Source organism: Clostridium sp. OS1-26 (genome assembly GCF_030915445.1).
GTDB lineage: Bacteria > Bacillota > Clostridia > Clostridiales > Clostridiaceae > Clostridium_AM.
On the sequence record NZ_CP133264.1, the window covers coordinates 2,825,205 to 2,882,875 of the forward strand.

The following is a 57,671-nucleotide window of genomic DNA, read 5'->3' on the forward strand; positions in this document are numbered from 1 at the left end:
GATTTATTTAAAACTGAAGCTGGACAAAAGTATATAGAAAATAACAACCTAAAAGACAAAATGAAAAATGCTTCACATATTGCTTGGGCTACAGGTGGAAGCATGGTTCCAAAGGATGTAATGGAAGCTTACTATAGAAAGGGATTTGAGTTATCAACTCAAATAATGAAATAAAGTAAGCATAGGGTTCCACCACCGAAAGTTAACTTATCCCCGGGCCATGTTTCCAAGCTTCAGCTCTGGAAACATAGCCATTTGTATAAGTTAACTTTCTGATTGATTTCACTATAGGATATATAAGTGTATTGACAAAGGATAGTTTACGTAATAATATATTAGATAAATAAACATATAATTTAATATAGAGTTGTGCACAAAGATGTGCATGTTTATGTGAGTAATGAAGCTCCTTAAGATTTTCTTAAGGGGCTTTTTATATTTTTTTTTAACTATCAAAAATAAGAATTTCAGAATAGGAAGTGATTAAATGAGTACTTTTAATGTAGGACCCAAAGTCTATTTTGGGACAGGAGAACTTAAAAAGTTAAGAGAAATAAACTGTAAAAAAGCATTTGTTGTAACAGATCCATTTATGGTGACCTCAGGATTTATTAATAAGGTAACTGAGCATTTAGAGGCTTCAGATATTAATTATGAAATTTTTTCTGAAATAGTTCCAGATCCACCTATTGAAGTAGTTGCTAAAGGAATTAAAGCTATGGATAAATATAATCCAGATGTACTAATTACGATGGGCGGAGGTTCAGCGATAGATGCTGCTAAAGCTATAATTCATTTTAGAACTTTAATTAAAAAAGGCTTAGATAAGGGAAATGAAGCTAAAAAAACAATATTTATTGCAATACCAACCACCAGTGGAACAGGGTCTGAGGTTACCTCATTTTCTGTTATTACAGACAAAAAGCTTAATATGAAGTATCCATTAGTTGAAGAAGAAATGATACCGGATATAGCAATTTTAGATGCAGAGCTTGTAAAGTCTGTTCCGAAACCGATTACTGCAGATACTGGAATAGATGTATTGACTCATGGTATTGAAGCGTATGTTTCTAAAAATGCTACAGACTATACTGATGCATTAGCTGAAAAGAGCATTAAACTTGTATTTAAATATTTGCAAAGAGCTTATAAAGATGGTAGTGACATGGAAGCAAGGGAAAAAATGCATAATGCTTCATGTATAGCTGGACTTGCTTTTACTAATGCTTCTCTTGGAATAAATCACAGTATGGCACACATACTAGGTGGAAGGTTCCATATTTCTCATGGAAAAGCAAATGCAATAGTATTACCACATGTAATAGAATATAATGCGAATATAAAGTTTAGTTCAAAAAGGGAATATACTAACGCTGCTGTTAAGTATGCAGAAATATCTAAGTTTTTGGGACTAACTACTTCAAATAACGTTAGTGATGGCGTTAAGGCATTGATCAGTGGAGTTAAAAGCTTAATTAAAAGCGTTGGAATTGTAGATAAAATTAAAGATTTAAATATTAATGAAACTGAATTTGAAAAAAACTTAGGCGATATTTGTGATATAGCGCTTAAAGATGGATGTACCTCAACTAATCCTAGAGAGGTATGTAAGGAAGATTTAATTCAGTTATTTAGAAAAACTTATAGTGGTAAGTAGTTTTTTTACAGAATAAATAAAGTATTGACAATTTTCCTTTTTATTTATATAATTAGGACATAAATGTATAAGTTATAAATGTTGTTCAACGGCGAGCAATATAAATTGAGTAATGGAGCTCTTATAAATCACACTATATGTGTTTTTTTAAGAGCTTTTTATTTCGTATTGGAGTGTTAAAATTGGAAGAAAAACAAAGAGTAATTCAAGAATATGTTCCGGGAAAACAAGTAACATTAGCTCATTTAATTGCTCATCCGAATAAGGCTGTATATAAAAAGTTAGGATTATCAGATGAGTATACTGAGGCTATAGGAATTTTAACTATAACGCCTAGTGAGGCTGCTATAATAGCATCTGATGTAGCAACTAAGGTAGCTGACGTAAAAATAGGCTTTGTAGACAGATTTAGTGGATCTCTTGTAATTGTAGGTGACGTTTCTAGCGTTGAAGTTGCATTAACAGAGGTTTTAAATATGCTCAGTACAGTGCTAGACTTTACTACAGCCAAGATAACTAAATCATAGGAGGAATACCGTTGAAGAAGATAATGCTAATTGGACAAGTTGGCAGTGGAAAAACAAGTTTAACTCAAGCACTAAATAATGAAAAAGTAGAATATAAAAAAACTCAAGCAATGGAATATAGTAATCTAGTTATAGATACTCCAGGAGAGTATATTGAAAATAGAATTTACTATAATGCATTGATTACAGAAGCTGTAGATGCAGATATTATTGGTCTTATACAGCCATGTAATAAAGAATTAAGTATTTTTCCGCCTGGCTTTGGAAGCATTTTTTCAAAACCTGTTATTGGAATAATAACTAAGATGGATTTATGTGTTGAAGATAAAGATATTAAAACTTCAGAGGAATATTTAATAGAAGCAGGTGCGGAAGAGATATTTAAAGTAAGTGTTATTGAAAATCTAGGAATAGAAAACATAAAAAGTTATTTACATTGGAATAATAGTTAATAAATATTGTTCTGATTTGATTATTATTTCCAAAGAGGGGTGTAAACATGAGTAAAAAAATTGTAATAGCCGATGATGAACCTATTACAAGGATGGACATTAGAGAAATGTTAGAAGAAGCTGGCTACGTTGTTGTAGGAGAAGCTTCAGATGGTTTTGATGCTATTGAAGTATGTAAGAAACATTTACCTAATATCGTAATCATGGATATAAAAATGCCACTATTAGATGGAATAAATGCTTCAAAAATAATCATTCAAGAAGGACTAGCAGATGGTATTATTCTTCTAAGCGCTTATAGTGATACAAACTTTGTTGAGAAAGCAAAGGATGCAGGAGTAATTGGATATTTAGTAAAACCATTAGATAATAAATCACTTATACCTGCGATAGAAGTAGCTATGGCTAAATCAAATGAACTAAAAGAAATGAAAAATAACATGATAAGTATAGAAAAAAAACTTGAAGCAAGAAAAGTAATTGAAAAAGCTAAAGGTATATTAATGACTCAACATGGAATATCAGAAGAAGAGGCTTTTTCAATGATTAGAAACTTGAGTATGAAGAAAAGAGTAACCATGAAAGATATAGCGGGAATAATAATCATGAGCAAAGATGGAATTTAATTTTACAAATAATAAGACAATGTAGGTAATAATATGAGTGAAATAAGAGAGTTGTGCTTAAAGCACACATGTTTAAATGATAAAGATATCGAAATTATTGAGAATATAGCTAGGACTATTCAATTAATTGCAGATTCTGCTGGTGGTGATGTTTTTATAGACTGCCCAACTACTCATAAGGATGCGGCTATTGTGGTAGCTGAGGCAAAGCCTACAAATAAAGCATCCTTGTACAAGCAAAAAGTAGTTGGAAAACTAGCCATAAGAGAAAATGAACCTGCAGTTATCAGAGCAATTGATATTGGAATACCTGGAAGAGATATAAAGGGAATAACTCAAGAGCATATTAAAGTAAAGCAAAGTGTTGAACCTATAAGAAATAGTGATAATAAAACTATAGGTATACTTATAATAGAAAAAGATGTAACTGAAAATTTAAACAATGATAGAAAGATGGAAATATTAGCAGAAGCAAATGAAGAGCTAACTACTCAAATTGAAAAGAAATATTACAAGGAAAGTGATATAACCTACTATATTAATGAAGCTATATTAATATTTGATGAAAGTGGAATATTAAAATTTAAAAATCCAGGAGCAGACTTACTTTATAGTAAACTTGGATATAAAGAAGATATAATAGGTATGAACTTTTCTAATTTATCCTTAGATAAAATTTATTTTAAGGATATTCTTTTAAATAATTGCATTGATGTATATGAACTTGAGGTGGGAGAAATGTGCCTACAAGTAAAATATATAGTTCAAAGCAATAAAGCTTTAAATTTGGTTGTACTAATTAGAGATATTACTGATATGAAGCAAAAGGAAAAGGAATTGATATTAAAATCTGTAGTTATAAAAGAAATTCATCATAGGGTTAAGAATAATCTTCAAACCATTGCGAGTCTTTTGAGACTTCAATCTAGAAGAATTAAAAATGAAGAATTTCTAAATGCAATGAATGAAAGTATCAATAGAGTACTTAGCATTGCAGCAACTCATGAGATTCTAGCAAAGCAAGGAATTGATGAGGTTAATATAAAAGAAGTAATTAATAAAATAAAATCCAGTATAGTAAGCTTTGAAAAAAACGATGATGTCAATTTGAAAATTAATATTACTGGTGATGATTTCACAGTAAGCTCAGATAAAGCTACATCAACAGCACTGGTAGTAAATGAACTCCTTCAAAACTCTATTAAACATGCTTTTAAAGATAGAAAGGAAGGAGAAATTACCATAAATATAGAACAGGGAAATAGCTATTCTACTATATCAATTATTGATAATGGAGTTGGATTTGATACTGATAAGGTTTCAACAAACAGTTTAGGATTGATGATAGTAAGAAGTTTAGTTAAGGATAAATTAGACGGTAATTTAAATATATATTCAAATAGTCAAGGTACAAAAGTAGTATTTGATTTTAAAATTTAATAATAAGTACAAAGTTGTGCTTAGAAGTGGCAATGGAGCCCAGAGTATGTATTTTTAAGTAGTTATGAATAGCTATTTAAAAATACATATTCTGGGCTTTTATATTTGACATATGAAAAGAGGTGAGAAAATGCGAGAAAAAATATTGAGTGTAGGAATAGATATTGGAACATCAACTACGCAATTAGTATTTAGTAACATAACAATTGAAAATACAGCAAGCAGTTTTACTATACCTAGAATTAAGATTGTAGATAAAGAGCTTATTTATAGGAGTAGTATTCATTTTACCCCTCTTACCACACAAACCAAAATTGATGGAAATAAAGTTAGAGAGATTATAGAAATAGAATACAAAAGGGCTGGTGTTACTCCAAAGGACGTAAAAACAGGAGCAGTTATTATAACTGGAGAAACTGCCAGAAAAGAAAATGCAAACGAGGTATTGCAAAATCTTAGTGGTTTTGCAGGGGATTTTGTTGTAGCAACAGCAGGGCCTGATCTTGAATCTATCATTGCAGGTAGAGGAGCAGGAGCAGATAAAGTTTCTGATGAAAAAAATGCGTATGTTGTAAATATTGATATAGGTGGTGGAACATCTAATCTAGCATTATTCAAAAATGGGGAGCTTGTAGATACGGGATGTTTAGATATAGGTGGAAGGCTTATAAAGATTGATAAAGATACTAAGAAAATTTACTATATATATCCTAAAATAAAAAAATTAGCAGAAAGTATAGGAGTCAAAATTGAAGTTGGTGATACTGCTGATATAGATAAAATAAGGAAAGTTGCTGGAGCAATGACCAAAATTCTAGAAGAATCTGTTTCAGTAAAAGCAAGAACTCCAATATATGAAGAGCTATTAACCAATAAAGGCATTAAAGATGGATATAACATAGAATACATTACTTTTTCTGGTGGAGTAGCTGACTATGTATACAATGAAGATTACTTAGATCCATTCAAATATGGAGATATAGGGGTAATTTTAGGAGAAGAAATAGCTAAATCAGATTTGGTTAAAAAATTAAAGGTTAAATCTGCTATAGAAACTATTAGAGCCACAGTAGTTGGAGCTGGTTCTCATACTACGGATATAAGCGGCAGTACTATAACCTATACAGATGATGTATTCCCAATAAAAAATTTACCTATATTAAAGCTGACAGCTGAAGATGAAGCTGGGGGATTTGATTCAATAGAAAAAAGTATAAGAGAAAAACTTAAGTGGTTTAACTTGGAGAATGAAAGTCAGCAAGTAGCTGTGGCAATAAAAGCCTTTAAAAGTCCAAGCTTTGAGGATATTCAAATGCTCGCAAGAGCTTTAATAAATGGAATGACTGAACTCTTAAAAAAGGGATACCCAATTTTTATTATTGTTGAAAACGATATAGCGAAAGTTTTAGGACAAACCATATATCGTCAGTTAAATAAGAGCAGCATTGTAGTCTGTATCGACAGTATAAAGGTTGAAAATGGTGATTACATTGATATTGGAAAACCATTAGTTAATGGAAAAGTTGTTCCAGTAGTAATAAAAACACTAGTCTTTAATTCTTAATTTTAATAAAGGAGTGAATAGCGTGATACTAAAAACAAAATTATTTGGCAAAGTATATCAATTTAAAGATGTTAAAGAAGTATTAGCAAAGGCTAATGAAGAAAAATCAGGGGATAATTTAGCTGGAATTGGAGCTGAAAATGCTCAAGAAAGGGTTGCTGCTAAAGTTGTATTAAGTAATTTAACTGTTGCAGATTTAAGAAACAATCCAGTAGTTCCATATGAAATGGATGAAGTTACAAGAATAATTCAGGATGCTGTTAATGAAAAAATCTATGGTGAAATAAAAAACTGGACAATCTCCGAACTTAGAGAGTGGATCTTAAATGAAAAAACTACAGGCGCAGATATAAGAAGAATAAGCAGAGGATTAACAAGTGAAGTTATCGCTGGAGTTGCTAAATTAATGTCTAATCTAGACTTAGTTTATGGAGCTAGCAAAATTAAAGTTACAGCTCATGCTAACACAACTATTGGAGAAGTAGGAAGGTTATCTGCAAGATTGCAACCAAATCACCCAACAGATGATGTAGATGGAATTTTAGCGTCATTATTAGAAGGTTTAACTTATGGTATAGGTGATGCTGTTATAGGATTAAATCCAGTTGATGACACTGTAGGAAGTGTATCAAAAGTTTTAAAGAAATTTGAAGAAATAAAACAAAAATATGAAATACCAACTCAAAATTGTGTGCTTGCTCATGTAACTACACAAATGGAAGCAATAAAACAAGGTGCACCTACAGACTTAATATTCCAAAGTATAGCAGGTTCTGAAAAAGGAAATGCAGCTTTCGGAATCACTGGAGATTTAATTGAAGAAGCAAGACAGCTTGCATTAACTCAAGGTACAGCAGCAGGTCCAAATGTTATGTACTTTGAAACAGGACAAGGATCAGAGTTATCTTCAGATGCACATCATGGTGCTGACCAGGTTACTATGGAAGCAAGATGCTATGGTTTTGCTAAGAAGTATCAACCATTTATAGTAAATACTGTTGTTGGATTTATAGGACCAGAGTATTTATATGATAACAAACAGGTTATTAGAGCAGGCCTTGAAGATCACTTCATGGGTAAATTAACAGGACTTCCAATGGGCTGTGATGCTTGTTATACAAATCATATGAAGGCAGATCAAAATGATATAGAAAACTTAGCAATACTACTTGGTACTGCAGGATGTACTTATTTTATGGGAATTCCTCATGGTGATGACATAATGCTTAACTATCAATGCACAGGTTTCCACGAAACTGCTGCATTAAGAGAACTTCTAGGTAAAAGACCAATAGCTGAATTTGAAGCATGGCTTGAGAAGTGGGGCTTCATGGAAAATGGAAGACTAACAGGAAAAGCAGGCGATGGATCTGTATTTCTTAAGAAATAAGAGGGGGTAGAAGAATGTTTTCAGAAAATGATTTAAAGAAACTAGTAGAACAAGTTTTAGTAGAAATGACAACAAAACAAGAAGTAACTACTGCTTCAGAAAATAATATAGAAAAAAATACTACAGTTGATACAAATGGAATGATTCCAGATATAACTGAGATTGATATAAAAACTACTCTTTTAGTTGATGATCCAACTGACAGAGAAGGATATTTAAAAATGAAAAAACATACTCCAGCAAGAATTGGTATTGGTAGAACTGGAGCAAGATACAAAACTGAGACAATGCTTAGATTTAGAGCAGACCATGCATCAGCCCAAGATTCAGTTTTTACAGATGTTAATGAAGATATATTAAAAGAAATGAACTTAGTAACAGTTCAAACTAATTGTACATCTAAAGATGAGTTTATCACAAGACCAGACCTTGGAAGACAAATATCTAAGGAAGAATTAGCTAAATTAAGCTCCTTTAAGAGAAATCCACAAGTTCAAGTATATGTATCAGATGGATTAAGTTCAAAAGCTATAGAAGCTAATGTTAAAGATATTATACCAGCTTTAATGCAAGGTCTAGAAGGATATGGAATAACAGCTGGAACACCATTCTACGTAAAATTTGGAAGAGTTGGAGCTATGGATGTTATTTCTGAGGAACTAGGTTCTGATGTAACCTGTGTATTGATAGGAGAAAGACCAGGTCTTGTTACAGCAGAAAGTATGAGTGCTTATATAACATACAAAGGAACAGTTGGAATGCCTGAATCAAGAAGAACTGTTGTATCAAACATTCATAAGGGTGGTACACCTTCTGTTGAAGCAGGTGCGTATATTGCAGATATCATTAAATTAATGCTTGAGAAAAAAGCAAGTGGATTAGATTTAAAACTATAATTTAGGAGGAATAATCAAATGAAAAACGATCAACTTCGTCCAACGGTATTAAGCGTTAAAATAATTCCTAATGTTAATGCTGATATGGTAAAGCAATTAGAGTTAAAGTCAGAACACAAAAGTATAGGTATCATTACTGCAGACTGTGATGATGTAACATACACGGCTTTAGATGAGGCTACAAAGGCGGCAGATGTTGAAGTAGTGTATGGAAGATCCTTATATGGTGGAGCAGCAAATGCAAACACCAAACTTGCTGGAGAAGTTATTGGAATAATTGCAGGTCCAAGTCCAGCAGAAGTTAGAAGTGGATTAAATGCAGCAGTAGATTTTATAGAAAGTGGAGTTGCTACTTTCTATAGTGCAAATGATGACGATAGTATAGCTTATTATGCGCAGTGTATATCAAGAACAGGATCATACCTTTCTAAAACAGCTGGAATTGAAGAAGGAGAAGCTTTAGCATACTTAATAGCACCACCAATGGAAGCTATATATGGATTAGATGCAGCAATGAAGGCCGCAGCTGTTGAACTTAAAGCTTTCTTTGGACCACCATCAGAAACAAACTTTGGTGGAGGATTATTAACAGGAAGCCAATCAGCATGTAAAGCAGCATGTGATGCCTTTGCAGCAGCAGTTAAGTTTGTAGCAGAAAACCCTACTGATTATTAATACTAGGTAATATATATGAAACAATCCACACTAGGATTAATTGAAACTTATGGTTTTATCGGAGCTGTTGAAGCTCTTGATGTAGCCGCAAAAGCTGCAAATGTTGAACTGGTAAGCTGTGAATTTGTTAAAGGCGGTATTGTCACCATAATAATTACTGGTGAAGTGGCTTCTGTTAAGGCATCAGTCGAAGCTGCTGCTATAGCAGTAGAAAAATTAGGAGTACTTCGTAGTACTCATGTCATAGCTAGAGCTTATGACGAAGTACGGGACATACTTCAAGATGTAAAAAGCTCTGACCTAGTTAAAGAAGATGAGGTAAATGAAACTGAGGTAGGCTTAACTGAAATAGAAGATAGTGTGAATGAAACTGAGGTAAACTTAACTGAAATAGACTTAAGTGAAGAATTTAAAGATAAAACAGAATTACTAAATAGTAATGATGAAGTAATAAAAGAAGAATTTGAAGAAGAAAAAAATAGTGAAGAAGTAACGGATGAAAAGATTAAAGAGAATGCTAAAATCTATACAACACGTGAAGAGCTTGAAGGTATGAAGGTAACAGAACTTAGAACTATAGCAAGAGGACTTCAAAATATACCTTTAACTAAAAAACAAATTAAGTTTTCTAAGAAAGAGCAACTTATTGAAGAAATACTTAAGAACAATAGGAGGCAAGATAAGTGACAAGTTTAGATAAAGATTTAATGTCAATACAAGAAACTAGAAACCTTATTATGAGTGCTAAAAAAGCCCAAGAAATATATAAAACTTTTTCACAAGAGAAAGTTGATGCAATTGTTAAGGCTGTTGCTGCAGCTGCTGAGAAGGAAGCAAGTAGACTTGCTAAGATGGCTTTTGAAGAAACAGGTTTTGGGAAATGGGAAGACAAAATAGTTAAGAACACTTTCGCTAGTAAAGTGGTCTATGAAAAAATAAAGGATATGAAAACTATAGGAATAGTTAGGGAAGAAAAGGTTGGTAAATACTTTGAAGTGGCTGTCCCTGTAGGAGTGGTTGCAGCATTAATTCCTTCAACTAACCCAACATCAACTACTATATATAAAACTTTAATCTCCCTAAAATCAGGAAATGGAATAGTAGTTTCACCTCACCCAAATGCAAAAAACTGTATCATCGAAACTGCTAATATATTAAAAGAAGCAGCGGTTAATGCAGGAGCGCCAGAGGGACTAATAGGATGTATAACTATACCATCTCTAGAGGCTACTAATATATTAATGAAACATAGAGATACAGCATTAATTCTTGCAACTGGTGGAGAAGCTATGGTTAAAGCTGCTTACAGCTCAGGAACTCCAGCTATAGGAGTAGGGCCAGGAAATGGACCTGCATTTATAGACAAGTCTGCTAATGTTTCCCTAGCAGTTAAGAGAATTTTAGATAGTAAAACCTTTGATAATGGAGTGATTTGTGCTTCAGAGCAATCAATAGTAGTTGAAAGCTCAATGAAAGAAATTGTTATAAATGAACTTAAAAAACAAGGAGCATATTTCCTAAATGAAGAAGAATCACAAAAGTTAGGAAACTTTATTTTAAGAGCTAATGGAACAATGAATCCACAAATAGTTGGTAAAAGTGTTGAAGCATTAGCTTCAATGGCTAAATTAAATGTTCCAAAGGGAGCTAGAGTTTTAATATCAGAGCAAACTACAGTTGGCAAAAACAACCCATATTCTAGAGAAAAGCTCACTCCAATATTGGCATTCTATACTGTAGAGAGTGTAGAGGATGGAATTAAGCTTTGCACAGAAATATTGATGAATGAAGGAAAAGGTCATACATTAGTAATTCATAGCGAAGATGAAAATATAGTTAGAGAGTTTGGACTTAGAATTCCAGTTTCAAGATTGTTAGTTAATACACCAGGAGCCTTAGGCGGAATTGGTGCTTCAACTAATCTTGTTCCAGCACTTACATTAGGCTGTGGTGCAGTAGGAGGAAGTTCAACTTCAGATAATATAGGACCTATGAATTTATTAAATATAAAAAGAGTAGCTTATGGTGTTAAAGAGCTTGAAGAACTAAAGGGAAGTGAAGTTGTACAACCTACAGCTCAAATTCCTGAAGAATATCTAGAGCTTATCATTAGCAAAGTAGTTGAAAAATTAGCATTAATTAATAAATAAAACAAATATAAAAAAATAATTATAGTGTAAATTTGAGGAGGATAATAAAATGGCAAACATGAACGCATTAGGAATGATCGAAACTAAAGGATTAGTAGGAGCAATTGAAGCAGCAGACGCAATGGTTAAAGCTGCAAACGTAACATTAATAGGAAAGGAGCAAGTTGGTGGCGGATTAGTTACTGTAATGGTAAGAGGAGATGTTGGTGCTGTTAAAGCTGCTACAGATGCAGGAGCTGCTGCTGCTGAAAGAGTTGGAGAATTAATATCTGTACATGTTATTCCAAGACCACACGGTGAAGTTGAAGTTATACTTCCTAAATCTAATTTATAATCAATAAAAAACTTAGAATTGTTAAAGACTTGTAGTGTAATTTAATGTTCTTATCTTGCACTACAAGTTCAATTATATCAAATACATCTTTAAAGGATGTGAGAGTGTGAGTGTTTTAACGGAAAGCACATTAAGAGATAAACTTAGAAATACAAATGTAACTGAGTATGAAGTAGAAAAAGGGGTAATTGTTACTCCGTCAGCAAGGCAATATTTACAAGATAAAAACATTAAGTTAGTTTACAAAAATGAAAAATCTAAGGAAGTAAATAATCAGAATATTCAAAGCGAGATTAAGGCCTTTATACCTAAATATGTACATGTGAATGGTGGAGTTTTTGAAAAGAAGCCGGAACATATGACACAGCTTAAAGATAATAAGTTAGTAGCTAAAGACCATAAAAGGATTATATTTAGAGGTAAAATAGATAGTCTTCAAAGTAAAATATTAGAAGTTCAAGTTCAGTGTAAAAATATCAATGAAATTAAGGTATTAAAGGAACTTGAAGAAGTGCTAGGTTATGTAAGAAAGATACTAGAAGCAGAAGTCCTAGAAAAAGAATTTAATTTAGATATTTTAATTGGATTAAGCAGTGATGAATTAAGAGCCTACTCACATAACCCTAAAAAGCATCTAAATACAGAGCATATATTTTATCCAAGTATTGATATGGGACCAATAGTTATTTGGCTTAATGCTTTAAGAGCTGTAAGTAGAGAAGTAGAAATTTCTGCATATCAAGCTTTTAAAAATGAAGAAAATGAGTCAACTAGAGAAGATATAGCCTTGGCATTGAATAGATTAAGTAGTTGTTTTTATATAATGATGTGTAAGTATATGGCTGGTAAGTACAAGTAAGAGGTGAAAGTTAGTGAATACAATGGAAGAAAGTCTTAATTATATAGTAAATGAAGTAGTAAAAAGATTACAAAGTGAAGACGAAGGTATATTAGTTGAAGCTTCAGGCCGTCATGTTCATCTTTCAAAAGAGTCTGTTGAGATGTTATTTGGAAAGGAATATAAGTTAACTAAAAAAAGAGAACTATCCCAACCAGGACAATATCTATGTGATGAAAAGGTTATGATTATAGGACCTAAGGGAACTATACAAAACATTTCAGTTTTAGGACCGGAAAGAGAAGAAACTCAAATAGAACTATCTAAAACTGATGCTGTATCAATAGGCATAAAAGCACCAGTTAAGATGTCCGGAGATATTGAAAATAGTGGTTCCGTAATTATAGCTACTCAAAATGCAGCCATAAAGCTTGATAAGGGAGTAATAGTTGCTAAAAGACATATACATATAACTCCCGAAGATGCTAAAAAATATGGAGTTTCAAACAATGAAGAGGTTAGTGTAAAAGTTATTGGAGAAAGAGGAGTAATTTTTACTAATGTAGCGGTAAGGGTCAGCGACAAGTTTGAGACAGTAGTGCATTTAGATTATGATGAAGCAAATGCCTGTGGATTTGTTAAAGGAATGAAGGCTACTATAATTAAATAGAAAGGACAAGACTATGAAAAATTTCAATAAAGTAGATGAGCTTATACTAGCGGTGGAAAAAACTATAAATAATCCTGTAAAAGTTAATAGAGACTCAGATTTATTTGTAGGTGTAGACCTTGGTACTGCTTATATCGTAGTTGTTGTTTTAGATAAAGATAAAAAACCAATAGCCTGCGAAATGGAGTTTGCTCAAGTTGTAAGGGATGGACTGGTAGTTGATTATATAGGAGCTACAAATATTGTTAGAAAACTTAAAGCAAATATTGAAAGAAAAATAGGAGTTGAGCTTACTAAAGCAGCTATAGCTATTCCACCTGGTACAGATGAAAGGGATGTAAAGACTCATAACTATGTAGTAGAGGGAGCCGGCATGGAAGTAGTAGCAGTTTTGGATGAACCTACTGCAGCAAATGCAGTGCTTGAAATTGAAAATGGTGTTGTAGTAGATGTAGGTGGAGGAACCACAGGCCTTTCTATAATTAAAGATGGTGAAGTTGTATATACTGCGGATGAAGCCACAGGAGGAACTCAGCTCTCTCTTGTAGTTGCAGGTGCATATGGAATATCTTTTGAAGAGGGAGAGAAGCGTAAAAAAGATCCTAAATATTATAATGAAGTTTTTCCTATGGTAACTCCTGTAGTGCAAAAGATTGCATCTATTATAAAATCTCATATAAAAGAGTTTGATATAGATAAAATTTACTTAGTTGGAGGAACTTGTTGCCTGAAAAACATTGAACAAATAATAAAAAAAGAAACAGGTATAGAGACAATTAAACCCGCTAATCCATTTTTAGTTACTCCAGTAGGAATAGCAATTAATTGCTGCAAAAGTTAATTGCGTAAGTAAAAGGGGAAGGTAGTATGAATAATGAACAATTAGTTGAACTTATAACAAAAGAAGTTATAAATAAACTAAAAACTATGTTAATGGATAAAAACATGACTGCTAAAAAAAGAGTTTTAATATTAGAACCTAAAGAAACTTTATGCAGTGAGTTAACTTTATCACTAGAAAAAAACAATTATGTAGTAGACTGCATAGATAATATGGGAGATTTAAGTTCCTATGAAGGTATAATTCTCCAAAATGTAAAAAATGGTGAGCTTGCAAATTTAGCTCATGGTATAGAAGGTTCAATTAAAGAAAAAGTAGCCATCCAAGCTATATTTAATGGAAATAAGCTATATTTAATGGAAAAGGATATAGAGTATAAGAAGTTTGAAGGAACCTCTAATAGATTATTCTTTAATATGTTTAAGGAATATGAAGATAAATTAATGTCTTATGGTATAGAGTTCGTTGGACTAAAAGAACTAATAGACTCTCTTAATAATAACCCCATTTGTTTAGAGAAACCTACCTGCAAAACTTCAGTAAAGAATAATATTGAGACAGCAGAGGTTAAAGAGAATAAAGAAACTTATATAGATTTAACCAAGAAAAAACTAGTGTCTGAAGTTGAATTAAGAACTATCTTTAATCAGGGAATTAAAGAAGTGCTAGTTTCTAAAAAATCTATAATTACTCCGTTAGCTATGGACTTTGCCAGAGTTAATAGACTTAAAATAAACAAAGAATAAGAAATATAGGAGAAGGAAGGATAGAATAATGATAGTTGGAGAAGTGATAGGCAACTTATGGGCTACAAGGAAAGATGAAAATCTTAGTGGGTTTAAGTTTTTAGTAGTTAGGGTATTAGACTATAAAGGGGAAAAAACTGATAAAATGATAGTTGCAGTAGATAGTGTTGGAGCAGGAATTAGCGATCAAGTGCTAATTGCATCCGGAAGTTCTGCTAGAGTAACTTTAGGGGATAGAAAAGTACCAGTAGATGCAACTATCGTTGGTATTGTTGATTCACTAGAACTACAAGATTAAACTATAATTCCATCTCCTAAGGCATATGAAAGAAAATAATAAGTTAAAAATGCCTAATATAGATATTGTAAAAAATTTAATATGAAAAGAGGATAGACCATATGAGTATAAATGAAATTATAATATATATCATGGTAATATTCATGGTAATAGGTGTAATAGATAAGATTCTGGGAAATAAATTTGGATACGGTGAAAAGTTTGAAGAAGGAGTTATGGCTATGGGATCCTTAACCCTTGCCATGGTCGGAATTATATCACTTTCACCAGTTTTAGCTAATGTTTTAAAACCGATAGTAGTTCCAGTATATACAGCACTAGGTGCAGATCCATCAATGTTCGCAACTACATTGCTTGCATGTGATATGGGTGGATACCAGTTGGCACAGCAACTTGCAGTAGATAAAAGTATAGCTCCTTTTGCAGGGTTAGTATTAGGTGGAATGATGGGACCTACAATAGTATTTACTATTCCAGTAGCTCTTGGAATAATAGAAAAAAAAGATCAGAAATATCTAGCTAAAGGAGTTTTAGCTGGAATGATTACAATCCCAATAGGATGTTTTGTGGGTGGATTGGTAGCAGGATTATCGCCAATAGTAATATTAAAAAACCTAACTCCAATTATTATATTCGCAATATTAATAGCACTAGGACTGAAATTTGCACAAGAAAAAATGATAAAGGGATTTACCTATTTCGGAAAATTTGTTACCGCTATTATAACAGTTGGGCTTGCAGCAATAATTATTGAAACACTCACTGGAATAGTTGTTATCCCAGGAATGGCTCCAATTAGCACAGGAATTAAAATTGTTGGAGACATAACAATAGTTCTTGCAGGAGCATATCCACTAGTTCACTTTATAACAAAAGTATTTTCAAAACCATTAATGAAGCTTGGTTCATTACTAGGTATGGGAGAAGTAGCAGCAGCGGGTATGATAGCTACTCTTGCTAATAATATTCCGATGTTTGGTATGATGAAAGATATGGACGAAAGAGGAAAAATCATCAACGTTGCTTTTGCAGTAAGTGCTGCCTTTGTATTTGGAGACCATCTAGGTTTTGCAGCAGGGGTTAACAGAGACATGATAACAGCAATGATAGTTGGTAAGCTAGTTGGAGGAGCTACAGCAATAGTAGTAGCTTGCCTCATTGCACCTAAAGCAGAGACAGCTAAATTAGACAATTTAGCTGCTGAGAGTAACGCTTAAACTTATTGTCAAATGATTCCTCCGACGAAGGTAGAGTTTGCTTATGACGAATACCTCTATCAAGAGGATAAAACTAATTATAGAGAAACTAACTTTCGGTAAAGTAACACTATAGCAAAGAAAATTAAAAATTATATAAGAAGGAGAGATAATAATGGAAAATATAAATGCACAAGTAATTGAAGAACTAATAAGAAAAATTATAAATGAAAAGTTAGGACAAACTAATCCAGAGTTCGAAAAACATAGAGACCCTAGTGGAATTATGTCTATTAAAACAAGTACTGTAAAACCAGAAAAGTTTGATACAGGAAAAGAAGGAGACAAAGTTTTATTAAAAGATGTTTTAACCCTTGAAGAAAGTCCAAGACTTGGTTGTGGAATAATGGAGATGGAAGAAACAAGCTTTGCATGGACTCTAAAATATGACGAAGTAGATTATATAATAGACGGAACATTAGAAATAGATATAGATGGAAGAAAAGTTGTCGGAAACAAAGGAGATATAATCTTCATTCCTAAAAATTCCTCAATTCATTTTACTGTTCCAAATTATGCTAGATTTATGTATGTAACTTATCCAGCAAACTGGGCAGAGACAGAGTAAAACTAATAAATAAAAACTCATCATTAAGTTAATATGATGAGTTTTTATTTTCAATAATATTAAATAATTGTAGCTTGTATAGTGAAACTAACTTTCGGTCTAGTACCCCTATGGTGCTTTAAAAATCAAAACGCTCTATAACTACATTCATAATTCCGCCGCATACCATGCCTGCTTCTTCTGCAACATCTCCTGTCATATCTATGTTTTCAGTTTGATATGCAATATTGTTTCTCAGCATATAACGAGCAGTATTTATTACCGCACCTTCGCTGCAGCCGCCTCCGATGCTTCCTAAAATTTCACCTTGAGAACCTATAAGCATTTTTGCTCCTTCTTTTCTTGGTACAGAGCCTTTAGTAGAAACAATTGTGATCACTGCCTTTTGTGTATTTTCTTCTCTGCTGAGTTTTGTCAATACATCTCTGTCAAACTCAGGCCAGTTGGTTTTTGAAGTTTTTATAAGGCCTGTGCTTCTGTCAACAAGTCTTCTATATTGAATAACCTGTGATATAATTGAAAAGGCTATTTCCTCAGGTGTAACTGCACCAATCTCAAGGCCTATAGGGGCATTAACTTTATTTAGTTTTTCTTCAGCATAACCTTCACTTAGCAATTGTTCCATAACACCTCTAACGCGGCGCTTTGAACCGATCATTCCAACATAGGAAGTGCTGTACTTCAATGTTTGTCTAAGACAGTCCATGTCATGTCTATGACCTCTAGTTACAATAACAACAAAGGAAGATTCATTTAAGTTAATGAGATCAAAGCACTTTTCAAAGCTTTCACAAATTACATTTTCAGCATCAGGAAACCTCTGTTTATTTGCAAAGGAGGGTCTATCATCAATAACAGTAACTGAAAATCCTGCTTTAGCACCGAATTCAACTAAAGGCTTAGCAATATGTCCACCACCTAAAACTATTAGATTAGGTTCAGGAAAATAGGGTTCAATTAAATATGTTTTTTCCTCAGAAATTTTAATAAATTGAAGATTACCAGTTTCTAAGGCATATTTAGCTTTTTCATAGATTATTTCATCAGAATTAGATGTTTTGCTATATTCAAGTAAACTTTCTTGTGTAAAAAGAATTTTGTTTTGAGAAGAGCTCATATCATTGTGACTGTTATCTAAGATCGTAACCACAACTGCTCTTTTCCCAGCATTAATTTCCTCCAGCAAGTTTTTATAGATATTTGTTTTCATATTATTTTTCCCCCTGTAAAACTATAATAGTTAGATTATACTATAGATTAATTTGAAATTATATCTACAACTTCGTTATAATTTTTTCTATAAAGCATACGTTGGACATTTAGTTCTAAATTGTTACCTGTTCCGATAAATTCTAGGGTTCTAGTGTTTATATTAGAGTTTTTATTAGTATTCTCTGGAGTTGTTTTATTAAGTTCCACTATTTTCCCATCCATTAGCATAGTTACTTTTGTTAAAATTACGTCTGATTCTGAGGCTAATGTAACATAAGTATTTCCATTAGCTTCATATATTTTTCTTATTTCTATATTTTTACCTTCTATATTAATACTTTCATTTTGCTTATCTTTTTTTAACTTAAAATTTTTATTTATAATATGCTCAGAGGTTAAGGCTGAAAATTGAATTTGGAGCTTTTTAAAATTATTTGGCAAAGGCTCAAAGTTATACTTAAAGGTAACTCCGTCAATGTTTGAAGCAAGTTCAGCCTGTTGGGTTTCGATAACTTTTCCATCAGCAATTAATTTTATATCTAAGCTGCTAGGTGAAAATTTAATACCACGGACTCTGTCTATAGCTAATTCTATTATATTTTCAACCTTTCCCTTAATTAAGGTAGTTGTAGGCGAAGCACAAATATATTCAAAACGAAGATTTAGGTCATCTGTTTTGATATTTTTATGCAGGAATTTTTTTGTACTGTGTCCCATAGCTTTACTTTTATCTAATGTAAAAGAAATTTTGCCAGCTTCACTTTGATTATTTTTTTTAGAAACTATATTTAAAACTAAATCTTTATCAAATCTATAAGGGGGGGCAAAGGTAGAAATATACTTTATTTCTGTTCTCGTATCATTGATATTTCCATAAGAACTATCGGACATATAATCCCTGAACTTTCCCTTTAAGTCTATAAGAGCGGGATCAATTGATGCATTTTCAATATTTCCTTTATGGTTTCTTAGTGTATAAAAGGCTAAAAGTTTATTGTCATCTAGCATTATTCCATCTAAAGTAAAAGTTAAACCATTTTTAAAGGTTAAGCTCTTACCTATAGTTTGACCTTTTCCTAGTTCATTTAGCTTTTTTAAGTTTGCATCCATTAATTTATCATAGCCTGTAAGTTTTTCAGTATAAAAACCTAAAGTATTAAAATTGTATCCTATTAATATTAAACAAATAAAAATAGCGGCTGCTTTTATTTTAAAACTTCTACTAATTCTTATTTTTTTATTCTTACCATCAAGTGCAGTTCTTAATTTATTTTCTAAAGCTTCAGGAACTTCTAGTTCATCAAGTTCCAGTTTATTTTTACTTAATAAGTTTTCAATATTATCCACTATTCTTCACCTCTAAAGCTTTCTTTTAGCTTTTTAATACCATTAAATATACGAGATTTTACTGTTCCGACAGGTATATTAAGTATTTTTGCTATAGTTTCATTATCTAAGTCTAAGAAATAATGAAGTTTAATTACCTCTTGATACTTTTCTTTTAGATTTGATAAATGCTTCTGTAGTATAATCTGTTCATTTTTTTTATCAAAACTTTCCTCATAAGGTACCTCTTTAACAGAAGCTAAGGGAACATTTTTTTTATTTTCTCTTAAAAGTTTTTTGCAGCAGTTTACTAAAATGGTTTTACTCCAGCTGTAAAAAGCATCATGATTTTTTAATTTGTGTATATTTTCATACAAGATTACAATAGTGTCCTGCAGGGCATCTAAAGCATCTTCTTCATTTTTCATATATAAATAAGCAAGTTTATAAAAATCCTTCTTTTGCGCCATTATAAGCTGCACTAAAGCTTCTTTATCACCTTGTTTTGCCTTTTTGATTAAAACTTCTATATCCATTTAGCACCTCGATTCTATATATAAGAGTATTAACCTGTGGTAAAAGTTCATTTTTTAGGATAAAAATAAAATATTTTTAATATATGCAACAAAACCCTTTAACTCTACTACATTTACAATAGCATTTTTACAATATTTATCGCTCACTTTTTTAATTAATTCAGTTATCATAAGCATTTGCGTGACAAAGAAATGTAAATATATCCGGTCCTAATGGAGAAATCATTAGTTATAACTTATCTGAAAGACCAACTTTCCATCAAACAACCGACATGCTTAAAAAGGCATTTGAAAAGATTCCTGATGGTACAGATTTGATACTCCATTCGGATCAAGGATGGCAATATCAGATGCGTGGCTATCAATACTTGTTAAAGCAAAAAGTCATAAAACAGAGTATGTCACGTAAGAGGAATTGTCTCGATAACTCAGTTATGGAAAACTTCTTTGGCCTATTAAAGAGTGGCTATTTTATTTACAAACTTTTGAGTCAATAAACCAGTTTATCAGAGAATTGGAAGATTATATAGATTACTACAATAACAAACGTATTAAAAGCAAACTAAATGGACTGAGTCCTGTGCAGTACAGAATCCAGTCCCTAAAATGGAAATGGTATAATAAAGTAGACACCAAGATAAGAGAAAAATGTGAAAAGGTGGTCTGCTTTATGAGAAGAAGTTATGATAAACAATTTAAAATTGCAGCTGTTAAGTTAGTACAAGAAGATGATATGTCTGTTGCTGATGCAGCAAAAGCATTATCTATTCATTATAATTCCTTATATCGGTGGATAAGTGAATATGAAGAATACGGAGAGAGTGCATTCCCAGGTCATGGAACTGCGCTCTATTCGTGTCAGTATGAAATAAAGAAGCTGAGACAAGAAAATAATGAGCTAAAGAAGGAATTAAAACTATTAAAAAAATACCAAGCCTTCTTGAAGCGAAAGAACAAGTAAGATTTCAGTACTTGAAAGAAAACCATGATAAGTACAATATCAAGAAGGCGTGTAAAGCATTAAATGTATCACGAGCTGGATATTATAAATATTTAAATCATAAACCTTCAAAAAGGGATATACAAAACGAAGTGTTAAGTAAGGAAATAAAACAAATTTTCGAGGAAAACAAAGGTAGATATGGTTCAATAAGAATTGCTAAAGCTCTAGAACAGAAAGGAATTCATGTTAATAGAAAAAGAGTGTCTCGTCTAATGAGAAATATGAAACTTTTCCCTAAAGGATGTCGTTATCGCTATAAACATTATAATCAAAAAGTAAATGCTGTTGAAAGACCAAATTTATTAAACCAAATCTTTCAATCCGATGGCAGAAATAAAATCTGGGTTGGTGATATTACTTATATTCCAACGAAAAAAGGCAACTTATATCTTGCAGTGTTTATAGATATATATTCAAGAAAAGTTGTTGGATGGTCTATGGATAATCGAATGAAAGAAACTCTTGTAATGGGTGCATTTATGCAGGCATATGGGAAGGAGCATCCTAAAAACGACCTAATTGTACATACAGATCAGGGTTCCCAATTCACAGGAGGAAGATTTCAAGCATTATTGAAGAAGTATGGAGCTGTTCATAGTCAAAGTAGAAAAGGAAATCCGTATGACAATGCAGTAATGGAATCTTTCTATAGAACTATAAAGAGAGAGCTTATTCAGGACGCTCATTACGAGTCACCTGAGCAAGCTCAAAAAGAAATCTTTAAGTATATTGAATTATATTATAATACTAAGAGAATGCATTCTTCATTAGGATATCTCTCTCCATCCCAATTCGAAGAATTGAATTCATAAAATTTACTTAACTTTGTGTCTACAAAAGCTGGACAAGTCCAAAAATTGCGTGATAGTTTTGTCTAATTTTTGGGGGTTAGTTCAAAATGCTCTTTTAGTTAAAAACTTTAACATAATCTTGATTGATTTATGCACATAATAGGTGTATAGTAAAAGTGTTAAATGAAAGAAGGTGAAAAAATTGAATAAGAAATCAACATTAATAACATCTGATGTTATTGAGGAATGTCTATGTGAATCACTTGATATTCTTGAAAAAAGAACTATATCTATTGAAAAGAATACTCCATCACATAGAAGAGCCCGAAAGTCATCGAAGTAGCATCTCAAAACAAGGCTTTTTTTATTTTTTTGATAAAATAATGATATATATTTACTTCTATTTTAGCCTTCAAGCCTATAACCAACTTTAAAAACTGTCTTTATATCATTTTTGAGATTTAGCTTATCCCTAAGTCTTTGAACGTGAATATCCACAGTTCTAGTTTCACCAACATAGTCAAATCCCCACACTTTCTCAAGAATTTGATCCCTGGAAAGAGCAATATTTTTATTTTGTAAAAACAGCATTAAAAGGTCAAATTCTTTATAAGTTAATTCAACTAACTCTCCATCTAGCTTTACTATTCTTTGGTCCTCAAATACTTCTATATTTTTAAAGGTAAAATTTTGCGGTAATGCATCATATCTTCTTAGCACAGCTTCTATTCTAGCTATAAGTTCTATTATTTCAAAAGGTTTCACTATATAATCATCAGCACCTAGACGCAATCCCTTAACTCTATCCAGTACTGATTCTTTAGCAGTAACAAATATGATGGGTATGCTTTTATTTCTAATTTGAGATATTAGAGTAAAGCCATCAATCTTTGGAAGCATTACATCAAGGAGAATAAGGTCAAGGCTTTTTTCTTCTACAAGCTTTTTTGCAAGGTAGCCATCACTAGCCTTATATACTTTATATCCTACAATCTCAAGATTTATAGATATTAGATCACATATTGCTTTATCATCCTCTACTACTAAAATTTTTTTCATAATCATTTTTCTCCCGTTCAATTTATTGTAATTGTCTATCTAATTTTTCAAAGCTAACAACTATTTTATTGACTAGGTCAATAGTTACACGGTATTCTTTCATATGGTTTTTACTATTGTATAATATAATATCCCTATAGTTATTTAAATCATTACTTGATTGTGGAGTAATTGGATAGTCATTAACATCAATTTCTAATTGTTTAAGCAAAGGGGTTAGTAAATTTGTAATTTCTAAATTTGATAGTTTAGCTGCTGTATCTTGGTTTAAGTTTGAGTTGTTAAACCATTGGAGTCGCACAATATTGCCAGTAGATGAGTCTAAAATGCATTCATAAAACATTTTTCCAGAATCTTTAACCCAGTTTATTTGCCACTGTAAACTACTAACTTTAACATTTCTAACAAGCCTTATATTTTCTGTGAATTGTGTTCTATCTATTTTAATATTTAAGCCTTTATCGAATACATCTAGTGCCTTTTTTATAGCGTTTTCTCTAGTAAGTACATTAGATGTTTTAGAACTAACAACTTGCTCCCCTAAAACTGTTTTTTCAGAATAAAGTTTGTCCTCATAGTAATTTAAAACCTTAGTATAACCTGTTAAAGGAACAACTGTTAAGAATATTAAAAAAAGAATTATTAATGATTTTTTCATTATATATTTTTCTCCTTTAAAAAACTTATAGATACCTCTGTACCTTTATCCGGCTCACTATAGATAGATAGCCCTAAGTTATGTGCAATACATATTTCCTCACATATAGCTAGTCCTAAACCAACTCCGCTTTTAGCTCTATCCCTAGCCTTATCTACCATATAAAAAGGTTCTTTAATTTTATCTAAGTCTTCTTTAGGTATGCCAACACCATAATCTTTAAAGGTCAATTGATATTTGAATGAGTTTTCCATAAAGTTACCTTTGATTTTAATAACTCCATCATTTTCGGAAGCTTTTATTGCATTATCTAAGATGTTTATAAAAAGAACAACAATAAGCTGCTTATCACCAGATATTTCTGTATCTTTTATGTCAAATTCAATCTTTAAATTTTTATTTTCTATTTTATAGCTTAGGCTAGTATAAGCGTTTACAACGCAATCCTTTAAAGATAGTTTTTCAACACTTAAATTCTCTTGCTTAATTAGTATAAGTTTTAATAGAGTAGAATTAAGCTTTTCTAGTCTTTTAGATTCAGAATTAATATAATTTAAGGCTGTGAACCTAATATCTTCATTTATATTCCCCTTTATTAGCAAGTCTGAATATCCAATTATAGAAGTGAGGGGAGTTTTAAGCTCATGGGTTAAACTATCAATAAACCTTTGTTTAGCACTGTTTAAATCTTTTAGTTCTTCTATTTTGTCCTCTGTAGCTTGAGCCATTATATTAAAATTTTCGGCTAAAAGACTTACCTCATCATTTTTATTTTTGATTTTTACTCGTTTTGAGTAATTTCCATAAGCTATTTCTTTAGAGGCTTCACTTAGTTTAGATATAGGCTTTGTAGTTCCTTTTGCAATTAAGTACATACCAAAGGCTAGTAAAACAAAGACTACCCCGTCCAGCATAAAGAAAAGTTTATAATTTTTTTGCCTTTCCACGTAAATAGGATCAATGTCTTTTGTTAGTATAAGCTTGATTGTATTGCTTTGTAAAACAAATTTAGAACTAACAAATAAATAGTGTTTTTTATTAATTTTCCTAACAATAAAAAGGCGTTCATTTAACTTTGCATTATTTATTTCATCTCTAGTTGTAGGTATAGTTTGATTTAATCTAGAAAAAAGCAAGTTATTATGGTCATCATATAGCTCTAATCCATCTTGAGCTATAGAATCATTGCTAATGTATCCCGTCACAACTAAAGTCAGCCAGTCCTTGAGCTGTTTTTGTGAAACAGGTTCTATACTTTGTTTTGAATCTGTATTAAGATAAATCGTACCCTCTATTACTTTATGCTCATCAATGGCAGCCTTTATAGTTCTATCAAGACTTCTTTTATGAATATTTTCTATGATAAATATTCCAGCACCGTTGAATATTATTAAAAACAATGTCATTGAGTAGATAAATATCCTCTTCCAAAACTTCATTTTTTCACCTTTCTACTAGTTATTTTTAGAATATATTTTATATTTCTGATTTACTTTAATGGGGTTACAATAAGTTTTTCTTCATAGGATGAGAGTATTTCGCTGTCATTTATAGTTATAAAATTACCTTCAAAAGTTACTTTAGTTTTATCTTGAACATTTTCGGCAGTACCTTTTAAATTATCAATTACATACATCTTGCCAGAATTCAATATATGCAAATTCTCTGATGAAATAGGATTTTCAAGGTTTAAACTATCCCAATTATTTTCCACAGAAGTTTCATCAAAATTCTTTTTTAAGATTTTTGTAATCATATTATTTTGTAATTCTCCAATAAAAGCAGTATCACTTTTATCAACATAGAGAAGCTTGAGGTTTTCACAGCCAGGAACTTTTATTTCTCTGTTTTTAGATTTATCCGTGATATATATCTTGTTGTCAGCAAGATTTTCATATATTAGCTCATCCTTTTGTTTTACAACAAAAAAGTTTCCTACTTTGGTTGTGTTAATGTCAAGTTGGTTCATGCCGCTTGATATATCAAGTCTTTCAAGAGAAGCTGAAGTCTTAAAATTTGAAACTTTAAGATACATAATAGTATTCATTGTATTTAACTCAATTTCAGATACAACTGAATTTGATGTTGGTAATTTATAAACTTCACTTTCGTTATTATAGTTTAAAGCTTCTTGTTTAGAGTTATTTTTAGGGTTATAGGTATATATTTTCATACCTGATTTATTATTTTCTATTGTCTTTTCAGAGATAATCAGTTTATCTTCAGTGTTATGCCATTTGAAATAATAATTTTTTAAATCTTTGTCTAAATTTAATGAGTTTTTGCTTCCATCAACTAAATTAATTATACTTAACTTTTTTTCTGAATAATAGGAGCAATATTTCCCGCTGGGTGACAAGGTAATATTTTTAGCATCAGGTTCAATTTTAATTTCTAAGTTAGCTGGTGCAACAGACTTTAAGTTTACTTCTTTAAAGGTAAGTTGTGTATCGTTTGTAAAATAAAAGTTATTTAAATAATATAATATTGTAGTTTGTACTAAAAATGATATTATTACAAATAAAAATAGTATAATAGGTTTCTTCATAATATTTCTCATAATCCTTCTCCTTAAGACTCAACATATACTATGTTAGGTATAGCTCTTTCTCCAGTAATGCTTGAAGGATTATTTATTATTTCATTATTATAGTACATAGTTGTGGAGCCACCTCCATCAAGGCACATTGCATTTATAGCATCAAGCTTAAGCATAATATTTTGTACATCCTTTAGTGTAGCCCCTAGTTTTAGACCTTGTCTTCCATCAATGGTGAGTAATATTATACTGCCATCCTTTCTTTGCCCTATTGCTGTTCTAGGATTCATACCACCTAGAGAGTTTTCTGAAATAAAAGGTTCACCATCAACAATAAGCGTTGGTGAAAAGGATATAGCCTCCTGTATATTTTTATTTATAAGATCCTTTGTGGTAGCTGGTCCTACGTACATATGACCTTTATTATCTATACCAAAAACACAGCTTTCTTTAATATCATAATTCTCTTTTTCTTTCGGATATATTATATTACCTTTAGAAATCATAATGCCGCTAGGTATTCCACCTGTACCGCCTGTTTGGCCATTTGGAGACACATCTAAAAATCCGCCTCCGTTTATTGCGGCAAGAGCATTATAATGTTTAGCCATTTCGGATACAGTCTCACCTGTACGTCCAAGTTTTGAAGAATATCCAACCTTCACCTTTAAAGGATCCTTTATTATTAAAGCAATGCCATCAAATTTGCTTGTATTTATATCTAATCTTTGTATAGAACTATCAGTATTTTTTAATTTAATCTTGTCATTCTTTGAAATATCATGGTCTGGTTGAGTTGAATTTAATTCATCATTATTTTCCTGAATTATTTTTTTTATATCAGAATCATTAAAAAAGGCCTTTGCAATATAGGAATGATTTCCTGTAGCCATAGATAATCCTACTATCGTATTTCTTACTTTTTTAAATGGACCATAGAAAGCATAAAAAGGAAATGTAATAGCTGTAAATATAAGTTCCAATATTAAAAATAAAGCAAGCTTTTTAAAAAGGCTTGCTTTATTTGTTTTATTATCTTTCGTTAGTTTATTTTTCATTTTATAGCCTCCTTCGATTAATAAAATAATACTAACCTTTGAAGGTATCAAAATTGCATATTACTTGTTTCAAAGTTGTAAAATCATTGTATCAAAAATGTTTTATTGCACTTTATTCAGATATTCTTCCAACGTAATATGTTTTTGTGATATTTCGGTGGCTTCGGAAATACCTACATATCTTAAATGCCAAGGTTCATAATTATATCCAGTAATATTTTCCTTGCTCTTTGGATACCTAATTATAAAACCGTATTTATAGCAATTGCTTTCAAGCCATTTATAAGCTTGAGTTTTGTCGAAGCCTGCATCTAAAGAAGTATATTCATTTGATAGTACATCCATAGCTAGGCCTGTCTGGTGTTCGCTTGCCCCAGGTTGTGCAACATATTTATCTGCTTCTTTGCGTCCAGCAGCAGATACTTTGTTATTATAAAGCCTTTGTTGATAGTAATAATCCCTATAACCAGACACAGCAAGAAGAGTTACTCCATCTTTCCTTGCAGCGGTAAATAAACTTTCTAATGCTGCTGCTGCAGTCTCATCCATCTTTTTTACATTAGGGTCAGCATAGGAAATAAATCTTACATTTGGGACCTTTAATGATTGGGGTATGTAGCTTTTCTCTAATCTATTGCTTCGATTTACTAAGAAATTACCTTTCGTTGAGAGATTTTTAGAAGAAGCAACAGCTACAGAATTTTTTGAAGTACTAGAAGTATCACTTTCAGTAGTTAGCTTTTCCTTTTCAGTTCCTTTTGTCTCCTTTATGTTTGATTTATTAGTTTGTATAGTGTTTATAGAAGCAATGGCTTTACCGAAACTTATTGTAGTAACTAAAACTAAGCCTAATAATAAAATCCTTAATCTTCTTTTCATGTTTTTCACACTCCTTTTCCTATACACAAAGTGTAAAGGAGGAGTGTTTCATAGTTCTCTATTAGTTGTTTCAAAGTTGTAAGGTATTAGTAAAGTTAATTTTCATAGGTTTAGAGTAAAAATAACGTTATTCTAAACATATTTAGGTAATTTGTATTTTAAGTACTCATAAAGTTATCTAATATAATTAAATATACGTAGATAACATATTTTCATAAATTTTGGTATAATATTTCTATGCGTTAAGCAGACATCCTAAATTTTAAAAATTAAATATGAGGTATAAAATGAATGATAATATTCCAAATACTGTAATCGAAAATATAAGTAATTTTATTGAAAAAAAATTTGGATTATATTTTTCTAAAGAAAGATTTAAGGATTTAATGAGAGGTATATCTTGTGCTGCAAAGCAAAAGGACATTGACTTAGAGAAGTATATTGATTTGATACTTGAAAATAGAATATCTGAAGAGGATATTAAAATTTTAGCTTCCTGTCTAACTATTGGAGAAACTTATTTTTTTAGGGATAAAAGTTTATTTGAAATAATGAAGCAAAAAATATTACCAGACATAATTAATAGTAGAAAGAACTCTAGCAAGAGCTTAAAGATTTGGAGTGCAGGATGTTCTTCTGGTGAGGAAGCATATTCAATAGCCATATTAGTTAAAGAGCTTATTCCAGATTATGAAAATTGGAATATAGACATAATTGCTACGGACATAAACTATAGATCTCTTGGTAAGGCTAGGGAAGGTATATATGGAGAGTGGTCCTTCAGAGGGGTGGATTCAAATTTAAAAAATAAGTATTTTGACAAGGTTGAAGATATACGGTACAAGCTCAAAGACAGCATAATGGAATTGGTAAAGTTTCACAGTCTGAACTTAGCGGACCCGAACTACATAGTAGATGGCAAAATTATAAACAATGTTGATATTATATTTTGTAGAAATGTTCTTATGTATTTCAGCAGACCTCAAATTAGCCAAATAATAAACCGGTTTTATAACATTATTGCAAACGAAGGGTGGTTAGTTGTAGCTCCTACTGAAAGTATGTTTGTCAATGATACTGATTTTAAATCTGTTAACATTAATAATATGTTTCTATTTAACAAAGATATAGCGCAAGATAATTCAGTTAAAATTCAGGATAATCACAGCTGGCTAAAGAGTTTTTCAAGAGTAAAGGAAATTAAAACAAATTTTGTACATAAGTATATTTATAATAAAAACAAAATAAAAGATTTTTTTATTGAGGAAGAAAGAAATTCAAATAAATTACTTGGGAAAGAAACAGTTATTACAGAAGATTTCGAATTGTTATGCCGCTCTTCTGCAAATGAAGGCAATTTTGAAGAGGCTCTTAAATGGTGCGAAAAAGCTATTTCATCAGATAAAATAAATCCCTATTATTATTACCTTCTTGCAAGTATTCAACAAGAGCAGGGAAATATTGATGAAGCAATTATATCTTTAAAGAAATCAGTTTATTTAGATTCAGATTTTATTATGGCCTACTTTAATTTAGGTAATTTAAAGTTAAAACAGGGTAAACATAAGGAGGCATATAAAAGCTTTGAAAATGCAGGCATGCTTCTTAATAAGTTAAGTGAAGAAGATATAGTGCCCCATTCTGAGGATATGACAGCGGGAATGTTAAAACAAATTATCAGTAATATAGAGTTTCAGGGAGAACTTGTATGAATAGATATGATAGTGAAAAGATGAGCGAAAGCATAGAAATTATTGAGTTTTTACTAAATAATAATAAATCCAGCGAAAAGTATGCAATTGAAGTTTTATATGTAAGTGAAGTACATTCTGTGAGAAAGGTTACTATGCTTCCCTGTACTCCAGCTTTTATAATAGGTATCATAAATTTTAGAGGAAAAATAATATCTGTAGTAGATATTAGAAACTTCTTAGGATTTTCGTCAGAACCTATTGATGCAGAAAATGTAAGGAAGGCTATTGTGGTAAAATTAAATGATATAGAGATTGGTATAGCAGCAGATGCTATTTTAGGCTGTGATAAAATTTGCACATCAGAAATACAGAAAAATGCTTTACCATCAATAAATTTTAAAAATAGCCATATTAAGGGATTGACGAAGGGGAAAAGTATTGTTCTAGATATTAAAAATATAATGATGGACGAAAAAATCATTGTTAATGAAGAAGTGGTTTAAGGAGTGATATATAGACATGGAAAAATTAAGGTGGTTTAAGGGTTTAAGAGGAAAGCTAACTATATATTTTTTAATACTTTCTATTATACCATCTATAGCTATAGGTGGTATAAGTTATGCTAGCTCAAAAAAATCCTTAGAGAAAGATGCTCAGTCTCAATTGGCTTTTGTAAGAGATTCAAAGAAAAGAGAGATAGAAGACTACTTGAAATCTGGTTTAAATAGAGTTTCATACATGGCACAAGAGCCAATGACCATAGAGGCCATGATGGAGTTTAGCCATACAACAGATCTTGGAAGCAGCACATATAATGGTGTATATCAAAAATATAATGCTACATTTGCTAATTTTATTAGTAAATTAGAGAATGGAGATGTACTTCTTGCAGATGCAAAAACTGGTACTGTGCTGTATTCTACACTTAAAGAAAGTGATTATGGCACAAATTTAATATCTGGGCCTTACAAGAATACAAATGCTGCAAAGGCTTTTGAAGCAGCTAAAAATAGTAACGATAAAAATTTTGCCACTATCACAGATTATGAACTTTATGCTCCTTCAAATAATAAGCCAACTGCATTTATAGCAGCGCCAATTTTTAAAGGAGATGAAAAAGTTGGTATTCTTATTTTTAAGCTAGGTACAAGTAAAATAGACGAAATTGTTTCTAATAATAATAAGTGGGAATCATTAAACCTTGGACAAAGTGGAGAAATAATTTTAATTGGACAAGACTATAAGGTAAGGAACAACACTAGATTTTTAAGTGATGAGAAAGATGAAAAGATAAAGGTGGCTAAGAGTACAATTCTATTGAAAGAAATAAGAACGGCAGGAACGAAAGACGTACTGAAAGGCAATACAAATATTAGTACATATATAGATTACCATAATATAAACTCTATTGTTGCATATGCACCATTAAATGTGGACAATTTGAAATGGGGTATACTAGTTGAAATAAATTACGATGAAGCATTTCAATTAGTAGATAAATTACAGAATCTAACGTTAATTATATTAGCAATTACATTAATTGTTGTAATAGTTTTTTCTATTATTCTATCATCACACATTGCAGTACCCATGATAAAAATGTCAAAGGCTGCAGAGCAGATAGCTAATGGTGACTTGACAGTAGAGCTTCCTAAAAGAAAGCGTTCAGATGAAATAGGAATTTTAATGGATTCTACTAATGATATGTTTCATGCCCTTAGAGAGCAGACAAAGGAAATTATCAATGTTGTAAATGTACTTTCATCCTCTGTAAGTGAGATCACAGTTTCACTTACTCAAGTAACTTCAGGAGCTGCAGAAACCTCATCAGCTGTTAGCGAAACTACAGCAACCGTTGAGGAAGTTAAACAAACTGTATATTTATCAAGTGAGAAAACTAAAAATGTTTCAAGCAGCGCAAAACAATCTCTTGAAATATCGCAATCAGGAAGTAAAGCAACGGAAGATACTTTAGAAGGAATGAGAATTATTAACAATCAGATGCAGGAGATTGCAGATAGCATAATAGCCCTAAGTGAACAAACTCAAAACATAAGCGAACTTATAGAAAGTGTTGACAACATATCAGAACAATCAAATATTCTTGCAGTAAATGCTTCAATAGAAGCAGCTAAAGCAGGGGAGATGGGTAAAGGGTTTTCAATAGTAGCTCAGGAAATTAAAAATTTAGCAGAGCAGTCAAAGCAAGGTACAAAGCAAGTAAGAAGCATATTAAAGGATATACAAAAAGCTACGAATACAGCGGTAATGACAACAGAAAAAGGAATAAAATTAGTAGACATGGGAATGGGTCAAGCGAATGAAGCGGGCAATGCTATACACAAGCTTATGGAAAATATAAATTTATCTGCTCAAGCTGCTATTCAAATAGAAGCTTCCAGTCAGCAGCAGTTAGTTGGTATGGATCAAGTAGCAATTGCTATGGAAGGTATAAACCAAGCCAGTATTCAAAATGTTGATAGTATGAAGCAGTTAGAAGAAGCAACTCGCGGTCTTCAAGAAATGGGATATAGACTTAAGCAGTTGACGGAAAAGTATAAAGTTTAGAGAAAGAGAGGATAGGAATGAATACAAATGATGCTGAATTTTTAAAGAAGCTTCGATCTACCTTTAAAATAGAGGCCTATGAGCATGTAAAAACTATCTCTTTGTTGCTGCTTGAGTTAGAAAATAAACCTACGGAAGAAAATAAAACGGCTATTGAAACTATATATAGAGAGTTTCACAGCCTAAAGGGGGCAGCTAGAGCAGTAAATATTAAAGAAATTGAAACTATCTGCCATACACTTGAAGGCATATTTTCAAGTGTAAAAAAAGGAAAGTTAATTTTAAATTTGCAGATGTTTGATATATTTAACTCAGCATTAGACACTGTAGAAGATATTTTGGCTATGCCTGAAGATAAGATTAAAGATATTTCAAAAATTATTGAAGATCTCTCTAAAGTTGAGTCAGGAAACTTTGAAAATAGAGGGTTTAAGGAATTTAAAAACAAAGATATAAGCAATAATATAGATATAAAAAGTATTTCCCAAGAAATAAAAATAAAAGATGTTGAGATTTCTGAACCTAAAAAAGTAATTGATAGAATAGAAGATAAAAAAACACAAAATGATGATGTCATAAGAATTTCAAAAACAAACTAGATACTCTGCTGGTTCAGGGAGAGGAAATGCTTTATGCAAAGCTTTCAGCTGCACAGAGGGCTAGAGAAATTAAAGAAATAAATACATTATTTCAACTATGGAAAAAAGAAAAGAATGATAGCTGTATTGAAGTATTGGAAAATAATATTGGAGCTTTGATGAAGCTAGCGGAAAATGACGCTAAAACCATAGAAGGCATGATAGATACTTTTATAGAAGATGTAAAAGATATAATGCTTCTTCCTTTTTCATCAATAATAGAAATCTTTCCTAAGATGGTAAGGGATTTATGTAGGCAAACTAATAAAGAGATTGAGTTTATAAAAAGCGGGACAGAGATAGAGGTTGACAGGCGCATACTTGAGGAGATCAAGGATCCTCTGATTCATATAATAAGAAATTGTATAGATCATGGAATAGAGAAGTTAGAGGAGAGAAAAAAATTAGGAAAGCCTTCAAAAGGAACAATAAGCCTAAATATTACCCCAATGAGCAGTGACAGGGTAAAAGTTGAAATTTCCGACGATGGAGCAGGAATTGATATTGATAAAGTTAAGGAAAAGACTGCTAAAGAAACGCTTTTGGCAGAAAAAGAACTTAAGAATATTGAGGATGAAAAGGCTGCGATGCTTATTTTTAAATCAGGAATCTCTACTAGTGATATAATTACAGATATTTCTGGAAGAGGCTTAGGACTTGCTATTGTATATGAAAAAGTACAAAAGCTTGAAGGCACTGTGACTGTAAAAACCCAAAAGCAAAAGGGGACTACCTTTACTATAATACTGCCTATAACTATTTCTTCAAATCGAGGAATAATTATAAAAGCGGCTAAAACTTCTTTTGTAATACCAACAGGAAAAGTTGAAAAGGTCATGAGAATTGCGAAAAAAGAAATAGAAGTAATAGAAAATTCAGCTACAATACTAGTTGATAACTGCATTATTCCTATCTTTAAATTAGAAGATGTACTGGGGCTTAAGAGTAGGTCAGTAGAGGAAGCTTCAAATAATTCTATTTCAATTTTAGTTGTAGGCCATATGGAAAGAAAAGTAGCCTTTAGCGTTGATGAAATAGTAATGGAACAGGAAGTATTGGTGAAAAGATTTAATAAACAATTAAAGAGAGTTAAGAATATTTCAGGGGCAACTATCTTAGGTTCTGGGGAGGTCGTTCCAATACTAGATGCTCAGGATTTGATAAAATCTTCTCTTAAATATGGGAATAGATCTTCCAGTTTTACTGATACAAGTTCAAAAGATGAAGCTCTGAAAAAGTCTATTCTTGTAGTGGAGGATTCAATAACCTCAAGGACACTCTTAAAAAATATTTTAGAGAACAATGGATATTTAGTGACAACTGCTGTTGATGGTTCTCAAGGATGGAGTTTATTGAAATCTGAACAATTTGATCTTGTAGTTACGGATGTTGAAATGCCTGTAATGGATGGATTCCAGTTAACTAAAAAGATTAGAGAGGATAGTGAAATTTCTGAAATGCCAGTTATTCTTGTAACATCCTTAGAATCTAGAGAGGATAAGGAGAGAGGCATCGATGTTGGGGCAAGCGCATATATTGTTAAGAATGACTTTCAGCAGGGTAACCTGTTAGAAATTATAAAAAGACTTATATAAATAATGGAGTGTAGAAAATGATTAAAGTACTTGTTGTTGATGATTCTCCTACTATAAGGGAGATAATGAAAGACATACTGGGTTTAGATAAAGATATTGAGGTAATAGGAGTTGCTTCTAATGGAGAAGAGGCATTAAGGTTTATGGAAAAAAATAAACCGGATATTATAACTATGGATATAGACATGCCTAAGATGAATGGCTTTGAAGCAACGAGAAAAATAATGGAAACAACTCCTGTACCTATTGTGATAATAACTGCACTGTTTAACTCTAAAGACATAGATAGAACCTTTCAAGCAATGGAAGCAGGAGCAGTTTCAGTAATCGAAAAACCTGCAGCAGTAACAGGAAGTGAGTTTGATAAGGAAGCACAAAATATTGTTCATATGATAAAGCTGATGTCAGAGATAAAGGTGATAAAACGTAAAAATATATATAAAAACAGAAAAACAGGTTCTTTAGAGAATTGTAAGAGTAAAAATGGCTTATCAAGTATAAAAATAGCGGCTATTGGTGTATCTACAGGAGGACCTCCTGTTCTTCAAAGCATATTTTCTAAACTTCCTTCAAACATTAAGATACCTATACTTGTGGTACAACATATAACACCTGGTTTTATACAAGGACTTGTTGATTGGCTTTCAGGAGTTACAGAATATCCTATACATATAGCAGTTCATGGAGAAAAGATACTGCCAGGACATATTTACTTTGCACCAGATGGATTCCATATGGAGGTTAGAGGAAACGGAAAAATATTTTTAAGCGATTCTGAAAAGGAAAATGGATTGAGACCAGCAGTGTCTTGTTTATTTAGATCTATTGCACGTCACTATGGTAAAAACTCTATAGGAATTCTTCTAACAGGTATGGGAAAAGATGGAGCAGAAGAATTAAAGTTGTTAAAGGATATAGGAGCAATTACTGTGGCACAGGATAAAGAAACTTCCATAGTTTATGGTATGCCTGGAGAAGCGGTGAAGCTTGATGCTGCTACATATATTCTTCCCCCAGAAAAAATAGCAGAGCTGTTTGGAAGGTTGTAACTTTTGTTAGTGTAAATTAAGGAGGCTAATGTCAAATATGAACAAAGAAATAGAGATTTTAGTTGTAGAGGATAGCTTAACACAAGCGGAACAACTTAAATTTATTTTAGAAAAAAAAGACTATAAAGTAAAAATAGTGAATGATGGGCTACAAGCTTTAGAGTGTATTAGCGAGTCTATACCGGCTTTGGTTATAACAGATATACTTATGCCAAAGATGGACGGATATGAGTTATGTCAAAAAATTAAAGAAGATGATCAGTTAAAGCATATCCCAGTTATACTGCTTACATCATTATCAGATCCTATTGATGTTATAAAAGGACTTAAGGTAAAAGCAGACAATTTCATAACAAAGCCATATAATGAACATTTTCTTGTTTCACGTATTCAGCATATGCTCATCAATATTGAATTAAGAAAAAACAGAATCAGTGAAATTGGAATTGAGGTATTTTTTGCAGGAGAAAAGCATTTTATTAATTCAGAAAGAATACAGATAATAGATCTTCTTCTCTCTACTTTTGATAATGCTGTACAAAAAACCAAAGAGTTGGAAGATACAAATAAGGAATTAAAAAAGGCCTTTGGAACTATAGGAAGACTTGAAAGAAATTATAGGGCAATTTTAGAAAGTAACACAGACGCATTGCTCGTAATTAATGATGATAAGGAAATACTATATCTTAATCCAGCGGCTAAGAAATTGCTTGGCAAAAACTATGAGGAATTAATAATTAGCATATTGGATTTTGAGGAGATTAAAAATGGCGTAAAAGAAGTTACAATAAATTATGAAGAGGGTAATCAAGTCATTGGAGAGATGTGTATTTCAGATACGGATTGGGAAGGAAAAGAAGCCTATCTTCTATCAATTAGAGATATTACAGAACAGGTGCATCTTAGAGAAAAATTAAGAATTCAATCAATTACAGATGAACTTACAACCTTATATAATAGAAGAGGTTTCTTAAGTTTGGTTGAACATAAAGTTAATTTTGCAAAGCGTAATAAAAAAGGAATGTTACTATTCTTTATTGATGTAGATGATATGAAATGTATAAATGACACACTGTCTCATAATCATGGAGATTGCGCGTTAGTTGGAGTATCTAATATTTTGAGAGATACTTTTAAGGAAAATGATGTTGTTGCAAGAATCGGCGGAGATGAATTTGCAATTTTATCTATGGATGTAAGTGAGGAGGATGCAGAAAGATTTATAAATAGGCTTTTAAACAATCAGAAAGAGTATAATGATAAAAGTGATTATCCTTTTAATATTTCCATGAGTGTAGGAGCTGCATATTTTGATCCGGAAGATCCAATGAGCATTAGCGAATTAATGGCTAGAGCAGACAGATTAATGTATAAAAATAAAAATTGCAAGGACAGAACACAAGACTATAATTGTTAAATATCTTTAGTCTACCCTTTTTGTTATTAAATCTTGAAGATTGGATATAATCATATTCTTTTTATTTAAAGAATTTTTTATAACTTCAATTTCTCTTTTCAACTTAATATTTTTGCTGTGTACATTACTTAATTCTTTTTCCAGACTTTTGATTTCTATTGTTTTGTTTTCTATTATTGAGGTATACATATTGTCAATAGTTTCTTTTCTCTGGAAAAAGGTACCGCAATATTTTATGAGAGATAATAGTAACCTTTTTAGTGTTTTTAAGCATTTTATTATATTTAAGTAAATTTTATCCATATTTAGCACCTCCTATAGTGTTATTTTATACTTAATTTAACCATTAAGGCAAGGAGAAAAACATGAGTGAAAAAGATGGCTTGTTGTCCAAGCTTATAAGAACATATAATGATTTCAAAAATAGAAAGATAAATAATTTAGACAGCAGAAAAGAAAAACTGAAGTTAAAACTTAAAAGTGAACAAAGTGATTTTAATAATTTAATAAATGAAAAGGAAAAGCTAAAGGAAGAGGACAAAAATGTTGATTTAGTATTTAATTCACTAGTAACAATATTAAAATCAAGAGGAATAATATTTGATGTACCAAATAAAAATTTTCAAGTCAAAGAGTGGGATAATCTGTATATAAAAAAATCAGATAATCTGTATAGCTTCGCAAATAAAAATGGAGTATGTTTGTATGTGCTTGAAAAAAAATACGGTGACGTTATGGAGTATATAGTTAACAACTATTCCTATAGCATTGTAGTTATAAGGAAAAATCCGCACTCTTTGAAGGTGCAATTAAGAATTGTAAAGTAGAATGATTTTAGATGCTACTATTGACGTTGTCAACGTAGTGTAGTAAGATGACTTTGTAGGAAAACTTAATAAATTAAGATCATTTATCCCAGGGGGGCTGGTGTTACCAGCTGAGATTAAGAATGAAATTCTTTGACCCTATAACCTGATCTGGATAATACCAGCGTAGGAAGAGGTTTTATGTATTTGAAAAATACCTTTATAGTTTTAAAGATATAGGTACAAACCTCTAACTGGTTTGTGCTTTTTTTATTTTCAAAAATTAAAGAATTGGGGAGGCGTAAAGATGAAGTTTTCGGAAAGTTTATACGAAAGTGTTAAAGAAATTTGGGAATCCTATTATACTCATCCCTTCGTAAAGGGTATTGGTGACGGAACTTTAGAAGTAGATAAGTTTAAGTTTTATATGATTCAAGATTACATATACCTTTTAGATTATGCAAAGGTTTATGCGTTAGGTGTAGTAAAGGCAGATAGAGAAGATATAATGCAGGGTTTTTCAACTATGGTAAATGGAATATTAAATGGAGAGATGAGTATCCACCGCTCCTACATGAAAAGACTTGGGATTACTCAAGAGGAGATTGAAAATACAAAAGCTTCACTTTCAAATATTTCATACACTCATTATATGCTTGCAGTATCTCAGATGGGTGGCTTAGCAGAGCTCTCAGTTTCTCTACTAGCGTGTATGTGGAGTTATCAAGAAATTGGTAAAGTATTAAGTAAAAATCCTGGGGCAACAGAACATGAATTTTACGGAGAATGGATTAGAGGCTATATTTCAGAAGAGTATAAGGAAGGTACTCAATGGATCATAGATTTAGTAGATGAGCTTTCAGAAAACTTTTCAACAAAGGATAAGGAAAAGCTAAAGGAGATATTTATAAATACCAGTAAATATGAATACATGTTTTGGGACATGTCTTACAATAAGGAGATGTAACTCTTAATGTTAAAGTTTTTTAATGTTAATTTTAAATATAAGAATGATTCAAAGCTTCTTATAGATAATCTAAGTTTTAATATAAATAAGGGAGAATTCATAAGTATAATTGGTCCAAGCGGATGTGGTAAGAGCACTATATTTAGATTGATTTCAAGACTTGAGCAAAGCTCTGGCGGGGATATTTATATTAATGACAACAATGTTAAGGATATCGATAGCCCTATAGGATATATGCCTCAAAGTGACTTACTGATACCATGGAGAACTATTTTAGAAAATGCTTGTCTGCCATTAGAAGTAGGTGGCAAAAAGCAAAAGGATGCAAAAAAGAAGGCTGAGGAGTTTTTAGAAGTTTTTGGATTGGACAGCTATAAAGATAAGTATCCAAAGGACTTGTCAGGAGGTATGAAGCAGAGAGTTTCTTTTATTAGAACACTGCTTACCGGAGCAGAGGTTATGCTTTTGGATGAGCCTTTTAGTGCATTAGACGCTATAACAAAGATTTCTATGCAGGAGTGGCTTTTAAGTCAGTGGTCAAAGTTTAATAAGACCATACTATTTATAACTCATGATGTTGAGGAAGCATTATTTTTATCTAATAAGATATTTGTTGTTTCCGAAAAGCCTATTACCAAACTAAAGGAAGTAATAGTACCTGTTGGTTATCCAAGGGACAGGCATATGTTAAGCAGACCCGAAATATTGAGCATAAAAGAAGAGCTTGTAAATGAATTAAAGCAGAGGATTGAGCTATGAAGAAGTATAAATCATCAATAATTGTAGGTATTATATTTTTTATAATTTGGGAGGGGCTTGCAAGATATATAGATGCCATGTACATACTTCCATCACCTAGTAAGATTTTAGAAAAGATTTGGATACTAAGGAAAGAACTTTTCTTGATACATCTTCCTGCTACATTGTTAGTTACTTTTATAGGACTTATTATATCAATAGCTTTAGGAGTAGCTTTGGCTGTAGCAATGAATTTAAATGAAAATATAGAAAAGGCAATATATCCTATTGTAGTAGTAACGCAAACTATACCTATTACTACTTTAGCTCCAATATTTGTACTATGGTTTGGATATAGTATTTGGAGTAAGGTATTGGCAACTGTACTTATGACCTTTTTTCCTATAACTATAAATGTATACGACGGTCTTCGCTCTACAAAAAGGGAGATGGAGGAGCTTTTAATGACCTATGGAGCAAGCAAAATGGATATATTTATTAAACTGAAGCTTCCTTCAGCGATGCCTTATTTCTTTTCTGCTTTAAAAATAACAGTGTCCCTTAGTATGATAGGTGCTGCTATCAGTGAGTGGCTTGGAGCCCAGTCAGGGCTTGGGTATTTCAGCAAAAGAATGATGACTCAATTAGATGGAGCTGCAGTTTTTGCACCAATTGTAATTTTATCATTTGTTACAATGATTCTTGTTGCCATAATTAGTATATTAGAAAATAAAATAATAAAATGGAGGAATGAATAATGAAAAAGTTAAAGTATTTATCACTATTATTAGTATTTACATTTGTAACTTTCATGTTGGCTGGATGCGGAAGTAAACAAGCTGCTAGCAGCAGCCCAGAAAAGCTAGAAGAGGTAGATTTAGTACTGGATTGGTATCCAAATGCAATACATAGCTTTATATATGCAGCTATTGAAAACGGCTACTTTAAAGAAGAAGGATTAAAGGTGAATATTAAATATCCATCTAATGCAACAGATCCTCTAACATTAACAGCTGCAAACAAAGCAACTATAGGTATTTATTATCAACCAGACATAGTAATGGCAAGAGCTAATGAAAAGGTTCCAGTAAAATCTATTGGAGCAATAGTACATACACCGCTAAATGTAGTTATATCTTTAAAAGAAAAAAATATAAATTCACCAAAGGATTTGTCAGGAAAGACTATTGGATTTTCAGGAAATCCTCTAAACATAGAATATGTTAAAAGTATGATAAAAGCAGATGGAGGAGATCCAAATTCAATAAAATCAATAGATGTAGGTTTCGAATTACTTTCTTCCATGACAACAAAAAAAGTTGATGCTACTACAGGGGGACTTATAAACCACGAAGTTCCTGTACTTGAGCATGAAGGACACCCAGTAAACTATTTTGACCCAGCTAAATATGGAGTACCTAACTATTATGAAGAAGTTTTTGTTACAAGCGATAAGACCTTAAAAGACAAGCCTGAAACTTTAAAGAAGTTTATGAAAGCTGCTAAAAAAGGCTATGAGTTTACTAAGAATAATCCAGATAAATCCTTAAGTATATTATTAAATAATCAACAAAAGGACAACTTCCCGCTTATAGAAGCAGTGGAAAAACAAAGCATGAATGTGCTTCTTCCTAAGATGGAATCAAAGGATGAGCCTTTCTTATACCAGGATAAGAAGGTTTGGGAAAATAATATAAAATGGTTACAAGAAAAAGGTATGTTAAAAGGAGAAGTTAAGGCAGAAGATTGTTATGTAAATCTTGATGAGGTTAAATAAGGGTAAAAGCCTTTGCTAATGGAATATTAGTAAAGGCTTTTAAAAAATTAGAGGTATTGGATTACTTTTTACTATATATAGATAAACTAACTAGAAAGTTAACTTTTGGATAAGTAACTCTATATATTATACTACATAAGGCCAATTTTTTCAGGAATAATTAATTCAGCTTCTGTGCTTTTTACTACATCTTCTACGCTTACTCCAGGAGCAACTTCTTTTAGCATTAGTCCATCTTTTGAAACTTCAATAACTGCTTTTTCAGTTATTATTAGATTTACAACACCAGCAGCGGAAAGAGGAAGAGTGCATTTTTTGAGAATCTTAGGGTTACCTTCTTTATCAGTATGGGTCATTGCTACAATTACCTTTCTAGCGCCAACTAATAAATCCATTCCACCACCCATACCCGGAACGAACTTACCAGGTATCTTCCAGTTAGCTATATTTCCTTGTTGATCTACTTCAAGAGCTCCTAATACAGTAGCATCCACATGTCCACCTCTTATAATAGCGAAAGATAAGGATAAGTCGAAGGCAGATGCACCAGCAAGCATAGTTATAGGTTCACCACCTGCATTACCTAAATCAGGATCAGATTCTCCAAGTTTAGGCTTAGGGCCAAATAATAAACCACCGTTTTCGGTTTGTAAAATTACGTTAACCCCTTCAGGTATATAATTAGCTGATGCTGTAGGAATTCCGAAGCCTAAATTTACAACCATTCCATCTTTAAACTCTTTTGCGATTCTTTGAGCTATAATTTCTCTTTCATTCATATTTATACCCCCATTATCTTAGTTTTTTGCTTTTTACCCATAAATCTTCAAAGGTCTTCTCTCTTTCTTCTAAGCTATGACCTTGAATAATAATGTCAACGAAAATTCCAGGTGTACCTATTTCGTTATAAGAGAGTTCACCGGTTTCTACTATTTCATCAACTTCTGCTATAACTAAATCTGCAGCAGTGGCCATTACAGGATTTGAATTTAAAGCTGTTCCTCTATATTGAAGATTACCAAATTTATCTGCTTTGTGAGCTTTTATAATGGCTATATCCGCTTTTAATGGAGGATATAACAAAAATTCCTTTCCATCTACTATAACTTTTTCGCGTCCATCTTCCATTTCAGTACCTAAGCCTGTAGGGGTTAACACTCCGCCTAAGCCAGCTCCAGCAGCTCGTATTCTTTCAATCCAGGTTCCCATTGGATTAAATTCTACCTGAACTTCATTGTTTATATATTGTTGCACAAGACAAGGGTCTGTTCCTATATGTGCTCCAATAAATTTTTTAATCTGTCTGTTTGTCGTAAGTCTTCCAATATCAAAGTTTCCACCAGGGTTAGCACCTACTACGCTTATGACAGTTAAGTCTTTCACAGCATTTTTTACTAGCTCGTCAATTATTCTCAGTGGTGCACCTACCCCTAAGAATCCGCCAATCATGACAGTTGACCCATCTTTAATATTTTTTACCGCATCTTCAACTTTTTGTATAATTGCCATTTTTTATCCCCCCATTAAAATAATTTCCCCATTGAATACCAGCTATAGAACTCCAACTTCTAGAAGAAGTGAGTTAATGGCTGCTAAGCTCTGGATTGATAGTTTATTATATTAGCAAGTAACATGCCAGAGCTTTACTATGAAGAACTTAAGATTTTCAATATAAGATTGTTATATACTAATATGCTCCAGTAACATTTTGTTACAGCTACATAAAAAATTCCCTTCTAAACTAAGCCTACTAGCATAGTTACAATGAGTAACAAAATGTTATTAAGCAACATTCTGTTACTTAATTTTATTTATAATAAAAAATTTCATTAGCAGCTAAAAACTTTTATCCGATGCCTAGAACTATGTTTATAGATTTGAAATAAACACAGCTCAATGATATACTTATAGACAATAGAAATTTGAAATTTATGGATATAAGATAATGTAATGAGGTGACGCTATGCTTGAAAATAACAATACCAGCCTTAAGGAAGAAGAAATTTCTAGTTTATTTACTTACATAACTTCGCTTATTTTTGATCAATTGCCTATACCCATTAACATTGTAGATAAAGATTGCAAAGTAATAGTTATGAATAAAGCATTTTTAAAGCTTCTTAACCTTAAACATGAAGATGTAGAAGGAAAATATTTATCAGAAATTGATCCTACAGTTAGACTACCTCTTGTATTAAAAACTGGACAAGCAGAGATAGGACAAAAACACAAATTCAAGGATGGTAGAGAATGTATTGTAGATAGGATTCCTCTTTTTTATCATAATAAGATAATTGGAGGATTAGGAATTATATCTATTGATGATGTGAGTTTTCTATATAATCTTTTAGTAGAAGATGACTTTACTAAAAGATTATCCTTATATAAAGATAGCAAAGTATCAGAAGTATATAATTCAAAATATACTTTCAATGATATTTTAACAAGTTCTTCAGCGGGATTGAGTTGCAAGAAAAAAGCTATTAAATATAGTGCTGTGGATTTTACAGTTTTAATTACTGGAGAAAGTGGAGTTGGAAAAGAGTTATTTGCCCACTCCATTCATAACGCTAGTCTACGAAAAGAAGGACCTTTTATACCAGTAAATTGTGCAGCTATACCGGAAACGCTTATAGAATCCGAACTTTTTGGATATGAAGAAGGAGCTTTTACAGGTGCTCAAAAATCCGGTAAAAAGGGTAAATTTGAGTTAGCTAATGGAGGCACCATTTTTCTCGATGAAATTGGAGAACTTCCACTAAACATGCAAACAAAGCTGTTAAGGGTTTTACAGGAAAAAGAATTAGAAAAAATGGGAAGTAATAAAAAGACTATTATAGATGTAAGAGTAATTGCTGCAACTAATGCTTTATTAGAGGATAAAGTAAAGCAGGGAAAATTTAGATTGGACTTATTTTATAGACTAAATGTATTAAATCTAAAAGTTCCTAGTCTTAGAGAAAGAGTAGAGGATATTCAGTTGCTTGGGGAGCATTTTGCAACTAAGTTATATCAAAAGCTAGGAACATATAAAATAATTCCAGATGAAATTATGAAGATTCTTAAATCCTATTCTTGGCCAGGAAATGTAAGAGAACTAAAAAATATTATTGAAAGTATTATTATAAATTCAGAGGATACTATCATTAAAATTGAGGATATTCCAGAATATATATTACAAAATGTACAAACACAACAAATGAAAAATTATCAACTAGATTGTTCTAAGAATTCAACTTTAAAGGATACATTAAAAGAAATAGAAATGAAAATTATATATGATACTTTGAAAAAATTTAATTATAACAGGAAAGAGACGTGCAAGGCTTTAGGTATTCCACGTATGACTCTTTACCGTAAACTAAATGAAAAGAATAATATTAAATAGAGGGAAAATGGATTTATGTTGATTTCAACAGGATAAATTAATATAATAGCAATATAAAATTAATAATTGTTTATGTTTTAAAAAATATTGAAAGAAGGAAAAGATTTGAAATATCTAAAATATCTAATTTACTTTGCAGCACAACAAGCAGTATCATGTGTTTTTCCAGTTGCAATATTTTTCATATTAGCAATTTCAAAGGTGATAAACATACCTTTTTTATATAGGTATGATTTTATTTTGATAGCCTGTGTAATTGTTCAAGTGATGATGGTTCATTTTAAATTAGAAACTATAGAAGAATTAAAAGTAATATCACTATTTCATATTATAGGTTTAGCGCTTGAATTATATAAGGTACATATGGGCTCTTGGGCTTATCCGGAGTATGCTATAACTAAGTTTGGGGGAGTTCCTCTATACAGTGGTTTTATGTATTCTAGTGTAGCAAGTTATATTTGCCAAGCATGGAGACGATTTGATCTAAAATTTATAAATTGGCCAAGCAATTATATTACTTATCCTTTAGCAGCTGTAATATATACTAACTTTTTTTCACATCACTATATACTGGATTTAAGATGGTTTATTGTACTAAGTCTATTTGTCATTTTTTTAAAGTCAAATGTAGAATTTAAAGTCTATAAAAAATGTTTTAAGATGCATCTTGTTCTCTCTTTTTTCTTAATTGGATTTTTTATATGGATAGCAGAAAATATATCAACATTTTTAGGAGCTTGGAAATACCCAAACCAAAGGGAAACATGGAATATGGTTCATTTACAAAAGATAAGTTCATGGTTTTTGCTGGTAATTATAAGTATAATAATTGTTGCTAATTTAAAATTGAAGCATTCCAGTAATGAAATTCATGATGATGATAGCTTTAGCAAAGTGAAACTTAAATATTAAAATTAGGGGCTATTATTCAAAAAAGAATATAGCCTCTAATTTTATTGCTATTTATTTTTTAGTAATTCTACTACAGAAGTGACAATAGAGTTTTTTAGTTGAGTTGCTATGTTAATATTATATTCAGAAGGAGAACCACAATAACCAGAAGGGGTGATTCTTCTTGCATACCCCCAGCCTTTACGCCAGATCTTAAAATCATCGGCAGTTGTTTTGGAAGAAGGTAAAGTATCTGCTGAAGCTTTATTAACCAGTTCAGGAAAATCTATAAGCATTAATCCAGTTTCTAAAGCTCCAGCGTGAAAATCTATATAATCACTACTCTTCATATCTCCTTTTGGCTTTACAGCTTTATATACAGCTAGAAAGCTTTCATCACCCTTTAGGTCGTAGCTAGAAAGCATAAAATCAGCAATTAGACTAAAGGCGTTTACACCATAATCTAGTCTTGCATCATTTATAGATTCAAAAATGGCATTGTAATGTTCAAAATCTCCGTGAAAATTGAATAAATAAATATGTTCAAAGCCCCAATTTTTCAAACACAATAAATTATCTACAAGCATAGATTTCATAGTGCTCCTTTTAACTGTAAAAGAGCCGCTAAAAGAACCTGTTACGCTATTTATTCCCCAATAAAATGGAGGGACAATGATGGCTCCGGTTCCTAATTTTTCAAGCTGTTTTTTCACTTCACTACAAATTGAATAACTTAAGTACACATCCGTTCCTAAGGGAAGATGAGGTCCATGTTCCTCAATAACTCCAATGGGAAACAAAACAATAGGGTTTTCTTTAGCTATTTTTTCTATATCGGAGTAATTCATATTTGCCATAGTGTCTTTAAAGATAGAATATTCCATAACATATGCCTCCAACTTAATAATTAAATTTTTATAGATATTTAAGTTTAAAAGGTAGTTTAAGCGCCTATAGCAATTCGAGCACCTAGACTGGATGCCCATAATTCTACAAATATAATTTTACTACAACATATTGATGCTATAAACACTAATGTAAAATTTTACCTAGGAATAAAAAGTAAAGGTTAGAAAAATTATAATAAAGCATTTTTTAAGTAGTTTAGATTTCCTAACATTAGGAAATCTATTGAAGATTACGTTTACAATAATAATGTATAATATTAGTCATAATAGTGGAGAAGGTGTATAAAATGTTGAATAAAAGACAAGAAAAAATTATTATGATTATGCAGGAAAGCAAAGATTGGATTTTGGGTAAAGAATTAGCTAAGGTTATGAGGGTATCAGGTAGAACTATTCGCAGCGATATTGCTCAAATAAATAATTTTTATGAAGATATATTAATTGAATCCAGTGTGAAACAAGGATATAGAATTAATGAAGATAAGTTTCTCAGTTTATATATTGAACCAGATGAAATTATTCCTCAGACTTCTGAAGAGCGATGTACATATATAATTAAGGAATTATTATTTAAGCAAAATGAGATTAATTTAATATCCTTGCAAAATAAAGTGTTTGTTTCTGATTACTCTATTGAAAACGATATTAAAAAAATTAAAAGGATGATTGAACCATATAAAAGCTTACGGTTAATAAGAAGTAAAAATTATGCTTCTTTAGTAGGTAAGGAAGAAGAAAAACGTAAATTATATAAACAGTTATTAGAAAAGGAGACAAAAGGGAATCTCCTAAATTTAAATAAAATAGCTTCTTTTTATAAAAGCTTTGATTTAATAGAGATAAAAGATATTTTAGAAGAAACATTTAAAAATTTTAATTATCGGGAACGTGAATTAGAGTTTACCATACTTATAGCTCATATTGGAATTGCTATAGAGCGCATTATGAAAAATAATTTTATTGAAGTAGATGAAAATACTGAAGAGTTAAAAAATTGTATAGAATATAAAATTGCAGAAGCGTTTTATAAAAAAGTAGCAAAAAAGATTAGAATTGAAGTTGTTGAAGATGAGATTATTCTATTAGCTTTACTACTGCTTGGGAAAAAGAGCACAGAGTATACTAATGACATACTAAAATATCAAATGAATTATTCTATTGGTGATTTAATAGAGGAAACATTAATTGACATAAAAAAAATATTTGATATTGATTTTACTCATGATATTGAATTAAAGAATGGTTTAACAATACATATTATGTCTTTAATAGAGCGCTATATAAAAAATATCGAAATAAATAATATGTACCTACAGGAACTCAAGCATAAATACCCATTAGTATTTGAAATGGGAGTTAATGTTTGTAAGCTATTAGAAGAAAAAATTCATATTAATATTAAGGAAAATGATATTGCATTTATTGCTATACATTTAGGAGCGGCCTGTGCTCGTAAAAATGTAACATATAAATGTAAGACTGTTATGATTTATCCTCGTAATGAAGCTTTATCAGACTTGTGTTTGGAAAAAGTCACTAGTAAGTTTGGGGAACGTATGGAGATTATTGAATGTATGAGCTTTTTGAAAAAAACGCAATTGATAGGTTGAAGCCAGATTTAATAATAACAACGCTTCCGCTAAAGCATGATTTACCTATTTTGACGGTAAACATTTCTTTATTTGTAAACTATAAAGATGAAAGCAGCATTTTTCAAGCGTTAAACAATCTAGATAGAATTAGATGTCAGGAAGAGTTTGAACTATTGGTGCTAAGGCTTATTAAAGAAGAGTTTTTTTATGTAAATATTGAGGTAGACAGCCATGTTGAACTAATTAGCAAGATGTGTGATAAGTTATATGAAAAAGGATATGTTAAAGAATCCTTTAAAAGCAGTGTATTGCAAAGGGAAGAAACGTCTTCCACATCTTTTAATTATGGATTTGCAATTCCTCACAGCCTTAATGAAAATTGTATAGATCGCTCAGCTTTAAGTATTGCAATTTTAGACAAGCCAATTAAATGGGGGGATTTTGATGTACAGCTTGTAATTCTTTTCGCTATTAATAACAGTGACCGTAAAGTGCTAAAGATATTTTTTGATTGGTTAAGCAATGTGATTTCAAATTCTAACCAATTTGCTAAGTTATTAGAAGTTAGTAATTATAAAGAATTCATAGACAAAATATTACAATAACAATTTAAAGAGATATATATAAAATATTGTAGAAGGAAAATATAATGAGGCTATTCATTATAAAAGGTAAAAGTATGAAAAAAGAAAAAAGATTAGATTATAAAATTAAACCTAAAGGTACTGGTAATGTGCCTCACTGGAAACGTTTTGTAGGTTATATGATTGATTGGTATGTGGGGTACATTTTCACATGTTTACCTATGGTATTAATATATATGAAAATAACCAACAGTCAAAATTTCAATATTAATTTGCTTGAATATCCTAAACAATATGCATTATTAGCAGGAAATTTAGGATTATTATTTGCATTATTTTATTATGTAATTGTTCCATTAAAGGTTTGGAAAGGACAAACCTTAGGAAAACGCTTTTGTCATTTTAAAATTGTTAAGTTAGATGGAAATGATGTTTTAGCGAAGGAAGTATTTTTAAGGCAAGTTGTTGGTATTTTTTTAGTAGAAAGTACATTGTTTTTCCCAAGTAAGTTATTTGAACAAGTACTGTCAATAGTAAGCAATATAACTTTCTTTAGCTTAATAATATATGTAGGCATGGCTATAACTATTTTATCTAGTTTTTTTGTTTTATATAGGAAGGATCAAAGGGCTATTCATGATTTAATTTCTAATACTACAGTTATTAATATTGGAAGGGCTTCCTAATAGTAGGAAGGAACCTTAAAATAAATATCAGTTTTATAAGTATATAATTAATATACAAGCAAGGAGGAGATATTATGGACGAGTTAGAGTTAGCATGTTTTCAAATTATTTCAGCAGCAGGTGTGGCCAAAAGTAGCTATATTGAAGCAATTCAAGAGGCTAAGAAAGGTAATATTGAAAAAGCAAAAGATTGCATTAAAACAGGGGAAGCGTCCTCTACCCAAGGTCATGATGTACATAATAGATTACTTCAGGAAGAAGCAAGTTCCACTGTATTAGGCACAAGTTTATTATTAGTACATGCAGAAGATCAATTAATGTCAGCAGAAAATTTAAAGATTGTATCAATTGAATTAATTGAAGTTTATGAACGTTTAAGGGTTTTAGAAAATAAGTAATCTAAAAATATTATTTTTAGGATTAAAACTAATTAATATGGTGAAAAGGAAGTATTAAGATGAAAAAGATTTATTTATTTTGCTCACAAGGAATGTCAACAAGTATATTAGCAAGTAAAATGCAGACTATTGCTAATGAACATTCACTACCAGTTGAGGTAAAGGCTTTTCCATATAACACACTGGATGAAATCGTTAAAAAACATAAACCAGATTGTATTTTACTAGGACCACAGGTGAAATATTTGTATGAAAAAACAGTAAAGGATTTCGGAGAAACAGATGTTTCAATTGCTGTTATTGACCCTACAGATTATGGTATGATGAATGCTTTAAAGGTTTTAAAAAGTGCGGTGAAACTAATTAAAAATGTGAATAAGTAATTATTTAAAAATGGCCATTATAAAGTATTGCTTGATATAAATAATAATGAAGAGGTGAAAGCTATGTTAAAGTGGTTAGAAAAAGTATTGATGCCAATGGCTGAAGCAATTGGTAGAAACAAATATTTAATTTCAATACGTGATGGTTTCTTGGTATCAACACCATTGCTAATAGTAGGATCCTTATTCCTATTAGTTGCAAACTTTCCAATTCCAGCTTGGACTAAATGGTTAGAATCTGTACATGTTAATGGAACTACATTAGCTAATTATTTGCAAAAACCATCAGATGCAACATTCTCAATTATGGCTATATTTGCTGTAATGGGGATAGGATATTCCTTTGCTAAACAAATAAAAACAAGTGGTATTTTTGGAGCTGCGGTATCTATTATGTCTTGGTTTTTAGTTATGCCCTATGGTGTATCTGGAAAAGTTGCTGTTAAAGGTGTTGAAGGCAAAGTAGATGTATTTTTATCTTCAGGACTTCCACTTGGATGGGTAGGGGCTAAAGGTATATTTATTGGTATTATTTGTGCTTTCTTATCTGTAAACATTTACTCATATGTTGAACGTAAAGGTTGGATAATTAAGATGCCCGCTGGAGTTCCACCAACGGTTGAACAATCCTTTGCAGCTTTAATACCTGCAGGTATGGTTATAACTATATTCTTTGCAATCAACTTGGTTTTTGGATTCTTTGGAACAGATGTGTTTGTAATTGTATTTAAGTTCTTACAGCTGCCACTTATGAATTTAGGTGATACATTAGGTGCCATGGTTACTGCATATATTTTCTTACATTTATTCTGGTTCTTTGGTGTAAATGGTGGGTCTGTAGTAGGTGCAGTGTATAATCCTATTCTTCAAACATTAACAGCTGAAAACTTAGAGTTCTTTAAAAATGGTTCTGGACAAGGTCATATCATTTGTCAACAATTCCAAGATTTATTTGCTACTTTCGGGGGCTGTGGTTCTACATTATCCTTATTAATTGCAATGTTATTATTTTGTAAATCTAAACGTATTAAGGAGCTTGGAAAGTTAGCATTAGTTCCAGGTATATTTGGAATCAATGAACCAATCGTATTTGGTTTACCAATTGTGTTGAATCCACTAATACTAGTTCCATTTATGCTAGTTCCAACACTCAACATTGTTATTTCATATATGGCAATGAAAATGGGATTTGTTCCTATTTGTAATGGAGTAAATATCCCTTGGACAACCCCAATTATTATTTCAGGATTCTTGGCTACAAATGCAGTAGGTGCACTGCTTCAAGCTGCATTATTAATTCTAGGCGTATTTATTTATATGCCATTTATTAAGATAATGGATAAACAATATTTAATTGAAGAAGCTAAAGCATCAAAGGAAGATGAAGAAGATATTTCTTTAGAAGATTTATCCTTTGACGACTTATAGGAGATGAGAAAATATGTCGATTAAGATAGTAATGATTTATGATCAGATTCAAGCTGGAGCAGGTACCAAAGACGATAAAATGGTACCATTAAGTGGGAAAAAAGAAGCTATAGGACCGGCAATTATGATGGAGCCATATTTAAAGAAAATTGATAGCAGAGTAATTGCTTGCCTATATTGTGGAAATGGTACTTATTTAGCGAACCCTGATGAAGTTTCTAGGAAGCTTTGTGCTATGGTGAATAAAATACAACCAGATGTAGTGATCTGTGGACCTGCATTTAACTTTAAGGATTATGCTAGCATGGCAGCAAAGGTTGCTTATGATATTAATAAAACCACAAATGTACCGGCTTTTGCGGCAATGTCTGTTGAAAATAAAGAAACAATTGCAAGCTATAAAGATAAAGTAAATATTGTAATTACGCCTAAAAAGGGTGGTATAGGCTTAAATGAAGCATTAGATAACATGTGTCATTTGGCTAAAGCTTTAGCTAGCAAAGAAGAGGCTGCAGAGTTAGTAAAAAAGATATGCTTTTAAATAGAAAAAATCACTAATTAAATTAGTGGTTTTTTCATATATGTTAAAAAGATAGATGGTCATATCTAGTAGACTATTTACAGTAAAGGAGATAATAATATGTATGGAATTATTGGAACTTGGCGTATGGCTATTGAAGGTATTACAAAAGGAAGAGAAATTTTGGAGAAGGAGGGTTCTGCAGGGGATGCAATAGAAACTGCAGTTAAAGAAGTAGAGAACTTTGAATTTTATAAGTCTGTAGGTTATGGAGGACTTCCAAATGAAGAAATGGAAGTAGAATTAGATGCAGCATATATGGATGGTACTACCTTTGATATAGGAGCAGTTGCTGCAATTAAAGATTTTGCTAATCCAATTAGCATTGCAAGACGGTTAAGTAAAGAAAAAGTAAATAACTTACTGGCAGCAGAAGGAGCAGAAAGATTTGCTCATAAAGAAGGCTTTGAACGTAAAAACATGTTAACAGAACGTGCAAAGATTCACTATTATAATCGTGTTAAAGAAATAAAAGAGCAAGAAATAAAACCTTATAGTGGACATGATACTGTAGGTATGGTATGTCTTGATAAAAATGGTGATATGACAGCGGCTACTTCAACAAGTGGTTTATTTATGAAAAAAAAGGGCAGGATAGGTGATTCACCTATATGTGGTTCTGGCTTTTACGTAGACTCAAAAGTAGGTGGAGCTAGTGCTACAGGTTTAGGAGAAGACTTAATGAAGGGATGCATTTCTTATGAAATTGTACGTTTAATGAAAGAAGGATATCATCCTCAAGAAGCTTGTGAAATAGCTGTAAATAATTTTGACAAAGAGCTTAGAGAAAGAAGAGGTAAAGCGGGAGATTTATCATTAATTGCTATGAATAATAAGGGAGAATGGGGAGTTGCTACAAACATCGAAGGCTTTTCTTTTGTAGTAACTACTGAAGAACAAGAGCCAATTGTATATTTAACAAAAAATACAAATGGAAAATGCTATCATGAGGTGGCAAGTGAGGAGTGGTTAGATAATTATATAAAGACAAGAACTGCTCCATTGGTTAGAAAGTGAGGCTAAAATGAAAGATTCCATTTTAAATAAAATTGATGAATTAAAGAAACAAATTATTGATGATATTATAGAGTTAGTTAAAATCAATAGTGTAGAGGATGAACCACAAGAGGGAATGCCGTTTGGTAAGGAAATTAATAATTGCTTACTTAAAGCGTTAAAAATTTCTGCTAAGCTTGGATTTAAAACTAAAAACTTAGATGGATATGTAGGTTATGCACAATTAGGGGAAGGCGACGATTATATAGGAGTAATAGGACACCTAGATGTAGTACCTGTAGGAGATGGATGGGTTAAACCGCCTTTTAGTGGATACATAAGAGATGAGAGAATTTATTCTAGGGGAATTTTAGATAATAAAGGTCCAATTATGTCATGTTTATATGCTTTATATGTATGTAAAGAATGCGGCGTAGTTTTTAATAAACCGATTCGTATTATATTTGGAACTAATGAAGAATCAGGAATGAAGGATATTGAGTATTATTTAACACAGGAAAAACCACCAATAATGGGATGGACTCCAGATTGTAAATATCCAGTTGTTTATGGTGAACGAGGTAGAGCTAAATTTAAGATAGTAGCTGACCCAATATATTTAAATGAGTTTTTTGTTTTTTAACGGAGTATTTTCTAAAAGGCGAAGGCAATGGAAGTCGTTTAGGTATTGGTTATGTTGATGATGAATTTGGAAAAATGCAGATCCGTGGGTTAGAACTAAGAATGGAAAAGGATAAATGTGTATTTGATTTTACTTTAAGTTACCCAGCAGTTGTAACCTTAACTGAAATTACAAATCAAATAAAATCAAAAATACCAGATAATTTGCTACTAGAATTAGTTAGCAACTATAATCCAGTGAAGTTTGAAAAGGAATGTTTTTTAGTAAAAAAACTTCAAGAAGCCTATGAAGAGATTACTGAACTTAATGGAACTCCAGTAACTACTACAGGAGGGACTTATGCAAAAGCAATGCCAAACATTGTTCCCTTTGGACCGAGTTTTCCAGGGCAAAAAGGGATTTCACATAATCCCAACGAGTGGATGGACATTAAAGATATTATTTTAAATGCTAAAATTTATGCATTAAGTTTTATAAAGTTAGCAGGTGAAAACTATGAGTAGAACAGTAGAAATATGTTGTGGAAGTTATTATGATTGTATACAAGCTTATAAAGGAAAGGCGGATAGGGTAGAGCTAAATAGCGCTTTATATATGGGAGGATTAACCCCTAGTATTGCTAGTCTTGTTTTAACCAAAAAAAATACAAATTTAAAGGTTATTTGTATGGCAAGACCAAGAGGAGCTGGCTTTTGTTATGGGAAGGAAGATTTTGAAACATTAGTATTGGATGTAAGAACTATGCTGGAGCATGGTGCAGATGGAATTGCATTTGGCTGCTTAAATGATAACGGAAATATTAATACTTTTCAAACAAAAGAGGTAGTGGAGGTAATTAAATCCTATGGTAAGGAAAAAGAGGCAGTATTTCATAGAGCCTTTGATTGCGTTAATGACCCTTATGAAGCAATAGAGACTTTAATTAGTCTACGTATAGATCGGGTTCTAACTAGTGGTTTGGAAGGGAAAGCCATTGATGGGTTAGAATTATTAAAGAGTCTGCAAGAAAAGCATGGAGATAAAATTGAAATACTAGTAGGTAGTGGAATTAATGCTAGTAATGCTAAAAAGATTATTGAGTATACTGGTGTTACTCAAGTACATAGCTCCTGCAAAGCATGGCTAAAAGATGAAACTACTACTAAAAATCATGTTAGTTATGCCTATAGTAAGGATGCATATGGTTATGACGTAGTAGATTCCAAAATAGTTGATAAATTGGTAAAAGTATGTAAAGCATAGTTTAGAAAAAATTAAGAGTTGCTGTATTAGAATTGCTTAAAACTGAAGCATTCTAGCAATGAAATTTGTGATGCATGATAAAAACTGTGTCCTAAGAGCTAAACCTGGAAGATTACGCTTCTATGTTGTAGGTTTAGCTCTTATTTTAAATATAATCATAAGCATAAAAACACAAACTAATGTTAAAGAGCCACATAGTACAAAAGCCCAGGCAGAGCCAATTTTGTCTGCGGCATAACCAGAAAATAGACTACCTAAAGGAGCACTTCCAGCGAATACAAGTGAATATACGCTCATAACCCTTCCTCTGTATTCATCCTTAGAGTTAACTTGCAGCGTTGAATTAGCAGTGGTAGAGAAATAAATATTGAAAAGTCCATTTATTACAAGGAAAATTGCTGCTGTATAATAAGTACGTGAAAATCCTATAAAAATAAGCATAACAGCAGTAATTATTGAACTTCCGAATAAAATTAGCTTCTTAGGTCCTGATTTACTTCTTAAGGAAACTGCAACTGCACCTATAAGGGAGCCTGCTCCAAGGGAGGACATTAAAAATCCGTATATTTTTTCCTGCTGATGAAGAATATTTTTTGTAAAAACAGGAATTAAAATATTATAATTAAAAACAAATACTCCAATTACAGTGACCATACAAACAGTTTCAAACAGAACAGAAGTATTAAAAATATATTTAAGACCATCCTTAATTTCTTTAAATATGTTGTTAGAAAAATTCTTTCTCACATAAGGTTTTGCTTTAATATATATGAGACCGCAAAGCACTGTTAAAAAGCTTAAGCCGTTTAGAAAAAAACACCAAGCTATGCCTATATAAGCCATAAGCAGTGCACCTATAGCAGGACCAATGATTCTAGCAAGATTGAAGGTAGCAGAGTTTAAAGCTATTGCATTCATTAAATCCTCTTTGCCTGCAATTTCAACTATAAAGGACTGTCTTGTAGGCATATCAATTGTATTTATGAATCCTAAAAAAAGTGCAAGAATTACAATATGATAGTATTTTATGCTGTGGGTAAATACTAGTGCAGACATTATAAAAGCCAAAAGCATTGATAATGTCTGTGTAATTAAAAGAATTTTTTTCTTTGGAAACCTGTCTATAGCAACTCCCGCGAATAGTGAGAAAAGCGTTATAGGTAAAAATTGCATTGTTCCTATAACCCCAAGTAAGAAAGGTGAACCTGTAAGTGAAAGTACAAGCCAAGATTGACTAACACTTTGAACCCAGGTACCAATAACAGATACGCATTGCCCAATCCAATAGTATCTAAAGTTTTTATGGGTAAGAGCATGAAAATTATCTTCTATAAACATTTTAAAATGATTTTTTAAATTCATATGTTATCGCCTTCTTTATTTATGTTTCATTTGAAAAATATGTCTAGATATACATATTCCCAATACGTGAAGATTATATCATATCTTCTTAAACTTTAACAAAAGTCAAATGAAAGCAAAAAACGGAGTGTAAAGTATTTCTATTAGTCAATACTATAAAATAATAGGTATAACAATATTAAATACTTATGTAAAAGAAAGAACATGGATTTGTATTGTAAACCCATGCCCTTTTGACTTTTTAATTTTTAAAGCTGTGAATTGGCGCAGGAATATGTCCGCCTCTGTTTATAAAATCTTCACTGGAAAATTTACTTACAGCCATTATAGGAGCTGTTCCTAAAAGTCCGCCAAATTCAGCTTCATCACCAACTGCTTTGCCGTAAACAGGTATTATTCTTACTGCAGTTGTCTTATTATTTATTACTCCAATAGCAGCCTCATCTGCAATAATTGCTGATATAGTTGATTCTGGAGTATCTCCAGGGATTCCTATCATATCAAGACCTACGGAACAAACACAAGTCATTGCTTCTAATTTTTCTAAATTTAAGGAACCAGATTTTACTGCAGCTATCATTCCTTCATCTTCACTTACAGGAATGAATGCACCACTAAGTCCACCTACTTGAGAAGCGGCCATTACACCACCTTTTTTAACTGCATCGTTTAATAGGGCTAAAGCAGCAGTAGTTCCATGGCATCCACAGCTTTCAAGTCCCATTTCTTCTAAAAGTCTTCCTACACTATCACCTATAGCTGGTGTTGGAGCAAGTGATAGGTCAACTACTCCGAAAGGAACATCTAGTCTTTTTGAAGCTTCCTGTGCTACAAATTGGACAAGTCTTGTTAGCTTGAATGCAGTTTTCTTTATTGTTTCTGAAACTACATCAAAGCTTTGTCCTTTTACTTGTTCAAGGGCAGATTTTACAACTCCTGGTCCGCTAACACCGACATTTATTATGCATTCAGCTTCTCCAACTCCATGAAATGCACCAGCCATAAATGGGTTGTCTTCTACTGCATTAGCAAATACTACAAGCTTAGCACAGCCTATACCGTCTGCATCCTTTGTAAGATAAGCAGCTTTTTTTATTATTCTTCCCATGTCTCTAACAGCATCCATGTTTATTCCAGATTTGCTATTTCCAACATTTACTGAGGAACAAACTTTTTTTGTAATAGCTAGAGCCTCAGGAATTGATTCTATAAGTATTTTGTCTCCTTTAGTGTATCCTTTTTGTACTAGAGCTGAAAATCCTCCTATAAAGTCAATTCCTAAAGCTTCAGCAGCTCTATCTAAAGTCTTAGCGAATTCAACATAATCAGTATCATCACAAGTTTGAGCAATA

The 57,671-nt window shown here is 31.6% G+C and carries 62 protein-coding genes, 1 pseudogene and 1 riboswitch (2 of these 64 cut by a window edge); of the genes and pseudogenes, 48 read left to right on the top strand and 15 right to left on the bottom strand.

Translation table 11 applies throughout. The features are described 5' to 3' along the window. The 20 genes from dsdA to RCG18_RS13830 all read left to right on the top strand — a co-directional run. Positions 1 to 174, top strand: the 3' end of a protein-coding gene (gene dsdA / locus RCG18_RS13735; protein WP_308041818.1) for a D-serine ammonia-lyase. The gene continues 1,200 nt to the left of window position 1, outside the view; only the last 174 of its 1,374 coding nucleotides appear in the window; the start codon falls outside the window, past its left edge; it ends in the stop codon at positions 172 to 174. A gap of 313 nt (positions 175 to 487) precedes the next feature. Next, complete coding sequence (locus RCG18_RS13740; RefSeq protein WP_308041819.1) at positions 488 to 1,657, top strand: 1-propanol dehydrogenase PduQ; 1,170 nt, start codon at positions 488 to 490, stop codon at positions 1,655 to 1,657. Positions 1,658 to 1,794: 137 nt separating this feature from the next. After that, entirely contained in the window at positions 1,795 to 2,184 is a 390-nt protein-coding gene (locus RCG18_RS13745; RefSeq protein ID WP_308041820.1) for a BMC domain-containing protein, read from the top strand. Between the two features lie 11 nt (positions 2,185 to 2,195). Further along, positions 2,196 to 2,636 carry a EutP/PduV family microcompartment system protein gene (locus RCG18_RS13750; protein WP_308041821.1) on the top strand — a complete coding sequence of 147 codons (441 nt, stop codon included), beginning with the start codon at positions 2,196 to 2,198 and terminating at the stop codon, positions 2,634 to 2,636. Between the two features lie 47 nt (positions 2,637 to 2,683). Next, positions 2,684 to 3,262, top strand: coding sequence for a response regulator (locus tag RCG18_RS13755; protein WP_308041822.1), 579 nt, complete (start codon positions 2,684 to 2,686; stop codon positions 3,260 to 3,262). Positions 3,263 to 3,295: 33 nt separating this feature from the next. Beyond that, positions 3,296 to 4,702 carry a sensor histidine kinase gene (locus RCG18_RS13760; RefSeq protein WP_308041823.1) on the top strand — a complete coding sequence of 469 codons (1,407 nt, stop codon included), beginning with the start codon at positions 3,296 to 3,298 and terminating at the stop codon, positions 4,700 to 4,702. A gap of 130 nt (positions 4,703 to 4,832) precedes the next feature. Next, positions 4,833 to 6,266 (top strand): ethanolamine ammonia-lyase reactivating factor EutA, encoded by a 1,434-nt coding sequence (gene eutA, locus RCG18_RS13765; RefSeq protein ID WP_308041824.1) that lies wholly within the window; start codon positions 4,833 to 4,835, stop codon positions 6,264 to 6,266. 22 nt (positions 6,267 to 6,288) lie between these two features. Then, positions 6,289 to 7,656, top strand: coding sequence for an ethanolamine ammonia-lyase subunit EutB (locus RCG18_RS13770; RefSeq protein WP_308041825.1), 1,368 nt, complete (start codon positions 6,289 to 6,291; stop codon positions 7,654 to 7,656). A gap of 14 nt (positions 7,657 to 7,670) precedes the next feature. After that, a complete protein-coding gene (gene eutC / locus RCG18_RS13775; protein ID WP_308041826.1) occupies positions 7,671 to 8,552 on the top strand; it encodes an ethanolamine ammonia-lyase subunit EutC in 882 nt (293 codons plus the stop codon). An 18-nt stretch (positions 8,553 to 8,570) separates the two neighbouring features. Further along, positions 8,571 to 9,227: an ethanolamine utilization microcompartment protein EutL gene (eutL, locus tag RCG18_RS13780; RefSeq protein ID WP_308041827.1), complete on the top strand. Its 657-nt coding sequence runs from the start codon at positions 8,571 to 8,573 to the stop codon at positions 9,225 to 9,227. A gap of 15 nt (positions 9,228 to 9,242) precedes the next feature. Continuing rightward, positions 9,243 to 9,914, top strand: coding sequence for a BMC domain-containing protein (locus RCG18_RS13785; RefSeq protein WP_308041828.1), 672 nt, complete (start codon positions 9,243 to 9,245; stop codon positions 9,912 to 9,914). Beyond that, entirely contained in the window at positions 9,911 to 11,377 is a 1,467-nt protein-coding gene (locus RCG18_RS13790) for an acetaldehyde dehydrogenase (acetylating) (protein ID WP_308041829.1), read from the top strand. Before RCG18_RS13785 ends, RCG18_RS13790 begins: the two co-directional genes overlap by 4 nt. A gap of 49 nt (positions 11,378 to 11,426) precedes the next feature. After that, positions 11,427 to 11,711, top strand: a complete 285-nt coding sequence (gene eutM, locus RCG18_RS13795) for an ethanolamine utilization microcompartment protein EutM (RefSeq protein ID WP_178910162.1) — start codon at positions 11,427 to 11,429, stop codon at positions 11,709 to 11,711. Positions 11,712 to 11,817: 106 nt separating this feature from the next. After that, positions 11,818 to 12,570, top strand: coding sequence for a cobalamin adenosyltransferase (locus RCG18_RS13800; RefSeq protein WP_308041830.1), 753 nt, complete (start codon positions 11,818 to 11,820; stop codon positions 12,568 to 12,570). A 22-nt stretch (positions 12,571 to 12,592) separates the two neighbouring features. After that, positions 12,593 to 13,219, top strand: coding sequence for an ethanolamine utilization phosphate acetyltransferase EutD (gene eutD / locus RCG18_RS13805; protein WP_308042028.1), 627 nt, complete (start codon positions 12,593 to 12,595; stop codon positions 13,217 to 13,219). A 13-nt stretch (positions 13,220 to 13,232) separates the two neighbouring features. Next, entirely contained in the window at positions 13,233 to 14,060 is an 828-nt protein-coding gene (eutJ, locus tag RCG18_RS13810; RefSeq protein WP_308041831.1) for an ethanolamine utilization protein EutJ, read from the top strand. Between the two features lie 26 nt (positions 14,061 to 14,086). Beyond that, positions 14,087 to 14,806, top strand: coding sequence for a hypothetical protein (locus RCG18_RS13815; RefSeq protein ID WP_308041832.1), 720 nt, complete (start codon positions 14,087 to 14,089; stop codon positions 14,804 to 14,806). A 28-nt stretch (positions 14,807 to 14,834) separates the two neighbouring features. After that, positions 14,835 to 15,104, top strand: coding sequence for a EutN/CcmL family microcompartment protein (locus tag RCG18_RS13820; protein WP_308041833.1), 270 nt, complete (start codon positions 14,835 to 14,837; stop codon positions 15,102 to 15,104). Between the two features lie 101 nt (positions 15,105 to 15,205). Then, entirely contained in the window at positions 15,206 to 16,321 is a 1,116-nt protein-coding gene (gene eutH / locus RCG18_RS13825) for an ethanolamine utilization protein EutH (protein WP_308041834.1), read from the top strand. A 154-nt stretch (positions 16,322 to 16,475) separates the two neighbouring features. Next, positions 16,476 to 16,928, top strand: coding sequence for a cupin domain-containing protein (locus tag RCG18_RS13830; RefSeq protein WP_308041835.1), 453 nt, complete (start codon positions 16,476 to 16,478; stop codon positions 16,926 to 16,928). 118 nt (positions 16,929 to 17,046) lie between these two features. Here RCG18_RS13830 and RCG18_RS13835 read toward each other — a convergent pair whose 3' ends face one another. The 3 genes from RCG18_RS13835 to RCG18_RS13845 are packed head-to-tail and all read right to left on the bottom strand — an operon-like array spanning position 17,047 to position 20,002. Next, complete coding sequence (locus RCG18_RS13835; RefSeq protein ID WP_308041836.1) at positions 17,047 to 18,138, bottom strand: XdhC family protein; 1,092 nt, start codon at positions 18,136 to 18,138, stop codon at positions 17,047 to 17,049. A gap of 47 nt (positions 18,139 to 18,185) precedes the next feature. Beyond that, the gene (locus RCG18_RS13840) at positions 18,186 to 19,487 is read right to left on the bottom strand and encodes a DUF4179 domain-containing protein (RefSeq protein ID WP_308041837.1); all 1,302 of its coding nucleotides are present in this window, start codon (positions 19,485 to 19,487) and stop codon (positions 18,186 to 18,188) included. Next, positions 19,487 to 20,002 carry a sigma-70 family RNA polymerase sigma factor gene (locus RCG18_RS13845; protein WP_308041838.1) on the bottom strand — a complete coding sequence of 172 codons (516 nt, stop codon included), beginning with the start codon at positions 20,000 to 20,002 and terminating at the stop codon, positions 19,487 to 19,489. The genes RCG18_RS13840 and RCG18_RS13845 overlap by 1 nt, the downstream gene beginning before the upstream one ends. 212 nt (positions 20,003 to 20,214) lie before the next feature. Between RCG18_RS13845 and RCG18_RS13850 the strand changes: the two are divergent. From RCG18_RS13850 to RCG18_RS13860, 3 genes and pseudogenes are all read left to right on the top strand, one after another. Further along, positions 20,215 to 20,606 (top strand): annotated as a pseudogene (locus tag RCG18_RS13850) (transposase); the annotation flags it as partial. Between the two features lie 66 nt (positions 20,607 to 20,672). After that, positions 20,673 to 21,817 (top strand): IS3 family transposase gene (locus RCG18_RS13855; RefSeq protein WP_308038585.1). Its coding sequence is split into 2 segments (ribosomal slippage): positions 20,673 to 20,931 and positions 20,931 to 21,817, totalling 1,146 coding nucleotides; the frame shifts between segments, so codons are not numbered across the junction. 181 nt (positions 21,818 to 21,998) lie between these two features. After that, positions 21,999 to 22,139 carry a hypothetical protein gene (locus RCG18_RS13860; protein WP_308041839.1) on the top strand — a complete coding sequence of 47 codons (141 nt, stop codon included), beginning with the start codon at positions 21,999 to 22,001 and terminating at the stop codon, positions 22,137 to 22,139. A gap of 62 nt (positions 22,140 to 22,201) precedes the next feature. On the opposite strand, the gene RCG18_RS13865 is transcribed toward RCG18_RS13860, so the two are convergent. From RCG18_RS13865 to RCG18_RS13890, 6 genes are all read right to left on the bottom strand, one after another. Then, positions 22,202 to 22,855: a response regulator transcription factor gene (locus RCG18_RS13865; protein WP_308041840.1), complete on the bottom strand. Its 654-nt coding sequence runs from the start codon at positions 22,853 to 22,855 to the stop codon at positions 22,202 to 22,204. Between the two features lie 22 nt (positions 22,856 to 22,877). Then, positions 22,878 to 23,513, bottom strand: coding sequence for a hypothetical protein (locus RCG18_RS13870; RefSeq protein ID WP_308041841.1), 636 nt, complete (start codon positions 23,511 to 23,513; stop codon positions 22,878 to 22,880). Then, positions 23,513 to 24,919, bottom strand: coding sequence for a HAMP domain-containing sensor histidine kinase (locus RCG18_RS13875; RefSeq protein ID WP_308041842.1), 1,407 nt, complete (start codon positions 24,917 to 24,919; stop codon positions 23,513 to 23,515). The genes RCG18_RS13870 and RCG18_RS13875 overlap by 1 nt, the downstream gene beginning before the upstream one ends. Before the next feature lie 83 nt (positions 24,920 to 25,002). Then, positions 25,003 to 26,073, bottom strand: coding sequence for a hypothetical protein (locus tag RCG18_RS13880; protein ID WP_308041843.1), 1,071 nt, complete (start codon positions 26,071 to 26,073; stop codon positions 25,003 to 25,005). A gap of 11 nt (positions 26,074 to 26,084) precedes the next feature. Then, a complete protein-coding gene (locus RCG18_RS13885; RefSeq protein WP_308041844.1) occupies positions 26,085 to 27,110 on the bottom strand; it encodes a phosphodiester glycosidase family protein in 1,026 nt (341 codons plus the stop codon). Positions 27,111 to 27,212: 102 nt separating this feature from the next. Continuing rightward, entirely contained in the window at positions 27,213 to 27,989 is a 777-nt protein-coding gene (locus tag RCG18_RS13890; protein ID WP_308041845.1) for a M15 family metallopeptidase, read from the bottom strand. A 287-nt stretch (positions 27,990 to 28,276) separates the two neighbouring features. Between RCG18_RS13890 and RCG18_RS13895 the strand changes: the two genes are divergently transcribed. The 7 genes from RCG18_RS13895 to RCG18_RS13925 are packed head-to-tail and all read left to right on the top strand — an operon-like array spanning position 28,277 to position 36,950. After that, the gene (locus RCG18_RS13895) at positions 28,277 to 29,701 is read left to right on the top strand and encodes a CheR family methyltransferase (RefSeq protein ID WP_308041846.1); all 1,425 of its coding nucleotides are present in this window, start codon (positions 28,277 to 28,279) and stop codon (positions 29,699 to 29,701) included. Beyond that, positions 29,698 to 30,186 (top strand): chemotaxis protein CheW, encoded by a 489-nt coding sequence (locus RCG18_RS13900; RefSeq protein ID WP_308041847.1) that lies wholly within the window; start codon positions 29,698 to 29,700, stop codon positions 30,184 to 30,186. The genes RCG18_RS13895 and RCG18_RS13900 overlap by 4 nt, the downstream gene beginning before the upstream one ends. 16 nt (positions 30,187 to 30,202) lie before the next feature. Then, positions 30,203 to 32,251, top strand: coding sequence for a methyl-accepting chemotaxis protein (locus RCG18_RS13905; RefSeq protein WP_308041848.1), 2,049 nt, complete (start codon positions 30,203 to 30,205; stop codon positions 32,249 to 32,251). Positions 32,252 to 32,268: 17 nt separating this feature from the next. Continuing rightward, the gene (locus RCG18_RS13910; protein ID WP_308041849.1) at positions 32,269 to 32,850 is read left to right on the top strand and encodes an Hpt domain-containing protein; all 582 of its coding nucleotides are present in this window, start codon (positions 32,269 to 32,271) and stop codon (positions 32,848 to 32,850) included. Positions 32,851 to 32,876: 26 nt separating this feature from the next. Further along, entirely contained in the window at positions 32,877 to 34,484 is a 1,608-nt protein-coding gene (locus RCG18_RS13915; protein ID WP_308041850.1) for a response regulator, read from the top strand. 17 nt (positions 34,485 to 34,501) lie between these two features. Next, a complete protein-coding gene (gene cheB / locus RCG18_RS13920) occupies positions 34,502 to 35,533 on the top strand; it encodes a chemotaxis-specific protein-glutamate methyltransferase CheB (RefSeq protein WP_308041851.1) in 1,032 nt (343 codons plus the stop codon). 37 nt (positions 35,534 to 35,570) lie between these two features. Beyond that, positions 35,571 to 36,950, top strand: a complete 1,380-nt coding sequence (locus tag RCG18_RS13925; protein ID WP_308041852.1) for a diguanylate cyclase domain-containing protein — start codon at positions 35,571 to 35,573, stop codon at positions 36,948 to 36,950. Positions 36,951 to 36,956: 6 nt separating this feature from the next. On the opposite strand, the gene RCG18_RS13930 is transcribed toward RCG18_RS13925, so the two are convergent. Then, positions 36,957 to 37,253, bottom strand: coding sequence for a hypothetical protein (locus RCG18_RS13930; RefSeq protein ID WP_308041853.1), 297 nt, complete (start codon positions 37,251 to 37,253; stop codon positions 36,957 to 36,959). A 62-nt stretch (positions 37,254 to 37,315) separates the two neighbouring features. Here RCG18_RS13930 and RCG18_RS13935 point away from each other — a divergent pair, with 62 nt between their 5' ends. From RCG18_RS13935 to RCG18_RS13955, 5 genes are all read left to right on the top strand, one after another. Beyond that, positions 37,316 to 37,777: a hypothetical protein gene (locus tag RCG18_RS13935; RefSeq protein ID WP_308041854.1), complete on the top strand. Its 462-nt coding sequence runs from the start codon at positions 37,316 to 37,318 to the stop codon at positions 37,775 to 37,777. A gap of 80 nt (positions 37,778 to 37,857) precedes the next feature. After that, a riboswitch (TPP riboswitch) is annotated at positions 37,858 to 37,966 on the top strand. Positions 37,967 to 38,063: 97 nt separating this feature from the next. Further along, on the top strand, positions 38,064 to 38,723 hold the full coding sequence (gene tenA, locus RCG18_RS13940; protein WP_308041855.1) for a thiaminase II: 660 nt from the start codon (positions 38,064 to 38,066) through the stop codon (positions 38,721 to 38,723). Positions 38,724 to 38,729: 6 nt separating this feature from the next. Then, positions 38,730 to 39,482, top strand: coding sequence for an ABC transporter ATP-binding protein (locus RCG18_RS13945; protein WP_308041856.1), 753 nt, complete (start codon positions 38,730 to 38,732; stop codon positions 39,480 to 39,482). Continuing rightward, positions 39,479 to 40,219, top strand: coding sequence for an ABC transporter permease (locus RCG18_RS13950; RefSeq protein ID WP_308041857.1), 741 nt, complete (start codon positions 39,479 to 39,481; stop codon positions 40,217 to 40,219). Before RCG18_RS13945 ends, RCG18_RS13950 begins: the two co-directional genes overlap by 4 nt. Further along, complete coding sequence (locus tag RCG18_RS13955; RefSeq protein WP_308041858.1) at positions 40,219 to 41,238, top strand: ABC transporter substrate-binding protein; 1,020 nt, start codon at positions 40,219 to 40,221, stop codon at positions 41,236 to 41,238. Before RCG18_RS13950 ends, RCG18_RS13955 begins: the two co-directional genes overlap by 1 nt. A gap of 131 nt (positions 41,239 to 41,369) precedes the next feature. On the opposite strand, the gene RCG18_RS13960 is transcribed toward RCG18_RS13955, so the two are convergent. Together RCG18_RS13960 and RCG18_RS13965 are read right to left on the bottom strand one after the other, a co-directional pair. Beyond that, a complete protein-coding gene (locus RCG18_RS13960; RefSeq protein ID WP_308041859.1) occupies positions 41,370 to 42,017 on the bottom strand; it encodes a 3-oxoacid CoA-transferase subunit B in 648 nt (215 codons plus the stop codon). Between the two features lie 13 nt (positions 42,018 to 42,030). After that, entirely contained in the window at positions 42,031 to 42,747 is a 717-nt protein-coding gene (locus RCG18_RS13965) for a CoA transferase subunit A (protein WP_308041860.1), read from the bottom strand. 454 nt (positions 42,748 to 43,201) lie between these two features. On the opposite strand from RCG18_RS13965, the gene RCG18_RS13970 reads away from it, so the two are divergent. After that, a complete protein-coding gene (locus tag RCG18_RS13970) occupies positions 43,202 to 44,626 on the top strand; it encodes a sigma 54-interacting transcriptional regulator (RefSeq protein ID WP_308041861.1) in 1,425 nt (474 codons plus the stop codon). Between the two features lie 87 nt (positions 44,627 to 44,713). Beyond that, positions 44,714 to 45,538 (top strand): DUF817 domain-containing protein, encoded by an 825-nt coding sequence (locus tag RCG18_RS13975; RefSeq protein WP_308041862.1) that lies wholly within the window; start codon positions 44,714 to 44,716, stop codon positions 45,536 to 45,538. Between the two features lie 47 nt (positions 45,539 to 45,585). On the opposite strand, the gene RCG18_RS13980 is transcribed toward RCG18_RS13975, so the two are convergent. Further along, positions 45,586 to 46,401 carry a creatininase family protein gene (locus RCG18_RS13980; RefSeq protein ID WP_308041863.1) on the bottom strand — a complete coding sequence of 272 codons (816 nt, stop codon included), beginning with the start codon at positions 46,399 to 46,401 and terminating at the stop codon, positions 45,586 to 45,588. Positions 46,402 to 46,712: 311 nt separating this feature from the next. Here RCG18_RS13980 and RCG18_RS13985 point away from each other — a divergent pair, with 311 nt between their 5' ends. The 11 genes from RCG18_RS13985 (at position 46,713) to RCG18_RS14030 (ending at position 54,957) form a co-directional block, all read left to right on the top strand. Then, the gene (locus RCG18_RS13985) at positions 46,713 to 48,035 is read left to right on the top strand and encodes a PRD domain-containing protein (RefSeq protein WP_308041864.1); all 1,323 of its coding nucleotides are present in this window, start codon (positions 46,713 to 46,715) and stop codon (positions 48,033 to 48,035) included. Beyond that, positions 47,996 to 48,622, top strand: coding sequence for a PTS sugar transporter subunit IIA (locus RCG18_RS13990; RefSeq protein WP_308041865.1), 627 nt, complete (start codon positions 47,996 to 47,998; stop codon positions 48,620 to 48,622). Before RCG18_RS13985 ends, RCG18_RS13990 begins: the two co-directional genes overlap by 40 nt. Positions 48,623 to 48,666: 44 nt before the next feature. After that, complete coding sequence (locus tag RCG18_RS13995) at positions 48,667 to 49,287, top strand: RDD family protein (RefSeq protein ID WP_308041866.1); 621 nt, start codon at positions 48,667 to 48,669, stop codon at positions 49,285 to 49,287. A gap of 74 nt (positions 49,288 to 49,361) precedes the next feature. Then, positions 49,362 to 49,685, top strand: coding sequence for a PTS lactose/cellobiose transporter subunit IIA (locus RCG18_RS14000; protein WP_374119099.1), 324 nt, complete (start codon positions 49,362 to 49,364; stop codon positions 49,683 to 49,685). Between the two features lie 59 nt (positions 49,686 to 49,744). After that, a complete protein-coding gene (locus tag RCG18_RS14005; RefSeq protein WP_308041867.1) occupies positions 49,745 to 50,068 on the top strand; it encodes a PTS sugar transporter subunit IIB in 324 nt (107 codons plus the stop codon). Between the two features lie 63 nt (positions 50,069 to 50,131). Then, a complete protein-coding gene (locus RCG18_RS14010; RefSeq protein WP_308041868.1) occupies positions 50,132 to 51,496 on the top strand; it encodes a PTS sugar transporter subunit IIC in 1,365 nt (454 codons plus the stop codon). Between the two features lie 13 nt (positions 51,497 to 51,509). After that, positions 51,510 to 52,037: a GrdB-related putative oxidoreductase gene (locus RCG18_RS14015; RefSeq protein ID WP_374119100.1), complete on the top strand. Its 528-nt coding sequence runs from the start codon at positions 51,510 to 51,512 to the stop codon at positions 52,035 to 52,037. A gap of 99 nt (positions 52,038 to 52,136) precedes the next feature. Continuing rightward, a complete protein-coding gene (locus RCG18_RS14020) occupies positions 52,137 to 53,093 on the top strand; it encodes a N(4)-(beta-N-acetylglucosaminyl)-L-asparaginase (protein WP_308041869.1) in 957 nt (318 codons plus the stop codon). Between the two features lie 7 nt (positions 53,094 to 53,100). After that, on the top strand, positions 53,101 to 53,715 hold the full coding sequence (locus tag RCG18_RS29060) for a Sapep family Mn(2+)-dependent dipeptidase (RefSeq protein WP_374119101.1): 615 nt from the start codon (positions 53,101 to 53,103) through the stop codon (positions 53,713 to 53,715). Between the two features lie 101 nt (positions 53,716 to 53,816). Next, positions 53,817 to 54,218, top strand: coding sequence for a M20/M25/M40 family metallo-hydrolase (locus RCG18_RS29065; protein ID WP_374119103.1), 402 nt, complete (start codon positions 53,817 to 53,819; stop codon positions 54,216 to 54,218). Beyond that, positions 54,211 to 54,957, top strand: a complete 747-nt coding sequence (locus RCG18_RS14030) for a copper homeostasis protein CutC (protein ID WP_308041870.1) — start codon at positions 54,211 to 54,213, stop codon at positions 54,955 to 54,957. The genes RCG18_RS29065 and RCG18_RS14030 overlap by 8 nt, the downstream gene beginning before the upstream one ends. 120 nt (positions 54,958 to 55,077) lie before the next feature. Here RCG18_RS14030 and RCG18_RS14035 read toward each other — a convergent pair whose 3' ends face one another. After that, on the bottom strand, positions 55,078 to 56,319 hold the full coding sequence (locus RCG18_RS14035; protein WP_308041871.1) for an MFS transporter: 1,242 nt from the start codon (positions 56,317 to 56,319) through the stop codon (positions 55,078 to 55,080). 241 nt (positions 56,320 to 56,560) lie between these two features. Beyond that, a protein-coding gene (locus tag RCG18_RS14040) for a PFL family protein (RefSeq protein WP_308042031.1) crosses the window boundary here: on the bottom strand, positions 56,561 to 57,671 show its 3' portion. It continues 245 nt past the right edge of the window; the window shows 1,111 of its 1,356 coding nt (coding positions 246-1,356); its start codon lies beyond the right edge, outside the window — the gene reads right to left on this strand; its stop codon occupies positions 56,561 to 56,563.

Excerpts from the sequence above, each read along its gene's own strand:
- RCG18_RS13740 (WP_308041819.1), top strand. The coding sequence starts at position 488 with ATGAGTACTTTTAATGTAGGACCCAAAGTCTATTTTGGGACAGGAGAA.
- RCG18_RS13745 (WP_308041820.1), top strand. The coding sequence starts at position 1,795 with ATGTGTTTTTTTAAGAGCTTTTTATTTCGTATTGGAGTGTTAAAATTG.
- RCG18_RS13755 (WP_308041822.1), top strand. The coding sequence starts at position 2,684 with ATGAGTAAAAAAATTGTAATAGCCGATGATGAACCTATTACAAGGATG.
- RCG18_RS13760 (WP_308041823.1), top strand. The coding sequence starts at position 3,296 with ATGAGTGAAATAAGAGAGTTGTGCTTAAAGCACACATGTTTAAATGAT.
- eutA (WP_308041824.1), top strand. The coding sequence starts at position 4,833 with ATGCGAGAAAAAATATTGAGTGTAGGAATAGATATTGGAACATCAACT.
- eutC (WP_308041826.1), top strand. The coding sequence starts at position 7,671 with ATGTTTTCAGAAAATGATTTAAAGAAACTAGTAGAACAAGTTTTAGTA.
- eutL (WP_308041827.1), top strand. The coding sequence starts at position 8,571 with ATGAAAAACGATCAACTTCGTCCAACGGTATTAAGCGTTAAAATAATT.
- RCG18_RS13785 (WP_308041828.1), top strand. The coding sequence starts at position 9,243 with ATGAAACAATCCACACTAGGATTAATTGAAACTTATGGTTTTATCGGA.
- eutM (WP_178910162.1), top strand. The coding sequence starts at position 11,427 with ATGGCAAACATGAACGCATTAGGAATGATCGAAACTAAAGGATTAGTA.
- eutD (WP_308042028.1), top strand. The coding sequence starts at position 12,593 with ATGGAAGAAAGTCTTAATTATATAGTAAATGAAGTAGTAAAAAGATTA.
- eutJ (WP_308041831.1), top strand. The coding sequence starts at position 13,233 with ATGAAAAATTTCAATAAAGTAGATGAGCTTATACTAGCGGTGGAAAAA.
- RCG18_RS13815 (WP_308041832.1), top strand. The coding sequence starts at position 14,087 with ATGAATAATGAACAATTAGTTGAACTTATAACAAAAGAAGTTATAAAT.
- RCG18_RS13820 (WP_308041833.1), top strand. The coding sequence starts at position 14,835 with ATGATAGTTGGAGAAGTGATAGGCAACTTATGGGCTACAAGGAAAGAT.
- eutH (WP_308041834.1), top strand. The coding sequence starts at position 15,206 with ATGAGTATAAATGAAATTATAATATATATCATGGTAATATTCATGGTA.
- RCG18_RS13830 (WP_308041835.1), top strand. The coding sequence starts at position 16,476 with ATGGAAAATATAAATGCACAAGTAATTGAAGAACTAATAAGAAAAATT.
- RCG18_RS13835 (WP_308041836.1), bottom strand. The coding sequence starts at position 18,138 with ATGAAAACAAATATCTATAAAAACTTGCTGGAGGAAATTAATGCTGGG.
- RCG18_RS13845 (WP_308041838.1), bottom strand. The coding sequence starts at position 20,002 with ATGGATATAGAAGTTTTAATCAAAAAGGCAAAACAAGGTGATAAAGAA.
- RCG18_RS13865 (WP_308041840.1), bottom strand. The coding sequence starts at position 22,855 with ATGAAAAAAATTTTAGTAGTAGAGGATGATAAAGCAATATGTGATCTA.
- RCG18_RS13870 (WP_308041841.1), bottom strand. The coding sequence starts at position 23,513 with ATGAAAAAATCATTAATAATTCTTTTTTTAATATTCTTAACAGTTGTT.
- RCG18_RS13875 (WP_308041842.1), bottom strand. The coding sequence starts at position 24,919 with ATGACATTGTTTTTAATAATATTCAACGGTGCTGGAATATTTATCATA.
- RCG18_RS13880 (WP_308041843.1), bottom strand. The coding sequence starts at position 26,073 with ATGAGAAATATTATGAAGAAACCTATTATACTATTTTTATTTGTAATA.
- RCG18_RS13885 (WP_308041844.1), bottom strand. The coding sequence starts at position 27,110 with ATGAAAAATAAACTAACGAAAGATAATAAAACAAATAAAGCAAGCCTT.
- RCG18_RS13890 (WP_308041845.1), bottom strand. The coding sequence starts at position 27,989 with ATGAAAAGAAGATTAAGGATTTTATTATTAGGCTTAGTTTTAGTTACT.
- RCG18_RS13895 (WP_308041846.1), top strand. The coding sequence starts at position 28,277 with ATGAATGATAATATTCCAAATACTGTAATCGAAAATATAAGTAATTTT.
- RCG18_RS13900 (WP_308041847.1), top strand. The coding sequence starts at position 29,698 with ATGAATAGATATGATAGTGAAAAGATGAGCGAAAGCATAGAAATTATT.
- RCG18_RS13905 (WP_308041848.1), top strand. The coding sequence starts at position 30,203 with ATGGAAAAATTAAGGTGGTTTAAGGGTTTAAGAGGAAAGCTAACTATA.
- RCG18_RS13910 (WP_308041849.1), top strand. The coding sequence starts at position 32,269 with ATGAATACAAATGATGCTGAATTTTTAAAGAAGCTTCGATCTACCTTT.
- RCG18_RS13915 (WP_308041850.1), top strand. The coding sequence starts at position 32,877 with ATGCTTTATGCAAAGCTTTCAGCTGCACAGAGGGCTAGAGAAATTAAA.
- cheB (WP_308041851.1), top strand. The coding sequence starts at position 34,502 with ATGATTAAAGTACTTGTTGTTGATGATTCTCCTACTATAAGGGAGATA.
- RCG18_RS13925 (WP_308041852.1), top strand. The coding sequence starts at position 35,571 with ATGAACAAAGAAATAGAGATTTTAGTTGTAGAGGATAGCTTAACACAA.
- RCG18_RS13930 (WP_308041853.1), bottom strand. The coding sequence starts at position 37,253 with ATGGATAAAATTTACTTAAATATAATAAAATGCTTAAAAACACTAAAA.
- RCG18_RS13935 (WP_308041854.1), top strand. The coding sequence starts at position 37,316 with ATGAGTGAAAAAGATGGCTTGTTGTCCAAGCTTATAAGAACATATAAT.
- tenA (WP_308041855.1), top strand. The coding sequence starts at position 38,064 with ATGAAGTTTTCGGAAAGTTTATACGAAAGTGTTAAAGAAATTTGGGAA.
- RCG18_RS13945 (WP_308041856.1), top strand. The coding sequence starts at position 38,730 with ATGTTAAAGTTTTTTAATGTTAATTTTAAATATAAGAATGATTCAAAG.
- RCG18_RS13950 (WP_308041857.1), top strand. The coding sequence starts at position 39,479 with ATGAAGAAGTATAAATCATCAATAATTGTAGGTATTATATTTTTTATA.
- RCG18_RS13955 (WP_308041858.1), top strand. The coding sequence starts at position 40,219 with ATGAAAAAGTTAAAGTATTTATCACTATTATTAGTATTTACATTTGTA.
- RCG18_RS13960 (WP_308041859.1), bottom strand. The coding sequence starts at position 42,017 with ATGAATGAAAGAGAAATTATAGCTCAAAGAATCGCAAAAGAGTTTAAA.
- RCG18_RS13965 (WP_308041860.1), bottom strand. The coding sequence starts at position 42,747 with ATGGCAATTATACAAAAAGTTGAAGATGCGGTAAAAAATATTAAAGAT.
- RCG18_RS13970 (WP_308041861.1), top strand. The coding sequence starts at position 43,202 with ATGCTTGAAAATAACAATACCAGCCTTAAGGAAGAAGAAATTTCTAGT.
- RCG18_RS13980 (WP_308041863.1), bottom strand. The coding sequence starts at position 46,401 with ATGGAATATTCTATCTTTAAAGACACTATGGCAAATATGAATTACTCC.
- RCG18_RS13985 (WP_308041864.1), top strand. The coding sequence starts at position 46,713 with ATGTTGAATAAAAGACAAGAAAAAATTATTATGATTATGCAGGAAAGC.
- RCG18_RS13990 (WP_308041865.1), top strand. The coding sequence starts at position 47,996 with ATGTATGAGCTTTTTGAAAAAAACGCAATTGATAGGTTGAAGCCAGAT.
- RCG18_RS13995 (WP_308041866.1), top strand. The coding sequence starts at position 48,667 with ATGAGGCTATTCATTATAAAAGGTAAAAGTATGAAAAAAGAAAAAAGA.
- RCG18_RS14000 (WP_374119099.1), top strand. The coding sequence starts at position 49,362 with ATGGACGAGTTAGAGTTAGCATGTTTTCAAATTATTTCAGCAGCAGGT.
- RCG18_RS14005 (WP_308041867.1), top strand. The coding sequence starts at position 49,745 with ATGAAAAAGATTTATTTATTTTGCTCACAAGGAATGTCAACAAGTATA.
- RCG18_RS14010 (WP_308041868.1), top strand. The coding sequence starts at position 50,132 with ATGTTAAAGTGGTTAGAAAAAGTATTGATGCCAATGGCTGAAGCAATT.
- RCG18_RS14015 (WP_374119100.1), top strand. The coding sequence starts at position 51,510 with ATGTCGATTAAGATAGTAATGATTTATGATCAGATTCAAGCTGGAGCA.
- RCG18_RS14020 (WP_308041869.1), top strand. The coding sequence starts at position 52,137 with ATGTATGGAATTATTGGAACTTGGCGTATGGCTATTGAAGGTATTACA.
- RCG18_RS29060 (WP_374119101.1), top strand. The coding sequence starts at position 53,101 with ATGAAAGATTCCATTTTAAATAAAATTGATGAATTAAAGAAACAAATT.
- RCG18_RS29065 (WP_374119103.1), top strand. The coding sequence starts at position 53,817 with ATGGAAAAGGATAAATGTGTATTTGATTTTACTTTAAGTTACCCAGCA.
- RCG18_RS14030 (WP_308041870.1), top strand. The coding sequence starts at position 54,211 with ATGAGTAGAACAGTAGAAATATGTTGTGGAAGTTATTATGATTGTATA.
- RCG18_RS14035 (WP_308041871.1), bottom strand. The coding sequence starts at position 56,319 with ATGAATTTAAAAAATCATTTTAAAATGTTTATAGAAGATAATTTTCAT.